This window comes from Sphingobium sp. WR1, from assembly GCF_059693745.1.
Window position 1 is genome coordinate 1 of the sequence record NZ_JCATID010000019.1, and the last position, 55309, is coordinate 55309.

Here is a 55309-nt window from a genome sequence, read left to right on the forward strand (position 1 = left end):
CGATCAACCGTGGCGCATCATGACAATCGGGCGCCGCAAATGGGCACAGGGGTCATGATCAATGCAGGTTGGTATAACGCGCTACGCGCGTAAGTCTCGCTACCCCTCCCGCAAGCGGGAGGGGAATATCTTGTTCCCACCTCAACACCGTCATTCCCGCGCCGCCCGCCGAAAACCCTGCTGCATGTGCGAAACAAACCGGCGGACGTTGCGTTGCCCTTCCCATGACCGACATCAGCCTGACCCACATCACGCCGATGGGCGCGCTTTCGATCGCGTTGTCGGTGGCCATCGCCTTCGTCATTCACTGGGCGCTCTACTGGATCGCGCTGCGCGTCGCGAAACATTCGAAGATCGAGCCGGTGCTGTTGCCCGCCATCTACCAGCCGACACGGTGGCTGGTCGTGCTGCTGGCGCTGGGCGCGGGCCTCAAGTCGATCGAATTGGGACCGCGCATCGAGGATATATGGTCGATCGGCGCGCGCATGATCTTCGCGCTGCTGGTCGGCTGGCTGATCCTGCGGGTGATGCGCGCGGGCAAGACGATGCTGGAGGAACGCGCCGACATCAGCGTCGAGGATAATCTGAAGGCCCGGCGGCAGCGCACCAAGATCAGCATCCTCTACCGCATCTGCCAGTGCATCGTCGGCTTCCTGGTGATCGCGATGATGCTGATCGCCATTCCGGGCGTGCGAACGATCGGCGTGTCGCTGATGGCGTCGGCGGGGCTGGCGGCTCTGGCGGTGGGCGCGGCGGCGCAGCCTGCGCTCAAAAATCTGATCGCGGGCATCCAGATGGCCTTTTCCGAGCCGATCCGGCTGGACGATGTGGTCATCATCGAAGGCGAATGGGGACGGATCGAGGAGATCCGGCTGACCTATGTCATCGTGCGCATCTGGGACGATCGGCGCATGGTGGTGCCGGTCTCCTATTTTCTGGAAAAACCCTTCCAGAACTGGACGACCAAGACCTCCGACCTGCTGGGCACCGTCTTCCTCTATGTCGATCCGACCGCCGATATCGAGCGTATCCGCGCGCGCTTCATCGAGTCCGTGAAGGGCAACAGCCGCTGGGACGGGCGGGTCGCGATCCTGCAGGTAACGGACCATCGCGCCGACGCGCTGGAACTGCGCGGGCTGCTGTCAGCGCGCAATGCGGGCATCGCCTTCGACCTGCGCTGCGAGGTGCGGGAAGCGATGCTGACCTTCCTGCGCAACGAAATGCCCGAAGCGCTGGTGCGCGGGCGTCAGCTGGTGGAAGCCGGCGAAGGCTTTGTCGGGCCTGAGCCTACCAGGCGGTACGGCGCGGCGGAATGAGCGCCATCATCGCGTCGTAGAGGCGCGGCTTGATCGGCTCCAGAAACTCCATGCCGGCGCGGCCATCCTGCGCCCAGCGGATTTCTGCGGGATAATCCTTCAGCACCGGCAGCCAGACGGTGATCCGTTCGCCGGTGAGAAGTTCGCCATCGGTGCGGCACATCAGGCCGAGCGCCGAGATGTTAATGATGCGGATGCCGTGGGTGCGGCCGCGCGCGGTCGCATGGCTGACCATATCGACCAGGTCGCGCTGCGCGCGCCGTTGTTCGACGGACGGATCGCGCGAGCGCAGGACATGACCGAGATTGGCGAAGACCGAGGACGACATGATCCCGAGTCTAACCCCTGGAAAATGGACGCTTTGCTAGGGGAGAGCGTTAACCCGCCGGTAACGCTCTTTCCCTTTGGAGAAATGATCCGTCATTGCGAGCGAAGCGAAGCAATCCATTGTTGCGCCAGTGGATTGCTTCGCTTCGCTCGCAATGACGAGAAATCAGGCGACGACCAGCCCGTGCTTCTTCGCGCCGAAGCTCAGCTTGTCGCCGGGCTTCAGGGTGACGGCAGGATCGGTGACGACCTCGCCATTCACCCTGATCGCATTCTCGCCCAGCTTGCGGCGCGCTTCCTTGTTGGATGTGGCGAAGCCCAGGCCGGTGACGGCCTGCACGACGGTCAGGCCTTCGACGCCAAGGCTGACGGTCGGCAGGTTGGCGTCCGACGCGCCTTCCTCGAAGGTCCGTCTCGCGGTTTCCGCCGACATGGTCGCGGCGTCGAGGCCGCGGCAGAGCGCCGTCGCTTCGTTGGCGAGGATCTTCTTCGCCTCGTTGATCTCCGCGCCTTCCAGCGCGGCGAGGCGGTTCACCTCGTCCATCGGCAGGTCGGTGAAGAGGCGCAGGCGGTTGGCGACATCGGCGTCGGCGGTGTTCCGCCAGAACTGCCAATAGTCGTAATTCGACAGCTGATCCTCGTTCAACCACACGGCGCCGCCCACGGTCTTGCCCATCTTCGTGCCGTCCGCATTGGTGAGCAGAGGCGTGGTGAGGCCGAACACCTGGGTGCCGTCGACGCGGCGCGCCAGTTCGACGCCGTTGACGATATTGCCCCACTGGTCCGACCCGCCCATCTGCAAGCGGCAGGCCGAGCGGCGCGACAATTCCAGAAAATCATAGGCCTGAAGGATCATATAGTTGAATTCGAGGAAGCTGAGCGACTGTTCGCGGTCCAGGCGCAGCTTCACTGAATCGAAGCTCAGCATCCGGTTGACCGAGAAATGCTGGCCGATGTCGCGCAGGAAGGGGATATATTCCAGGCGGTCGAGCCATTCGGCATTGTCGAGCATGATCGCATCGCTGGGACCGTCCCCGAAGGTCAGGAAGCGTTCGAACACCTGGCGGATGCTCGCGACATTCTGCGCGATCAGGTCGGTCGTCAGCAGCTTGCGCGCTTCGTCCTTGAAGCTGGGATCGCCGATCTTGCCGGTGCCGCCGCCCATCAGGACGATCGGCTTGTGGCCCGCCTTCTGCAACTGGCGCAGCATCATGATCGACACGAGATGGCCGACATGCAGCGACGGCGCGGTCGGATCGAAGCCGATATAGCCCGGCACCACCTGCTTCGCGGCGAGGGCGTCGAGACCCTCCGCATCGGTCAGTTGATGGATATAGCCGCGTGTTTCCAGCAGGCGGAGGAGGTCGGACTGATAGTTGCTCATGGCGCGCGCCTGTAGCATTGCGGTTGCGACTGTAAAAGAGGCGGAGTTTTCGATCATGTTGGCAATCGGCCTGATGTCCGGCACATCGCGCGATGGAATTGACGCGGCGCTGATCGAGACGGACGGCGAAGGGCGGGCCGAGGCGGTCGCGTTTCACGCCATGGAGTATGATGACGGGTTCCGCCTGCGACTGGCCGAGGCGTGCCAGCGGGCCATGGCGATGGAGAAACCGGGCTTCGAGCCGCTGATCGCGTCGGTCGAAGCGGAACTGACCGAGCGGCATGTCGATGCGGTGGCCGACCTGCTGGGGCGCAGCGGTCATATCGCGGAGGATGTGGGGGTGATCGGCTTTCACGGCCATACCGTCGCTCATCGGCCCGAATGGGGATGGACCTGGCAGATCGGCGACGGCGCGGCGCTCGCCGGGGCGTTCGGGATATGGGTGGTCGGCGACCTGCGCAGTGCGGACGTGGCGGCGGGCGGACAGGGCGCGCCGCTGCTGCCGGTCTATCATCGCGCGCTGGCCGACGGGCTTGCGAAGCCTGCGGCGGTGCTCAATCTGGGGGGTGTCGCGAACATCAGCTTCATCGGGTCGGACGGAACGCTGATCGCCTTCGATACCGGCATGGCAAGCGGCCTCATCGACAACTGGATGCAGACTCATGGCGATGCCGCCTATGATGCGGGCGGCGCCTGCGCCGCGCGTGGCCGGGTGGATGAGGCGCGGCTGGCGGCGATGATGGCCGATCCCTGGTTTGCGGCGCCGCCGCCCAAGAGCATCGACCGCGAACAGTTCAGCATCGACGCGGTGCGGGGGCTGGACCTGGAGGATGGCGCGGCGACGCTGACGGCGTTCACCGCGGCGGCGGTGGCGCGGGGCGTCGATCATCTGCCCGAACGGCCGGCGCGCATCCATGTCGCGGGCGGCGGGCGGCACAATGCGACGCTGATGGCGATGCTGGCCGCGTGGACCGGAGCCGAGATACTGCCGGTGGACGGGCTGGGCTGGGACGGCGACGCGCTGGAGGCGCAGGGCTTCGCCTATATGGCGGTGCGGCATCTCAAGGACCTGCCGATCAGCTTTCCGGGGACGACCGGCGTGCCGGCGCCGATGACGGGCGGGGTGCTGTTTCGGCCCTGATCCTTCCGGCCTGAAGGATATCGGCCGCCCGACGCTTTCCAGGGAAAGGGCGCCGGTCGAAAGAACCGGCGCCCGATCTGGTTAAAGGAAAGGAGTGTGAGGCAGCTATTGCGCGCCCTTTGCGGCGTCTTCGATGATGTCGACGACCGCCTGGGGCTGCGAGACGTAGAGCGAGTGGCTGGCGGCGACTTCCTTGACGGTCGCGCCGGCGCGGTCGGCCATCGCGCGCTGCGCGGGCGGCGGGATCATCTTGTCGTCGCCGGCGACGAGATACCAGCTCTTCTTCTCGCGCCATGCGGGAACAGTCACCGCGCCAGCAAGCGCATTGACGCCCCACGGCACCTGAGAGGCCGCCATGAAATCGGCGACTTCGGGCTTCACATCGGCCGCAAAGCTTGCCGCGAACTTCGCCTTGTCGAGGAAGAGATAGCCGTCGACCGGCGGGAGGATCGGCGGCACCGGCGCGCCGGGCGCGGGGTTCGCGATCAGCGACTGGACCGACTCGCCCTTGTCGGGCGCGAAGGCTGCGATGTAGACGACGCCCGCGACCTTGGGGTCGGTGCCCGCTTCGGAAACGACCACACCGCCATAGCTGTGGCCGACCAGGATCACCCTGCCCTGCGCGGCTGCAATCGCACGCCTGGTCACAGCGACATCATCTTCGAGCGAGTTGGTCGGGTTCTGAACGATCGTCACCTTGTAGCCGTCCTTCGACAGCAGCTTATAGACGTCGGCCCAGCCCGAGCCGTCGACGAAGCCGCCATGGACGAGGACAACAGACTTTACGGGTTCAGCCTGTCGGGCAGCGACAGGAACGGCGCCCAATGCGAGCGACGCAGCGGCAACAGCGAGAAACTTCGACTTGGTCATGGCCCTTCTCCTTGAATTTGCGATAACGTTTATCGCGATAAATATTATCTAGCCGATTCGGGAAAGCCTGTCCATCACTAATTTATCGCAATAATTATTTTCTCGATAATATCATGTTTCGCTCAGGATCGCCGCTTGCATTCACGTCACCGGCGCAGAAGCCGATCAAGGGACCAGCGCCCGCCGCCATAAGCAACAAGGGGCAACAGCAGTCCCGCCCAGGAGAGATGCGTCGGCCAGGCATCGGGATATGCGCCGGCCCAGGCGGCGATGACAGGGCTCGACGCGCCGGAAAAGACGGATCTTTGATCTGCCGAAAGGCTCCATTGAGCCGAGGCGATCCGATGGTTGCGGACTTTGCCGCATCAGCACTGACAAGGCCCGCAGCCTGCGCAGGCTTCTCAGGGCAAGGGAGGAGCCGCCAAGGCGCTGGTCGTCCATTTCGCACGATCGGGAAATATGCGGGTCATTGCCCGCGGACTCGCGCGCATGTTGGGGGCGTGGAGGGATGAGGCCGCGATTGCAGCAACATGACGGATCAATCATGATAAGCCGTTCGCCTATCTTGAGAGGTCATGAATGAATCGCGACGATCTGATCGACCTCAACGCCTTCATCGCGATTGCAAAGGAGCGCAGCTTTACCCGTGCCGCATCCAGAATGGGCGTGTCGCAGTCAGCGCTGAGCCACAAGATCAGGCGGCTGGAATCCCGGCTTGGTGTGCGCCTGCTATCGCGTACGACCCGAAGCGTTTCGCCCACCGATGCGGGCGAGCGCCTTCCCTCCTTCCTTCAAGTCGGTTCTGGAATCCCTTGCCCTTCCCGCCGAGCCCGCAATTCGTCGAAATGACACTCCATCTCAAAGGCCATTCTCCGCACCAATCGGATCGCCTCGCTGAAGGAGGTCGTGCCCGAAGATCGGTTGATCCGCGATCTCCCAGCCAACTCAATCACGTCGCACGGCACGCGGACTCGATATTGGTAGACCGCGCCCCGCCGCCATAGTCCGGCATATCTTCTGGGCGACACCCTTGGGCTACACCGTGAAAGCCAAATATCTGTTGTAGTTGAGTGCGTTAACCCCCGCTCAGAGCTGCTCGTGGGCGACACCGTCGGGCTACAGTCAGCGCGCGACCATCCATTAGCCGGTTGTTTTCAATGATTTTCGAGAAAATGGTGCCGCTTACGTGACTCGAACACGTGACCCCATCATTACGAATGATGTGCTCTACCAACTGAGCTAAAGCGGCGTTGGCGCGGGCAGATAACAGCGGTTGGGGCGCAGGACAAGCCGTCAATTTCCGGGCAGGCCGTCTTTTTGCCGACGACCGCCTTTTCGCCGATACGCCCCTCGCATTTACGTCCTCTTTACCATCCCGTGCCAGTGTCGAATCCCGAAAAGCTTTTCACCTGTTTGGGAACCGACCGGATGGACACTCTGCGGGGACATGACGTCGCCAACGGCCAGGAGGATTTCGACGATGGCGAAGACGCCGCGATAGAAACGCCGCGGGCCGTCGGCTCCGACGAACGACGTATGCAGGTGCGCGCCTATAATTATTGGGCGTCGCTGCTGGGCGATCGCGCCCTGCCCTCGATCGAGGATCTGTCGCCCGAACAGCTGGAGGATTTCGGCCCCTACAGCGTCCTGCTCGACTTCAGCACCGGTCTCGATAATCCCGCCATCGTCTATCTCGGCTCGGCCCTGCGGCAGGAATGCGAGATCGAAGGCCCGATCGATTATATCAACGATGTTCCCGCCCGATCGCTACTGTCGCGGCTGACCGACCATTATCTCCAGATCATCGCCAATGCCGCGCCGATCGGGTTCGAGGCGGAGTTCATCAACCAGCGCAACGCCGAAATCCTCTATCGCGGCATATTGATGCCCTTTTCCTCCGACGGCGACACGATCGATTTCGTGTTCGGCGTCATCAACTGGAAGGAAGTGCCGGCGCAGGCCCTGCTCCAGTCGCTGGAACAGGAAGTCGGCGAAGCGCTGCGCACCGCGCCCGAAGCGCGCCCGGTGACGCCGGTCTGGGCGGACGGCCCCGCGGGCGCGCCGACCCTGCTCGCCGATTCGGACGACGAAGACGACATACTCGACCTGACCGGCATGGAATGTCCGGGCGAGGACGCCTCGCTCGCCGACTGGCTCGCCCTCGCCCGCGACGGGGCCGCGCGGGTCCGCATCAGCGAAGCGCGCAGCCACGCCGCGCTCTACCGCGCGGTCAGCCTCGCCTATGACTTCTCGCTGGTCGCCCGCGCCCGGCCGGACGACTATGCCGAACTGCTCGCCGACTATGGCATCAAGGCGCAGGCGCGCAGCCCCATGACTGCGATCATCAAGCTGGTCTTCGGCGCGACCTATGACAAGACGCGCATCACCGAATATGCCACCGCGCTGGAACATGCGCTGGCGGCGGGCCTGGGCGTCGGCAAGCTCGCCGAATATCTCGCCGCCTATGTCGGCGGGCTGAAGGCCGTGGTGCGCGACGAGCGCGCGCTGCGCCGCTCCGCCCAGCCCGCGCGTCCCGACAAGCGGCAGGTCGCGCGCGACGCCATGAAGGCGGCCGCCCCGCTGGACCCGATCGCCATCACCACCGACGCCGACGGCTTCGCCATCGTCGTCGCCCGCCGCGAAGCGGATGGCTCCCTGGCCCTGGTCGGCGCCCTGCCCGAGGATTCCGACCTTGGCCAGCGCGTGATCGCCGCCGCCGCCCATTGACGACCGTCCCGGCATCTCCCACCGCCGGGCGGCGGTCATTCGCCGCGGAATGCTTTCCCACCGGCCAAATCGGCGCTCGACAGGCGGCCGCAACTGACTCATAGTCGCGGCCATGATCCAAGGCCCCGCACCACGCGGACGGCCGATTGTGCGCTGCATCATTTTATTTCAACAATGAGAAATTTTATTTCGCCTCCGACTTGAGCCGTTCACGACTCGGGCGCATATAGGCGCTCCATTGCCGAGGAGTCGCATGGCGGCGATCCAGCGCCTCCTCCGTTTCGACAGACAAGCGGGGTCGACCCCGTGCAAAGAGGTGAGCGAATGACGGCGCTGGCTGAGACGAAGACCAAGGAAGTCGACACTTTTATCCGCGAGGCGCTGGAAGCGGCGCTGGCGCGCGGCGCCCTGCCCGGCGAGCGGGAGGGCTTTGATACGGCGGCCGTGGCCGCGGCGGCCGCCTTCCTTGGCCGCACCGCCAACGGCCGCAAGCCCGGCCAGCCCGCGATCGCGATCGAGACGCTGGGCGAAGGCGCGACCGGACGCTTCATGCGCATCGCGATCGTCAATGACGACATGCCCTTCCTGGTCGATTCGATCGCCAACACGCTGGCGGCCGGAGATATCACCATCCATCGCCTGCTCCATCCGGTGCTGTCGGTCGCGCGCGACGGCGACGGCGCGCTGTCGGCCATATTGGATGACGACACGCCCGGCGCGCGCCGCGAATCCATGATCTATATCGAGGCCGACCGGGCCGACGCCAAGGCCCGCCGGGCGCTGGAAAAGGCGCTGGACGACACGCTGGACGACGTGCGCGCAGCCGTGACAGACTGGCTGACGATGCAGACCGCCATGGGCAACGATGCCGACGCGGTCCCCGATGAGGAAGGCGCGGCGCTGCTGCGCTGGTTCCTTGCCCGCCACTTCACCCAGGTCGGGCATGAAATCGTCCGCCGCGACGGCGGCAGCGAGGCGCGGCTGGGCATCTGCGCCCGCCATGACAAGCCGCTGATCGCGCCCGCTTCGCTGGAGGCCGCCTTCACCTGGTTCGAGGAAGGCAAGCGCACGCCGCTGATCATCAAGTCCAGCCGCCTGTCCCGCGTCCATCGCCATGTGCTGCTCGACCTGGTCATCGTCCCCCTGCGCAAGGGCAAGGACGTGACCGCGCTGTCCATCCATGCCGGCATGTGGACCAGTTCGGGCCTGGCCGCGACCCCGGACAAGGTGCCGCTGCTGCGCTCGGCGCTGTCCAGCCTGATGGACAAGTTCGGGTTCGATCCGGGCGGCCATGCCGGCAAGGCGCTCGCCCATGCGCTCACGGCCTTGCCGCATGACATCACCATCGGCTTCGACCGCGAAACGCTGGAACGGCTGGCGCTGACCTTCATGTCGCTCAGCGACCGGCCACGTCCGCAACTGGCGCTCGCCACCAGCGCGCTGGCGCGCCACCTCTACGCCTTTGTCTGGCTGCCGCGCGATGAACTGTCGACCGCGCGCCGCGTCGCCATTCAGGACATGCTGGCCAAGGCGGCGAACGGCCCGGTGCTCAGCTGGTCAATCGCGCTGGAGGAGGGCGGGCTGGCGCTGCTGCGCATCACGCTCGACCTGCGCGACGGCGGCATGGTGCCCGATGACGCCGCGCTCGACCAGCAGCTCAAGCAGATGGTGCGCGGCTGGGTTCCGGCGGTGGAGGAAGCGCTGACCGCGACCGAGGAAGCGGGCCGCGCCGCCGCGCTCGCCCAGCGTTTCGCGCCCGGCTTCCCCCTCGCCTATCGCAACGGCGCCGGCCCGGCCGAAGCCGCGATCGACATCCGGCTGATCCACGGCCTGTCGGGGGCAGGCGACAAGTCGATCCGCATCTACCGCAACCCGGAAGACAGCGCCGAACGGCTGCGGCTGAAACTCTACAGCCACGACACCATCGCCCTGTCCGAAGTCGTTCCCGCCTTCGAGAATTTCGGCTTCCGCGTGATCGAGGAGATGACGACGCCTGTCGACGGCGGCGCGTTGGGCCATGTCCAGCGCTTCGTGCTGGAACTGCCCGCCGGCGGCAATGCCGACGCGGTGGTCGGCCGCGCCGAGGTCGTGACCGAAGCCATTGCGCAAGTGCTGGAAGGCCACGCCGAAAATGACCGGTTCAACGAACTGATCGTCACCGCCGGCCTTGCTCCGCGCTCGGTCGTGCTGTTCCGCTCCCTCTATCGCTATCTGCGCCAGACCGGCATGGCCTATGGCATGGCGACCGTCGCCGACACGCTGCGCCGCGCGCAGGGCGTGGCGGCCAGCCTCGTCACCCTGTTCGAGGCGCTGCATGATCCCGCCGCGCGCGACGGCGCGGACGATCAGGTCGCGCAGGCGCAGGCAGCGATCGACGCCGGCCTGGAAAATGTCACCGCGATCGACGAGGATCGCGTGCTCCGCCTGCTGCGCGCGGTCATCACCGCCACGCTGCGCACCAATTTCTTCAGCAAGGCGGCGGCCGAGGCCATCGCCTTCAAGCTGGACAGCGCGCAGATCCCCGGCCTGCCCGCCCCGCTCCCCTGGCGCGAGATCTGGGTCTATAGCCCGCGTGTCGAGGGCATCCATCTGCGCGCCGGCCCGGTCGCCCGCGGCGGCCTGCGCTGGTCCGACCGGCGCGACGATTTCCGCACGGAAATATTGGGCCTGATGAAGGCGCAGCGCGTGAAGAACGCCGTCATCGTGCCGACCGGCGCCAAGGGCGGTTTCTATCCCAAGCAACTGCCCAATCCGCAGATCGACCGAGACGCCTGGCTGGCGGAAGGCACCGAAAGCTATCGCATCTTCATCCGCGCGCTGCTGTCCGTCACCGACAATATCGTCAACGACAAGGTGAAGCACCCGGCGCAGGTCGTCGTGCATGACGGCGAAGACCCCTATTTCGTGGTCGCCGCCGACAAGGGCACAGCGACCTTCAGCGACGTCGCCAACGCCATCGCGCTCGACCGCAAATTCTGGCTGGGCGACGCCTTCGCCAGCGGCGGCTCCAACGGCTATGACCATAAGGCGATGGGCATCACCGCGCGCGGCGCGTGGATCAGCGTCCAGCGTCACTTCGCCGAAATGGGCGTCGACGTGCAGAGCGAGCCGGTGCAGGTCGTGGGCTGCGGCGATATGTCGGGCGACGTGTTCGGCAACGGCATGTTGCTGTCAAAGGCGATCAAGCTGGTCGCCGCCTTCGATCATCGCCACATCTTCTTCGATCCCGCGCCCGACCCGGCAAAGAGCTGGGAGGAACGCAACCGCCTGTTCCAGCTCCCTCGGTCGAGCTGGGACGATTATGACAAGTCGCTGATTTCCAAGGGCGGCGGCGTCTTCCCGCGCAGCCTCAAGAGCATAGCCCTGACCCCGGAAATGCAGGAGATATTGTGCGTGACGGATAAGGAAATGGAGCCGAGCGCGCTCATTTCCGCGATCCTCAAGGCTCCGGCGGACCTGCTCTGGTTCGGCGGCATCGGCACCTATGTGAAGGCGGCCGCGCAGAGCCAGGGCGATGTCGGCGACCCGGCGAACGACCGCCTGCGCGTCAACGCCGAACAGTTGCGCGTCAAGGTGGTCGGCGAAGGCGCGAACCTGGGCTTCACCCAGGCCGGCCGCATCGCCTTCTCGCTGCATGGCGGGCGGATCAACACCGACTTCATCGACAACAGCGCCGGCGTCGACTGTTCGGACAATGAGGTCAACATCAAGATCGCACTCAACAAGGAGATGGCGGAAGGCCGCCTGCCCTTCGAGGAGCGCAACAAGCTGCTCGAAAGCATGACCGACGCGGTCGGTGACATCGTGCTGGAGGACAATCGCCTCCAGGCGCTGGGCCTGTCGATCGCCGAAGCGGGCGGCGCGGCCGACCTCGCCTCCTATGTCCGCCTGATCGAGACGTTCGAGGAAAGCGGCCGGCTCGACCGGCAGGTGGAGGGGCTGGCCGCCAACGACCAGCTGCTGCGTCGCGGGCAGGACGGCCAGGGGCTGACCCGCCCCGAACTCGCCGTGCTGCTTTCCACCGCCAAGCTCGCCTTGCAGGATGCGATCGAACAGGGCGACCTCGCCAGCGACGACAGCATGACCGGCGAACTGATGGCGGCCTTCCCCCCTGCGATGCAGAAGAAGGAAGCCGACGCGATCGCCGTCCATGCGTTGAAGAAGGAAATCATCGCCACCAAGGTCGCGAACCGGATCATCAATCGCCTGGGCCTCATCCACCCGTTCGAACTGGCGGAGGAGGAGGGCTGCTCGCTCGCCGACCTCGCCAGCGCCTTCCTGATCGCGGAACGGCTCTATGACATCGGCACGCTCTGGACCGATATCGACGCGGCGGAGATGGGCGAAGCCGCCCGCCTCGCCCTGTTCGCCGACATCGCCAGCGGTATGCGGGCGCAGATCGCGGATATCCTGCGTGCCCTGCCCGCGGGCGTGCTGCCGGCGCAGGGATATGATCGTCTGGCGGTGGGCGTCGGCCAGCTGGCGTCGCAGGTGGACGACCTGCTGACCAGCGAAGCCCAGCGCCGCACCAATGCCGTGACCGACCGGCTGCTCGGCCTGGGCGCGCCTGAAGCGCTGGCGCTGCGCACCGCCGGCCTGTTCAAGCTGGACGGCGCGGTCGGCATCGCCGCGCTCGCCGCGCGCATCAGCGTGGACGAGATCGCGCTCACCCGCGCCTTCACCCATCTGGGCGAAGCCGTCGGCATCGACTGGGTCCAGTCGACCGCCGCGCGCATGGAGCCGACCGACCCGTGGGAGCGCCTGCTCATCTCGGGCGTGGCGCGCGACATGCAGCAGGTCCGGCTCGACTTCCTCGCGCATGGCAAGGGCAAGGAGATCGCGACCCATGTCGAGGAATGGCTGAAGGCCAAAGGCGCGCGGGTCCGCCAGTTCCGCACCCTGGTCCAGCGCGCCAAGGCGGCGGCGACGCCCAATGTCGCGATGCTCGCCGAAATCGCCGGACAGGCGCGCGGCCTGCTGGGACGATAATATTCAAATAAGCGTCATCCCCGCAATGGCGGGGATGACGCTCTTTTTCTGAACCTTAGAGTATGATGACTTCACATTGATCCAGCCGTCATTGCGAGCGGAGCGAAGCAATCCATGGGAGCGCCAATGGATTGCTTCGCTTCGCTCGCAATGACGATTCAAACAAATGTCATCCGACTATAGCTATTGCGACCCATCCCCGTCCGGCGCATCCGCATCGGGTAACGTCACCTTGGGCGCGTCCTTCTTGCCCGGCGTCGGTATGTCATCGCCATAGATGGGCACGATCGGTTCGGTCGGCGCGCGACCATGCAGCGCGTCGATCTCCGCCTGCCGCTGCTTCAGATACAGGTTGCGATAGACCGTGTAGGGATCGTCTTCCTTGCGGATCGCCTGGATCGTCTCATCAAACGCCGCGCGCTCGCCCAGCTGGTTGATGATCGTCGCGGGGATCACATAGGTCGGCGTGTTGAACGGCTTGCCGACAGCGAAGGGCAGGATCATCTTGTCCACCGTGTCGCCGATGATGTCGCGCAGCGTCGTCGGGCCAACGATCGGCAGATACATATACGGCCCCGGACCCACGCCATAATAGCCCAGCGTATTGGCGAGGCCGTTGTTCCGGCGCGGCAGGTGGAAGGGCTTGCGCTTGGCCACGTCGAACAGCCCCAGGAAGCCGAGGGTCGAATTGACCCCGAAGCGGCCCGCCGTCTCCGCCGCCTTGCCCGGCTTGAACTGCAACAGATAGGCAGCGAACACGATCGGCTCGCCCAGGTTGGAGAAGAAATTGCGCAGCCCCTTGCGCACCGGACGCGGCAGACCCTTGTTATAGGCCTTGGCCACCGGCTCCACCACCGCCTTGTCGACCGACTGCACCGCCTCGAAACTCTTGGCGTTGAGCTGTTCCAGCGGATCGCCCTTGGGCGCGCCTTTCTCGCCGGTCACGATGATATCCTGCGGCGCATTGCCGGGAGCGGCTGGACCGGAAGCGGCGGCGGGCGGAACGGTCGGCACGACAGGCGGGGGCGTCGCCGGGTCGAGGGAAGCGGGGGTCGCGGTCGCGGCGCCGGCGGGCGCCGTGTCCTGCGCCACCGCGGCATCGGCGACGGCCGCCATGGCCAGGCGCGGCGCATCGGCTTCCGCCTGCGCGCCTATCATCATCATTCCCGCAGCAACGGCCGGCAACAGCATGTCTTCATCCTATCAACGGCCGCTGCTCGCTCTCCTGAAAGGGCAGGCCGATCCACGCCGCACGCCGGGCTATATGTAGCCCATGTTACATCCGGCAAATATTTCGGCTAGTTGGGATATCCCCTTCCGTCAATAGCTTCGCCGGACACTCGTCGCCCCGGCATGGAGTCCGCCACATATGTGGGGGCTGCTTACATTTTGATACAAATTGGTGTTGCGACTCGTTTGCAATTGCAAGTCGTTCGCGCTATGCGAACCACCTCATTTCCCGCAGGACCAGTCCCCTACCCGATGCACGGAACCGCCCGCATCCCGACCCAGAAAAAGAAGAGCGCCAAGACCTTCTGGCTGAAGCAGCTCCACACCTGGCATTGGGTCAGCTCGGCGATCAGCCTCATCGGCCTGCTCATCTTCGCCTTCACCGGCATCACCCTCAATCATGCCGCCGATGTCGAGGGCGCACCGCAGACGGTGGAAAAAAGCGCCGACCTGCCCGCCGACCTGCTGAAACAGGTCGCGCCCGACGACAAGCCCGACGCCAAGAAGCCCCTGCCCGCCACTGTCGCCGCGTGGGTGGAGAAGGAAATCGGCCAGAGCGGCGCGGGAGAGGCCGAATGGTCCGCCGACGAAATCTATCTCGCTTTGCCCCGCCCCGGCGGCGACGGCTGGGTCGCGATCGACCGTCACAGCGGCGACGTCACCAGCGAAAGCACCAGCCGCGGCTGGATCAGTTACCTCAACGACCTGCACAAGGGCCGCAATGCCGGCACGGCATGGAAATACTTCATCGACATTTTCGCGGTCGCCTGCTTCCTCTTCGCCCTCACCGGCCTGTTGCTGCTCCAGTTGCACGCGAAGAAGCGTCCCTCCACCTGGCCGCTGGTCGCGGCCGGCCTCGCCATCCCGGCGGTCCTCGCCATCATCTTCATCCACTAAGGGGGAATTTTCGCTCATGCAGATCCGCCACAGCCTGATGCTGACCGGCACGGCGGCGCTCGGCGCCACCGGCGCGCTTGCCGCGCCCGCCGCCGCCCAGACGCTGAACCTCAGCGTCGCCATCCCGCGCCTGTCGGTCGCCGAATATCACCGCCCCTATGTCGCGATCTGGATCGAGAAGGAGGGGGCAGCGCCCCGCAGCCTGTCGGTCTGGTATGATTATGACATGAAGAATGGCGAGGGCACCAAATGGCTGCGCGACGTGCGCCAATGGTGGCGCGCATCGGGTCGGGCGATGCAATTCCCGGCCGACGGCGTCACCGGCGCCACCCGCGCGCCGGGCGAACAGAAGATCGCCTTCACCGCCGGCAAGGGATCGCTGGGGCAACTGGCGCCCGGCAACTACACGCTGCTGATCGAGGCCGCGCGCGAAGTCGGCGGCCGTGAAGTCGTCCGCCTCCCCTTCGCCTGGCCGCCCAGGCCCGGCGCGACGGTGAAGGCAGCGGGTAGCACGGAATTGGGCGCCATCGCCCTCACATTCGGTAAATAAGGGGGAAGAAGACCATGAAAGCCAGGTTGCTGATCGCGGGCGCGCTCGCCGCCCTTTCGCTCGCCGGCACGGCGCAGGCCCATCGCCAGTGGATGATGCCCTCCTCCACCACCCTGTCGGGCAATGAAAGCTGGGTGACAGTCGACGCCGCCGTTTCCAACGACCTCTTCTATTTCGAACATTTCCCGATGCGGACGGACAATATCGCCGTCACCGAGCCCGACGGCGCGACCGGCAAGATCGAGAATGCCGCCACCGGCAAATATCGCTCGACCTTCGACGTCCACCTGACCAAGCCAGGCACCTATCGCATCGCCAATGTCTCGACCGGCATCATGGGCAGCTATATGCTGAACGGCAAGCGGGAGCGGCTGCCGCGCGGCACCACCAAGGACAAGCTGGCGACCGCGATCCCCGCCGGCGCGACCGACGTGCAGACCGCCGAAATGTCGAACCGCAACGAGATTTTCGTGACGCTGGGCGCGCCCACCAGCACCATCTTCAAGCCGACGGGCAGCGGCATCGAACTGGTCCCCGTGACCCATCCCAATGATCTGGTGTCGGGCGAAACGGCGACCTTCCAGTTCCTGCTCGACGGCAAGCCCGCCGCCGGCCTCAAGGTCACGGTCATCCCCGGCGGCATCCGCTATCGCGACAGCCTGGGTCAGGTCGACCTCACCACCGACAAGGACGGCAAGGCGTCGATCACCTGGCCTCAGCCGGGCCTATATTGGCTGAACGCCAGCATCGGCGGTGGTCGCGAAGGCGGTCCGGGCGGTGAAGGCGGAGCGGGCGGTCCCGGCGCCAATGCCCCAGGAACCGGTGCGCGCCCGGCCCCGCGTCCCCAAGCCCCGGCCGGCCCGCCGCAGCGCCGCGCCTCCTATATCACCACGCTGGAAGTGCTGGCGCCCTGAACCAGGCCGGCCCGCCACCCGCTTCTCAGGGCATCCGCATCGCGATAGCGCCCCACCTGTCGCCCGAGTCCTTTCTCGGGCGGCGGCGCACGGGCGCTATCGTCGCTTATGGCGGTCCCACCATGGGGACGAGCTGGTCGGCGCGGATCGTCGACCCGCCCGCAGGCTGCACCGCCGCGATCGAGGCGGTGCTGGCGCGCGTCATCGACCAGATGAGCAATTGGGAAGCGGACAGCGCCATCAGCCGCTTCAACCGCACGCCCGTGGGCGAATGGATGCCGCTCCCGGGGGACATGCTGACGGTGCTGCGCGCCGGATTGGACATGGCCCGCCTTTCGGAGGGCGCTTTCGACCCCGCGATCGGCCGGCTGGTGGACCGATGGGGTTTCGGCCCCGCCGCGCTGGGGACTGCCCCCTTCGCCATCGCCGCCCCATGGACCCGTATCGAGGCGGAGAGAGGCCATGCCCGCCGCCTCGCCGACGTGACCCTCGACTTTTCCGGCATCGCCAAGGGCTTCGCGGTCGACGCCGTCGCCGACGCATTGCGGGCGCTGGGCGTCGCCAATTTCCTGGTCGAGATCGGCGGCGAACTGCGCGGCGACGGGATCAAGCCCGACATCCAGCCCTGGTGGATCGATGTCGAGGCCCCGCCCGGCCTTGCCGTGCCCACGCTCCGCATCGCGCTCAGCGACATCGCCGTGGCCACGTCGGGCGACTATCGCCGCTTCCGCATCGAGGATGGCGCCCGCCTTTCCCACAGCATCGACCCCACGACCGGCGCGCCGATCGGGGAGGGCGTCGCCTCCGTCACTATACTGCACGACAGCGCCATGCTGGCCGACGCCTGGGCGACCGCGATCATCGTGCTGGGGCCGGATCGCGGCATGGCGCTCGCCACCCGCCACGCCCTGGCCGCCCGCCTGGTGTTGCGCACGCCGAAGGGCGCGCAGGAATATATGACGCCTGCACTGGCGGCGATGCTGGATTGAGCGGGGGATTTGAGTGCCCACCCGGTCATCCCGGCACACGCCGGGAACCAGAATGGCTATAAGCAACCCTGGATGCTGACTTTCGTCAGCATGACGGGAAGGGTTTGGTTGCAGCCCGACCGCTTTTTCATCCTCCCCTGCAAGGGGAGGTGGCAGGCGCGTAGCGCCTGACGGAGGGGTGTCACCCTCTCGATAAGGCGACACCCCTCCACCACTTCGTGGTCCCCCTCCCCTTGCAGGGGAGGATTTTATGTCCACTCCTGCTCGCTTCCCGACCGACCGCCATTCCGCTTCCAATGTAGGATTTTCTCTGGTCTATCCTGGCGGATGAACCAGCGCCGCCCTTTTGCACCACCCTCTTCCATCCGCGCCACAGGCGTGACCTTGCCGGCGCGCGGGCGGTGCGTTGCCGTCGCGTCGGTGGCGCGTCATCGTGACCCGAATGGCGCGTCCGTGACGCGTCGCGGACGCCTTACGGGCGCTTCGCAGGCGCAATCGCCGAAAAAAGCGCCAGACGGTGTGAACTTCGGTGGAGATCGAAACCGTGACCCTCCGCTCAGGCGTCGGCCCAGCGCCGCAGCAAATTATGATAGACGCCGGTCAGCCGGACCACCTCGTCATGCCCCTGCCCCAGCGCCGCCGCGACCCCCTGCACGCTGCGGTCGAGGTCGAACAGCATCTGCCGTGCGCCATCGTCGCGGATCATCGACTGGAGCCAGAAGAAGCTCGCGACCCGCCGCCCGCGCGTCACCGGCTCGACCCGATGCAGCGAGGAGGATGGATAGAGCACCGCATGGCCCGCGGGCAGCTTCACCTGCTGCACGCCGAAATGGGTCTCGATCGTCAGTTCGCCGCCGTCATAGGCGTCCGGTTCTTCCAGGAAGACGGTGATCGACAGGTCGGACCGCACGCGAAAGCCCGTCCCCGCCTGGATGCGCACCGCATTGTCGACATGCACGCCGAAAGCCTGCCCGCTGGCATAGCTGTTGAATAGGGGCGGAAAGATCTTGAGCGGCAGCGCAGCGGCGATGAACAGCGGCGATCGCCCCAGCGCATCGAGCACCATCTGTCCTGCCCACTTCGCCGCATCGCTGTCCTCGGGCAATTGCAGGTTGCGCTTGGCGAGGGCGGACTGATGACCGGAGGTGACATTGCCGTCCACCCAGTCGGCGGCGTCGATCACGGCGCGGATGGCGGCGACGCCCTGGGCGTCGATCAGGTCGGGTATGGCGATCAGCATAAGATGGGAAATCAGCCCTGGATGACAAAGGGAATAGGCAGCCAGCCCCTTGCCGGCTTCCCGTCGGCCATGGGCGCCCATCGCCATTTGCGCACCGCGTCCAGCGCCGCCTTATCGAGGCGGTCGAAGCCGCTGGAGTTGGCGATCCAGATCTTGTCCACGCTGCCGTCCGGAGCGACGATGAGTCCCAGCTTGACGGTCCCCTGCTCACGCTTGCGCCGACTCTCGATCGGGTATCGCGGCGGCTTGGCGGAGATGAGCCGCGCGGTCAGATCGACATTTTGGGGCGCTTGCGAAGGCACGGCGATCGGGGGAGCAGGTGCGGGGACGGGCGGCGCCGGGGGGGCAACCGTCACGGGGGTCGGTTGCGGTGCCGGGTCCGGCCTTGTCTGCACCGTCTGGACAGGGGGCACCGGCGTCCGCACGATCGGCGGCGGCGCGACCACTTCGGGTTTGGATGGGGGAGGTGGCGGCGTTTCGGCAGCGGGCGGCGGTGGCGGCGGGCTCAGATTGACTACGGTCAGCCTGGCCTCCTCCATATGCCGCACATGGTTGCGCACATGGATCAGCGCGCCGATCGCCAATGCGTGGATCACCACTATGGCGGTGATGGCGGCAATGTTGGGGCGGGACCGCGCGCGATAGCGTTCCGCGACCGCCTGCACCGGCGCGAGCGGAACCGCGACTTCGCCCGAAATAGGGGCAATGTCCGGCTCCGGCGTGCGGCCATAGTCGTCGATCGGCCGGCTCGCGGCTTGCAGCATGGAAGCGCCTCCCTTTCCGCGCCCATAACGCGAAGCCTAATGCGAATCAATTGCGTTCCAGCAATATTCGGCAAAGTTCGGGACGGGCGGCGGCCCGAGGAGGTTGGCCAAAAGGCCAGAATGTGTCGCCGCCCGTCCTTCTACCCCGGCCGGGACGTGCCGGGGAAAATACAGGGTCCGTTACAGCTTGTAGCCCAGGGTCAGCACCCACGAGCGGCCCTCGCCGGGATTGGCCCAGCCATTGTTGCGAATGCTGGTATAATATTTCTTGTTGGTGAAGTTCTGGACGTTGAGCTGCGCGCTGAACTTGTCCGTGATCGGATAGGACAGCATCGCCCGATGGACCAGATAATCGTCCGCCTTGTACATCGGCGCGCCGGTCAGGTTGGTCAGATACCAGCTGCCCTGATAGGTCAGGCCATAGCCCAGTTGCAGCCCGAAGGGCAGCGTATAGGTGGTAAACAGACTGCCCGAATGTTTGGGTGTATTGGTCATCGGGTTTCCGGCCTGGGGATCAAAGGCCGGGCAGGTCAGCGCCGTGGTCGTGCCGGGCGGCGTATAGCTGGCGTTCGGATTTTCAAGGCAATAGTCGGAAATCGACTGCTTCACCTTGGTGTCGAGATAGGTATAGTTGGTGAAAATCGTCCATTCCGGCGTGATATTGCCCGACGCGCCGAGCGTGATGCCGTCCACCTTGTTGCGGCCGTCGCCCACCGGCAGGTTGCCGACGAAGGGATCATTGGCCGTTACTCGGAAATTGGTGCGCTCGTTGCGGAACAGCGCGGCCGTCAGTTGGAGTTGGCCGTCAAACAGGTCGATCTTGCCGCCGATCTCATAGTTGCGCGCCTCTTCGGGCGACAGGTCGCACGGGTCGATGTTGAGATTGGCCGCCGCCGCAAGGCCGCAGCCCGCGCGGACGGTGGTCGAGGTCGGATTCTTCGAATTGCCAAAGGCGATGTAGAGGCTGGCATTCTCCACCGGCTTGTAGACCAGGCCGATGCGATAAGAGAAGAGATTGTCGGTCGCATTCTGCTGCGCGCCGGTCGTATATGCGCCGCCCGCCGCCGGCGTCGCGATCGTGTCCGAGCGGAAGCGGGCGCGGTTATGCTCCCAGCGGATGCCGCCGTTGATCTCCAGCTGCTCGACGACCTTGACCGCCGCGAAGGCATAGGCCGCGACGTTGAAGGTGTCGCCATCCTGATGGCTGGTGCGGATGGCGTTGACCGGCCCTGTATAATCGGTGGCGACGCCGATCGGGATCGGATTCAGCGTCGGGTTGGGCAAGCCGCCACCTGCGTTGCGCAGCACATTGCCGCTGTCGAGCGCATAATCTTCCTGCATCGCCGAGGTGCCAACCACCAGCGTGTGGCCGCCGGGAATGTTGAAGGTCAGATCGAGCTGGTTGTAGAGCGATTGGTTGACAGAGTCCCGGAAATTGCCGCGGGGACCGCCCGGATAATATATTCCCCGAACCTGACCGGGGGCGCAGGCGACGCCCAATTGGGTGAGGCCGCTCGCCAGACAGTAGGTGCCGCCCTGCGGCGGATCGACCACCAGATTCTGCTCGACCCGCTGCCAGCGCGACAGGTTGCGCAACGACACGACATCGCTGAACTTGTGATCGAAGATCAAAGTTGCCTGATCGATGGTCTGGTCCTGCCTGTCTATATTCTTGTAGCCCAGATAGCTGCTGTAGGGCACGCCCGGCAGCGGACCGTCATAGAAGGCGTTCTTATAGTAGGGCACGCCATAGAGCGGCGTGTTCTTGTCTTCCTGATGCGTGTAGAGCAGCGTCAGCGACGTCGGGCCATCGACGCCCAGCTTGACCGACGGGGCCACGCCCCAGCGTTCATAGCGGTCGACCTGACGGGCCGGCACGTCATTTTCATGATACATGGCGTTGAGGCGCACCGCGACGAAATCCGACACGCGCACATTGCTGTCGATCGTCGCCCGATAATAATCCGACGTGCCGATTCCGGCCTGGACCAGCGTTTCATCCTGCGCCTTGGGCCGCTTGGTCACGATGTTGATGTTGCCGCCGATCGCCCCCGAACCGCCATAGACGGAGTTGGCGCCGTTGGTGACTTCGATCTGTTCGATATTGAAGGGATCGGTGCGGCTATATTGCGCGCTGTCGCGCACGCCGTCGATGCTGATGTCGGTATTGGCGCTCTGGCCGCGCAGGTTGATGCTGTCGCCATAGCCGCCGCCGCCTTCGCCCGCGCCAAAGGTGATGCCCGGAATGGTGGACAGCACGTCGCGCAGGGTAAGGAGATTCTGCTTCTGGATGGTCTGGTTGCCGAACACCGTGATGGTCTGCGGCATGTCGAGCAATGGGCGCACATATTTGGGCGATTCCGGCTTTTCGACCTTCACTTCGGATTCGTCGATGGCGGTGTCGGTGACGGTCATGCCGCCCAGCTTTTGGCCCTGCTCCCCCTCTTGCGCCTGGCCGGCCGTGGCGAATGCGAGCGCGCCGACGCAACCGAGCGCCAGAAACGATGTAGATGCAATCTTGCTCATGGAGCAGACTCCCCCTCTGTCTTAGTTGGGGCGCCAGCTATTGAGAATCACTCTTACTGTCAACGCTAATGCGAATAATTATTATTTATTTTCTTGCGCGCGGGAAAAAAGCCAACACCGAATGGCGCTTGCCAGATTGGGTGCAGGATCGGCAGCAAGACGCGCGACATCGATGCGCGCGATCAGGGCATTGATCGGCACATTCTCGTCGGATGCGGCGCGACGCAGCGCATCCCAGAATATCGGTTCGAGGCTGATCGCCGTCTGATGGCCGGCGATCGTGACGCTCCGCTTCACCGGCGGAGCAAGGGGCGGCCCCGAGGGCATCAAGGGGCCGCCCGCCTGCATTAATACATATGCTGCCCGCCGTTGATCGACAGCGTGCTGCCGGTCACGAAGCCGCCCTCCTCGCAGCAGAAGAAGGCGACGCCGCGCGCGATTTCGCTGGCTTGGCCGAGGCGGCCGACCGGGATCTTCGCGACGATCTTCTCCAGCACCTGAGCAGGAACGGCCGCGACCATGTCGGTGTCGATATAGCCGGGCGCGATGGCGTTGACGGTGACGCCATATTTCGCGCCTTCCTGCGCCAGCGCCTTGGTGAAGCCGTGGATGCCCGATTTGGCCGCGGCATAGTTGACCTGACCATATTGGCCCGCCTGACCGTTGATCGACCCGATATTGACGATCCGGCCCCAGCCGCGCTCGCGCATACCGCCAAAGGTCGCCTTGGCCATGTTGAAGCAGCCGCCAAGGTTGATGCGCATGACTTCGTTCCAGTCGTCGAAGCTCATCTTGGCAAGCACGCCGTCGCGGGTGATGCCCGCATTATTGACGACGATGTCCACGGGGCCAAGCGCTTCGGCGACCTGCGCGCAGCCGTCGAGACAGGCCTGATGGTCGCCCACGTCCCATTTGAAGGACGCGATGCCGGTCGCGTCGGTGAAGGCCTTCGCCTTTTCCTCATTGCCGGCATAGTTGGCGGCGACTTTATACCCCAAATCCTTGAGCGCCAGACTGATCGCCTCGCCAATGCCCCGCGTTCCGCCCGTCACGATCGCCACTCTCGACATATAGGCCTCCTCTTCGAATATTGGTCAGTGCATCCAACCCGAAAGCTCGCGGCTCATTAGCCTCCGATAGAGAGTGATAGCTTCCGGCGACGCATTTAAACAAGACAAATAGGCGAAATTTTCACCACCCTGGCGCAAAAAAACGGCTTTCGCACGCAAGGCGATTTCCTCTAGGGTTTCAAGGCAATCCGCCGCGAATCCGGGCGTTACAACAGCAATATTTCTGACATCATTCTTTACCAATTTGGCGAGTGTCGCTTCGGTTTCCGGTTCGAGCCATTTGGCCCTCCCGAAGCGCGACTGAAAGCTCATATGGACGGGCAGCGAGAGCGCCTCGCGCAGCAGGCGGACCGTCTTCATCGACTGGCAATGATAGGGATCGCCCAGATGCAGCGTGCGTTCGGGCATACCGTGAAAGCTGGCGAGCAAGGCGTCGGGCGTGAAATCGAGCGCGGCCAGCTGCGTTTCGATCGATGCCGTCAACGCGCCGATATAGGCGGGGTCGTCATGATAGGGCGGCAGGGTGCGGATAGCCGGCTGCCAGCGCATCGCCTTCATCGCGGCAAAGGCCGCATCATTGGCGGTGGCGGTCGTCGCGGCGCTATATTGCGGATAGAGCGGCGCGAGCAGGATGCGATCGCAGCCCGCCGCCTTCATCATGGCCAGTCGGTCCGATATGGCGGGATTGCCGTAGCGCATCGCCCAGTCGACCGTCACTTCCGGCATCGCCTGTTGCAACGCCTGCGCGGTGGCGCGGGTGTGGACGGCGAGCGGCGAGCCTTCGTCGGTCCACACCTGCCGATAGGCATGGGCGGACTTCTTCGGCCGGGTGGTGAGGATGATCCCGTGCAGGATCGGCTGCCAGACCAGCCTGGGGATCTCCACGACACGGGAATCGGACAGAAACTCGGCCAGATAGCGCCGCACCGACTTCGGATCGGGCGCGTCGGGCGTACCGAGATTGATCAGCAAGATGCCGACCCTTGGAGCCGGGATGGCAGGATGATCGGCGGGCAGGGTCATGCGCTGCCCACGAGCGGCAGGCTGCGCAATCGCTGGCCCGTCCAGGTGTAGAGGGCGTTGGCGATAGCGGGCGCGACCAGGGGCGCGGCCAGATCGCTGACGCCGGCGGGGTCGGCGGTGCTGCGCATCAGCTCGACCGTCACCTCGCCCACATCGGCCAGGCGCGGCAGGTTCATGCGGCCAAGGATCGCGCGGGTCGGCAGGCCGCGTTCATAGGGGACGGAGGCGCCCATGGCGTAGGCAAGGCCGTAGACCAGGCCGCTCTCGATCTGCTGGCGGGCAAGGTCGGGATTGACCTGATCGCCGACATCGACGGCGGCGATGATGCGGTTGACGCTCAGCCGGTCGCCGTTCATCGCCGCTTCCACCATGACGGCGGCATAGGCGCCGCCCATCATGTGCGCGGCGATCCCCTGCCCGCTTCCCGCGATGCCGCCCTGCCAGCCGCCCATCGCCGCGGCGGTGGAAAGGCAATGGGCGAGGCGCGGATTGCCGCCCAGCATCTGGATGCGGAAGGACATGGCCTCCATCTTCGCCAGATGGGCCAGCTCGTCGATGAAGCTTTCGGTGAAGAAGGCGCTGTGGAGATGCGCGTTGCCGCGCGTGAAGCCGAGCGGCAGGCCGACATCGGTCGGATAATGATCGACCGCCCAATTGGGGATGGCATAGGGCGGCGCCATGCCGGCGACCGCGAGGCGGGTCGCCTTGTTCGCCGCGCCTTCGGCCGCTTCGTGCGGCAGCTTGCCATCGGCGATCCGCGCCCAGGTCTGGGTCATGGCGCAGGGCGTCGCGACCTTGGCCAGCCATCCCTCGATCGCGCCGTTGCGCCCAAGCTTGGCGGCCATGCGGGCATGGGCGGGCGCGCTGGGGCGATCCTGAATCACATCCTCCAGCCGCGACCATGAGAGCTGCACCGGACGCCCCATGTCGCGCGCGATGAGCGCCGCCTGCACGCCCGCCTCCGTATCCATCCTGCGCCCGAAGGAGCCGCCGGCATGAAGGGGGTAGAGCGTCACCGCGCCGGCCGACAGGCCCAGCGCATCGGCGATGGCGTCGCGGGCAAGGCCGGGCGCTTGCGTCGCCATCCACACTTCCGCGCCATCGTCGGCGACGCGCGCTGTGGCACACATGGGTTCGAGCGCCAGATGCAGGCCGGCATCGACCTGATATTCGCTGGCGAGGATGGTCGCGCTTTCGAATACCGGGAGAAGGTCGCCTTGCGAATAAAGGCGACGGCCGGCGGACCCGGAGAAGGCGCTTTCCAGCGCTTCGTCGATGCCGCCGCTGCTCACCGCGCGCCCGCGCAGGGTGAAGACGGGATCGGCGAGGTCCAGCGCCTTGTTCGCCGCCCACCAGTTGCTCGCCACCGCCGCGACCCAGCGTTCCTGCTTCACCAGCTTGAGGAAGCTGGTGACGCCGCCGGCCGAGCGCTCGTCCAGCCCGGCGAGGACCGCGTCGCCGATCGGCCCCTGCCGGATCGAGGCATAGACCATGTCGGGCAAGCGGATGTCGGCGGCGAAATTATGGCTGCCGTCGATCTTGGACGGAGTGTCGAGACGCGGCAGATCCTGCCCCGACAGGCGGCCATCCTGCCCCTGACGCAGCGGCAGGATATCGGGCAGGTCGAAGTTCACACCGTCGCTGACGACATCGCCGATCTTCATCCGACGCTCGGCTCCATCGGAGATGATGCCGTCCTGTATGTCACAGCTTTCCCACGGAATGTTCCAGCGCGCCGCCGCCGCCTTGCACAAAAGCACCCGCGCGGCCGCGCCCGCGTCGCGATAGGCGTCGTGGAACATCGGGATCGACGTACCCCCGCCGGTCAGCATCAGCGAACCGCGGGTCGCATATTGCTCGATCGCCCAGTCGCCCGCGCCCCCCAGCAGCCGGGTCCAGTCGCTCGCCAGCCATTCGCGCGCCAGCAGCGTGTTGGCGTAGAGCGGGCTGACCGGCGCGCTCTGCACCGCGACGGTGCGCCAGTCCGCGCCCAGTTCGTCCGCCAATATCTGCGGCAGGACGGTGGTGACGCCCTGCCCCATTTCGGTCTGGGGCACGACGACGATGACCTGCCCCGATCGGTCGATCTTCAGGAAGGCGTTGACGATCGTCTCGGTCGGCCCGGCGTTGAGGTTGGGCTTGTAGGTGCGCGGCCAGACGCCCCAGGCGATCAGCAGCCCCGCGCCCGCGCCGCCGCCGACCAGCAAGGTCCGCCGGCTGATGCCCCCACGCCGACCGACGTTCCTGTCCGATTGCTTCCGCGGTGCGCGCGCCATGCCTGCCTGATAGAGGGGCGCGGCGCGGATGCCTAGGGCTATTCGGCGCGGATGGGTTCGATACCCAGGCGAGGAATTTCGATCGCGGGGCAATGGTCCATGACGACCTTGAGGCCGGCCGCCTCGGCACGGGCGGCAGCGGCTTCATTGATGACGCCGAGTTGCATCCAGACGGATTTGGCCCCGATCGCGATCGCTTCGTCCACCGCCTCGCCCGCGGCCTCGCTGCGGCGGAAGATGTCGACCATGTCGATCGGGACGCCGATGTCGGACAGGCGGCCCCAGACGAATTCGCCATGGACATGCTCGCCCGCGATCTGCGGATTGACCGGCAGGACGCGATAGCCATGGTCTTGCAGCACCTTCATCACGCCGTAGCTGGGGCGATCGGGACGGTCGGAAATGCCGACGAGCGCGATAGTGCGGGTTTCGGTCAGCAGGGCGGCGATGTCCTGAGAGGCGGTGAGCGGCATGGGCTTCTCCTTCTGATACGACATGGGGAGCATCTGCGCGCTTGCAAGGCGCTGCGACCGGGTTAGTCCTGCACCATGCTCGCCATTCGCCCCGACGACCTGACCGATCCCCAAACCCGCGCCCTGCTGGCCCTCCACCTGTCCGGTATGCAGGCCCACAGCCCGCCCAAGGCCGTCTTCGCGCTCGACCTGTCGGGATTGCAGCGGCCCGATGTGCAACTGTGGACGGCCTGGGACGGGCCGGACATTGCCGGGATCGGCGCGCTCAGGGCGCTTGCGGCGGACCATGGCGAGATCAAGTCGATGCGCACCCATCCGGACCATCTGCGGCGCGGCGTAGCCGCCGCCTTGCTGCGCCATATCATCGCGCAGGCGCGGGCGCAGGGCATGGCGCGGCTGAGCCTGGAGACGGGGAGCGGCCCCGCCTTCGATCCGGCGCTGGCGCTGTATCGCGCCCATGGCTTCACCGACGGCGAGGCGTTCGGCGAGTATAGGAGAAGCGACTTCAACCAGTTCCTGCACTTGCGGCTTTAACATAACCGACCAGCATTTTCGAAAGCACAACGCGTGGATTCAGTGGCGGTTGGGCTTCCTGACGGTGATAAGCGCTGTGAAGTCAGGATTTTCGACGACTTCGTCATGGTCGCTCAACTTGTAGACGCCCGGATCACCGAATTCGATGGCATCCAATACCGGGGCGATTGTCACGACCTCCCCGGTCCTGCGCTCCCTGATGGCTATTCCCTTACTGGGATCGCAAGTTTCAACGACACCATAAATCTGACGACGTTCAATCAATGCATCATCATGGGTGACAAAGGTCAACCCGACCAGCAAAGTTTGGCCTATAAGGGACCGAGCAAACTCCTCGTCCCAATCATCTTCGTCATCCAGATTTTCAAACTGTTCAGCCATCAGCCCATCTTCCTCAACCACCCCGCCACCTTCTCCGCGATCGCGCGGAAGGCGTCGGCATGGGCGCCTTCGCCCGCCGCCGGGGGATCGCCCGCGTCGGAGCGGCGGCGGATGTCGATCGCCAGCGGGATGCGCCCCAGGAACGGCATGGACAATTCGCCCGCCGTGCTTTCCGCGCCGCCCTGACCGAAGGGATCGGACACTTCGCCGCAATGGGGGCAGGCATAGCCGGCCATATTCTCGACCAGCCCCACCATCGGCACGCCGACCTGGACGAACAGGCTGACGGCGCGGGTAGCGTCGATCAGCGCCAGATCCTGCGGCGTGGAGACGATCAGCGCGCCGGCGGGCTTGTGCTTCTGCACCATGGTCAGCTGGATGTCGCCGGTGCCGGGCGGCATGTCGACGACCAGCAATTCGGTATCGCCCCATTCGGCGTCGATCAGCTGGGTCAGCGCATTGCCCACCATCGGCCCGCGCCACGCCAGCGCCCGGCCGGGTTCGACCAGATGCGCCATCGACAGCATCGGAATGCCGGCCACGCCGGTGACGGGCACCAGCTTCTTGTCGCGCGCGATCGGCTTCTGGTCCTCGCTGGCCATGAGCTTGGCCTGCGACGGGCCGTAGATATCGGCGTCGACCAGCCCGACCCTGATCCCCAGCCGATGGAGCGCGACGGCGAGATTGGCGGACAGGGTCGATTTGCCCACCCCGCCCTTGCCCGAGGCGACGGCGAGGATGCGCAACGGTTTGCGCTCGGCGGTCATGGCGATGCGCACGTCGGTGACGCCCGGCACGGTCAAGCCGCCGTCGCGGATCGCGGCGGCGAGGCCATCGCGCTTGTCCGGGGCAAGGCCGCCCACGTCGAGCGCGAGGGTCATCACCCCGTCCTTCACGCGCGGGGTGCTGGCGCGGCCGTCGGTCAGAGCCGTCAAACGGGCGGCAAAATCGGCAAGATCGGTCATGGCGACGCCCTGTAGGCAATATTCGGAGCCATTGGCACTGTTTTTCGTCAATGAGCCTTCCTATAGAAGAGGCCATGAGAAGAATATTCGGGTGGATGCCCGCGATCACAACGATGGTCCAAGGCCCATGGGGCGGAAAGAATGACGGACCGGACGGGGACGGACAGAAGGGCGGCGACGGCGGCCCGCGCAATCCGTGGACCCAGCCGGGCAAGCCGTCCGGTGGACAGAAAGGCCCGTCGGCGATCGAGGAACTGCTGCGCCGGGGCCGCGAAAGCTTCGGTCAGGGCGGTGGCGGCCAGGGCGGCGGCTTTGGCGGCCTGCCCCCGCGCGCGACCGGGCGGGCGCTCTGGCCCATCGCCATCGGCATATTGGTCGTCCTGTGGCTGGTGCTGACCAGCTTTCACCGGGTCGGCCCCCAGGAGCGCGGCGTCGTCACCCTGCTTGGCAAATATAGCCGCACCCTTTCCCCCGGCATCAGCCTGACCCTGCCCGCCCCGTTCGAGGCGGTGAGGACGGTCGATGTCGAGGAAATCCGCACCATCGACATCGGATCGGTGAGCGCGGAGAGCGAGAATCTGGTGCTGACCGGCGACCAGAATATCATCGACCTCGCCTATTCGGTGCGGTGGAACATCCGCAATCCCGAACTCTATCTGTTCCAGCTGTCCGACCCGGACACGACAGTGCGCGAAGTGGCGGAAAGCGCGATGCGCTCCGTTCTGGCGAGCGTGAGCCTGGACGATGCGCTGGGCGCGGGCCGCACCACCATCGAACAGCAGGTCGAACAGCGGATGCAGGAGATATTGGACGGCTATAAATCGGGCATCCGCATCCAGGGCGTCGCGATCAAGCAGGCCGATCCGCCGACGGCGGTCAACGATGCGTTCAAGGCGGTATCCGCCGCGCAGCAGACGGCGCAGACCTATCTCAATGAAGCGCGCGCCGCCGCGCAGCAGGTGACGGCCAAGGCGCAGGGCGAGGCCGCGGCCTTCGACAAGGTCTATGAGCAATATAGGCTGTCGCCCGACGTGACCCGCCGCCGCATGTATTATGAAACCATGGAGGGCGTGCTGTCGAACGTCGACAAGACCATCGTCGAGGGCGGCAATGTGACGCCCTATCTGCCGCTGCCCGAACTCAGGCGCCGGGCGCAGCAGGCCACGCCCGCCGACGCCGCGAACAGCACGGAGGCCCAGTGATGTCCATCCTGCGCCATCCCGTCGCCCTCGCCATGATCGCGCTCGTCGCGCTCATCATCCTGGGCAGCACCATCGCCATCGTACCCGAAACCAAGCAGGGGGTGATCGTCCGCTTCGGCGATCCGAAGGACATCATCAACCGCTACCGGCCCAATGAGAGTTTCGGCCATACCGGCGCGGGGGTGATCTGGCGCTGGCCGTTCATCGACCAGATCGTCTGGATCGACAAGCGCGTGCTGTCGGTCGAAATGGAGCGGCAGCAGGTGCTGTCGACCGACCAGCTCCGCCTGCAGGTCGACGCCTTCGCCCGCTACCGCATCGTCGATCCGCTGCGCATGTATATCGCGGCGGGCAGCGAAGAGCGCGTGTCCGACGCGCTGCGCCCGATCCTGGGTTCCGCGCTGCGCAACGAACTGGGCAAGCGGCCCTTCGCCGCGCTGCTCAGCCCCGAACGGGGCCAGGTGATGCAGAATATCGAGGCTGGCCTGAACCGCGTCGCCCGCCAATATGGCGCGGAGATCGTCGACGTGCGCATCAAGCGCGCCGACCTGCCCGATGGCACGCCGCTGGAAAGCGCCTTCACCCGGATGCGCACCGCGCGCGAGCAGGAAGCGCTCACCATCCGCGCGCAAGGCGCCAAGCAGGCGCAGATCATCCGCGCGGAAGCGGACGCCAACGCCGCGCGCATTTATGCCGAAAGCTATGGCAAGGACCCGCAATTCTACGATTTCTACCGGGCCATGCAGAGCTATCGCTACACCTTCTCGCCCGACCGGAGCGGGCAGACCAACATCATCCTGTCGCCGGACAATGAGTTCCTGCGCCAGTTCCAGGGAGGACGTTAAACTTTCGTCATCTTCCCTAGCGGATCATTACGGAACCAGCGTCATTCAATGAGGGTTAAGGCAAGGCGGCGCATGTCAGGACATCCTAAAAGTCCCGCCTTCCATTCCCTGAAGATCTGAAGAGGACCGTCACGAGTGCGTTACGCTTATGCCATCACCGGCGCCCTGCTGCTCGGCGGCACCGCCATCGCCGTCACCACCAGCTCCAATGTCGGCGCCCAGGTCGCGCAGAATGAGGGATTGCAGGCGGCGGCCCCGGCAGGCGCCCCGGCAAGCCTGGCCGACATGGTCGAAAAGCTCCAGCCCGCCGTCGTGAATATCTCGACCAAGCAGCGCGTGCAGGTGCAAAATCCCTTCGCCGGTACGCCCTTTGGCGAGTTGTTCGGTCAGGGACAGGGCGGCGGTCAGCCGCAGACCCGCCAGGCCCAGTCGCTGGGTTCGGGCTTCATCATCTCGGCCGACGGCTATATCGTCACCAACAACCATGTCGTGTCCGCCGGGACGGAGGGCGCGAGCGTCGAGCAGATCACGGTGACGCTGACCAATCGCGAGGAATATACCGCCAAGCTGGTCGGCCGCGATCCGGCGACCGATCTGGCGGTGCTCAAGATCGATTCCCGCAAGCCCCTGCCCTTCGTCAAGTTCGGCGACAGCACCAAGGCGCGCGTCGGCGACTGGGTGGTCGCGATCGGCAACCCCTTCGCCCTGTCGGGCACGGTGACGGCGGGCATCATCTCCGCCGTGCACCGCGGCACCGGCGGCACCTATGACAAGTTCATCCAGACCGACGCATCGATCAACCAGGGCAATAGCGGCGGCCCGATGTTCGACATGCGCGGCAATGTGATCGGCATCAACAGCCAGATCCTGTCGCCCTCGGGCGGCAATGTCGGCATCGGCTTCGCGATCCCGTCGGAACAGGCCGCTCCGATCGTCGATACGCTGCGCAAGGGCCAGAGCGTCAGGCGCGGCTATCTCGGCGTGCAGATCAGCCCGCTGGGCGAAGATATGGCCGATTCGCTGGGCCTCGCCAAGAATAGCGGCGAGTTCATCCAGGGCGTCGAGCCGGGCAAGGGCGCGGACAAGGCCGGGATCAAGGCAGGCGACGTGATCGTCAGCGTCGCCGGCCAGGAAGTGACCGCCGATCAGAATCTGTCCTCGATCGTCGCCAACCAGGCCATCGGATCGCGCGTGCCGATCGTCCTCATCCGTAACGGCCAGCGCATGACGGTGAACGCCGTTGTGGGCGAGCGCCCGTCCGAAGATGAACTGAACAGCTTCGCCCAGCAGCAGGGCGACGAGGATTTCAGCCAGCAGCCGCAGAATCCGGGCAAGGCGACCAGCCAGGCGCTTGGCATTTCGGCGATCCCGCTGACGCCCAGCATCATCCGCCAGCTCGGCATCGCCGCCGACACGCGCGGCATCGTCATCACCGCGGTCGACGCCTCCACCGATGCGGGCGCCAAGGGCCTGCGGCGCGGCGACGTCATCATCACCGCCAACAGCCGCCCGGTCGCCAGCCAGGCGGATCTGGACGCGCAGGTGAAGGCTGTGTCGGACCAGGGCCGCAACGCCATCCTGTTGCAGGTGCTGCGCCGCGGCCAGCCGGCAATCTTCCTGCCGGTGCGCCTGCGCGACAAATAAGGGAGATGCCTCTTCCCTTGTGGGGGAGGAAGATGTGCGGTTTATTCCGTCATCCCCGCGCCCCTTCGGGTTGCGAGGATGACGGATTTTTTCGTTGGGGAAGGATCGGGATGAGCGACGGTATCTTCATCGGCCTTGGCGCGCCGGACAAGGATGGGGGTATTCCCCAGACACTGAACCTGCGCCGCGCGAACCGCCATGGCCTGATCGCGGGCGCGACCGGCACCGGCAAGACGGTGACGTTGCAGGGCATTGCCGAGAGTTTTTCGGCGCTGGGCGTGCCGGTGTTCATGGCCGATGTGAAGGGCGATCTGGCCGGCATTTCCATGGCCGGTTCCCCCACCGCAAAAAATGCCGACAAGCTGGTGGCGCGCGCGGCAGAGATCGGCATCGCCGATTACAGCTATGCCGACAATCCCGCGATTTTCTGGGACCTTTATGGCGAACAGGGCCACCCGATCCGCACCACCGTCAGCGAGATGGGACCGCTGCTGCTGGCGCGCCTCATGGGCCTCAACGAAACGCAGGAAGGCGTGCTGTCGATCGCCTTCAAATATGCCGACGAGGAAGGGCTGCTGCTGCTCGACCTCAACGATTTGCAGGCGATGCTGGCCTATTGCGCGGAAAATGCCGACACGCTGTCCGCCCGATATGGCAATGTCACCAAGGCGAGCGTGGGTGCGATCCAGCGGCAGCTGCTCCAGCTGGAAAGCCAGGGCGGCGACCATTTCTTCGGCGAGCCGGCGCTCGACATCCATGACATGCTGAAGGTCGATGAAAAGGGGCGCGGCTATCTCAACATATTGGCGGCCGACAAGCTGATGCAGAGCCCCAAACTCTATGCGACCTTCCTGCTGTGGCTGCTGTCCGAACTGTTCGAGACGCTGCCCGAGGTGGGCGACCCGGACAAGCCGGTGCTGGTCTTCTTCTTCGACGAGGCGCACCTGCTGTTCGACGACGCGCCCAAGGCGCTGACCGACAAGATCGAGCAGGTCGTGCGGCTGATCCGGTCCAAGGGCGTGGGCGTCTATTTCGTGACCCAGAACCCGATCGACATCCCTGAGGATGTGGCCGGACAGCTCGGCAACCGCGTCCAGCACGCGCTGCGTGCCTTCACCCCGCGCGACCAGAAGGCGATCAAGGCGGCAGCGGAGACGTTCCGCATCAACCCGGACCTGGATGTCGAAACCGCCATCACCGAATTGAAGGTCGGCGAGGCGCTGGTGTCGCTGTTGCAGGAGGACGGATCGCCCGGCATCGTCCAGCGCACCCTGATCGCCCCGCCCCGGTCGCGGCTGGGCCCGGTCGAGGCGAAGGAGCGTGCGATCATCCAGTCCATCTCGCCCTGCGCGGGCAAATATGACACGGCCGTCAACCGGGAGTCGGCGGAGGAGATATTGGCGGCGCGCGGACAGGCCGCCGCCGCCGCCGCGCAGGCGTCCAAGGCCCAGGCGGAAGCCGACAAGACCGCCGCTGCGCAGGCCAAGGTCGAGGCGAAGCAGCGCGAGGCGGAGTTGAAGGAACAGGCGCGGCGCGAGGCCGCAGAAGCGCGCGAGGCGGCCAGGCCCAGCGGCTTCGACAAGGCGATCCAGTCCGCCACCCGCTCCGCCGCCTCCTCGGTCGGACGACAGGTCGCCAATGAACTGGGCCGGGCGGTGTTCGGCGGGTCGAGCCGCAAATCCTCCTCAGGCGGAATCGCCGGGAAATTGGTGCGCGGCATATTGGGCAGCCTGTTCAAATAGGCTATCATCGCGGCGAAACAGGGAGATGATCGACATGAAAGCGACAGCGATCTGGACAATCCCGGCGCTCATGCTGACGGTGGCGTCCGCCTATGCGCAACTGGTTATCCGTCCAGGTGACGTCGTGGCGGCGGCGATCGTCAGCGACATCGCTGCCGACCGTCAGGCGCAGCGCGACGCCCGGCAGACGCCCTATGCCTCGCCCGGTTACGGCTCGATCGCCACGGCGGACGCGGCCCGCGATGCGTGCTCGGCCAAGGCGCTGTATCAGGCCGGCGCGTCGGCCCGGCTGATCGGACAGGCCCAGGCCAGCACCATGTCGACCGGCTGGGAGGTCGAAGGCACGATCGCGGCATCGGACGGCGACATCCCCTTCGTCTGCTCGGTGCGCAACGGATCGGTGAGCGGCGTGCTGCTGCGGCGGTAAGGGGCGCGGGAATGACGTGTAAGGGTGGGTAGCGGAACGTCGGCCCTTCTTCTCCCCTCCCCTTCAGGGGAGGGACCGGGGAGTTTATCCTCTCGGGCGCGCGATCGGGCCAAAAACACCGACGACATTGTGAACTTCGTAGGAAAATCGACGGTCCGCCGAACCGATCGTCAGATCGCCAAAGAAAAAGGGCGGACCTTACGGCCCGCCCCTTCGCATTTTCGGCCTGCGGGCGCGTCTTAATAAACGCGCGCCTTGGGCTTGATATATTCCGCTTCGTCGGTGAGCGTATAATCATGGACCGGACGATAATCGAGCGTCACCTTGCCGCCCGATCCGCCCCAGCCTTCGAACCAGCTGATCGTGTGCTTCATCCAATTCTCGTCGTCGCGGTTCGGGAAATCCTCATGCGCGTGGGCGCCTCGGCTTTCCTTGCGGTTTTCCGCGCTGACCATGGTGCAGACCGCCTGGCTCATCAGATTGTCCAGTTCCAGCGTCTCGATCAGGTCGGTGTTCCAGATCAGCGAGCGGTCGGAGACGGCGACGTCTTCCATGCGCTTGTTGACCTGTTCCATCTTCCTGACGCCTTCGGACAGCAGTTCGCTGTCGCGGAACACGGCGGCATGTTTCTGCATGGTATGCTGCATTTCGAGACGGATCTGCGCCGTGGGCGTGCCGCCCTTGGCATTGCGATATTTATCGAGACGCGACAGCGCCAAGTCCGCGGCATCGGCCGGGAGCGGCCTGTGCGGCGCGTTGGGCTTCAGATTTTCCTTGAGATGCAGACCAGTGGCGCGACCGAACACGACAAGGTCGATCAGCGAGTTGGAGCCGAGGCGGTTCGCGCCATGGACCGACACGCAGGCCGCTTCGCCGACCGCATAGAGGCCCGGCACCACGACTTCGGCATCGTCGCCCTTCTTCGTCACCACCTGGCCATGATAGTTACAGGGGATGCCGCCCATATTGTAATGGACGGTCGGGGTCACGGGCAGCGGCTGACGGGTGAGGTCGACGCCCGCGAAAATCTTGCCGCTTTCGGTGATGCCCGGCAGGCGCTCGGCCAGCACCTTGGGATCGATATGGTCGAGGTGCAGGAAGATATGGTCCTTGTTCGGACCCACGCCCCGCCCTTCGCGCATTTCCATCGCCATCGAGCGCGAGACGACGTCGCGCGACGCCAGATCCTTCGCCGACGGGGCATAGCGCTCCATGAAGCGCTCACCCTCGGAGTTGGTGAGATAGCCACCCTCGCCGCGCGCGCCTTCGGTGATGAGCACGCCCGCGCCGTAGATGCCGGTCGGGTGGAACTGCACGAACTCCAGATCCTGGAGTGGGAGGCCCGCGCGCAGCACCATGCCGCCGCCGTCGCCGGTGCAGCTGTGCGCCGAGGTGGCGGAGAAATAGGCGCGACCATAGCCGCCGGTCGCCAGCACCACGGCATGGCTGCGGAAGCGGTGGATGCTGCCATCCTCCATGCAGATGGCGATGACGCCACGGCATTCCCCATTTTCCATGATCAGGTCGATGGCGAAATATTCGATGTAGAAATCCGCGTCATATTTCAGCGACTGCTGATAGAGCGCGTGCAACATGGCGTGGCCGGTACGGTCGGCGGCGGCGCAGGTGCGCTGCACCGGCGGGCCGGCGCCCATATTCTGCATGTGGCCGCCGAAGGGGCGCTGGTAGATGGTGCCATTCTCGTTGCGGCTGAACGGCACGCCGGCATGTTCCAGCTCGATGACCGCCGCCGGTGCCTCGCGCACCATATATTCGATCGCATCCTGGTCGCCCAGCCAGTCCGACCCCTTGACGGTGTCGTACATATGCCAGGTCCAGTGGTCGGGCGAGTTGTTGCCCAGCGACGCGGCGATGCCGCCCTGCGCCGCCACGGTGTGGCTGCGGGTCGGGAACAGCTTGGTGATGCAGGCGGTCTTGAGGCCCGCTTCGGCGCTGCCCATAGTCGCGCGCAGGCCCGAGCCGCCCGCGCCCACCACCACGGTGTCGTAGCTGTGGTCGATGATCTTGTAGGCGTCGCTCATTATTTGACGATCCCCGTGAAGGCGATCTTGGCGATCGCGAAGACGCCCGCGGCTGCGCCGCCAAAGGCATAGAAGTTCAGGAGCAGCATGGACAGAAAGGCCAGGCCCTTGTCATGGACATAATCCTCCATCATCACCTGCATCCCCAGGCGCAGGTGCATGAAGATGCTGACCACCATCAGCATCAGCGGCACCGCCACCAGCGGATTGTGAATCCAGTTCACCACGCTTTCATAATCGAGGCCGGGCAGCGCGATCAGGCTGAAGAGCAGCCACAGCACCAGCAGCAGATTGCCGATGGCGGTGTAGCGCTGCGCCAGCCAGTGATGCGCGCCATGGCGGGCCGAGCCAAGACCGCGGACGCGGCCGATTCCGGTTCCGGTTCCCATCAGAATTTCCCCGTGCAGATCGCGGCCCAGAAGGCCAGCGTGGCGAGAGTGGACAGGACGTAGGTCAGCAGCGACCAGATCTTGTTGTTCTTCAGTTCATAGCCAGCGCCCATATCGAGCACGAAGTGGCGCAAACCGGAGAAAAGATGCTGGAAGAAGAACCAGCTGAGGCCCGCCATCACCAGATAGCCGATCGGCGAGGTCGCGCATTTGACGAAGGTTGCATAGGCTTCCGGCCCGGTGGCGGCGGCTATCAGCCACCAGATGAGGCCGAGCGCGCCGGCTGTGGCCAGGCCATTGCCCGTCACCCGGTGCGTGATGGAGACGGCCATGGCCGGCCCCCATTTCCAGATCGTCAAATGCGGCGAGAGTGGCCGGCTGGTGGAACGCGCCATGTCTACCCTAGTCCCTGATACTTGTCCCTGAGTCCGCTCCCCTTAGGAGCGAAGAGGCGAGAGGGCAAGCCGCACGGGAAAAGTGCGACGGCAGGTTCGAATAAGGATGAATTAACCAAAGGCCGTTATCCCAGCCGACCAAAGGTTCGCGCATTTTCGAGGGGCATCCGAGTAACATGAATTTCGCCGAGTCATTCCGGATCGTGACCGCCAGCAATATGGCCAATTCCGACCTGACCGACAGCATCGCCCCCGAGGCGCTGGAAATTCACGCGATGATCCGGGATTCGCTGCCGCTCGTCACGCGCACCTTCTTCGACAGCTATGTCGCCGATGCCAATCTGCGCCAGCATTTGAGCGAAATCGCCCTGCACAAGATCGAAATGGAAACCGCGCGCTATATCGAGGAGAAGCTGGCGAATTTTTCCGCCGGCGCCTGGATCGAGATGGCGACCAATTGCGTCCGCCACGCCAGCAAACATGGCTTCCCGGTGCAGGCGGTGCTGACCGCCGTGGCCCGATCGAACGAGAAGATCGCCGATCTGGTGTGCGACCGTTGCTGGGACGATCGCGACCGTTGCCAGCGGCTGCTGCGCACAATCCATCGCCTGTCCTCCATGGACATCGCGATCATGAGCAACGTGCTGGCGCAGGATGTCGCCGAATCGCAGAAGGCCGAACGGCAGCGCTATGGATCGCTGTTCGAACAGCGCATCGTCGGCGAGATCGACGGCGCGTCGAAACTGGGCGAATCGCTGCGCGAACAGGCCAAGGATGCGTCGGCCGCCACGCGCGGCATGTTGGGCAAGGCGTCCGAAGTCGCCGCCGCCGCCGAACAGTCCGCCCTCGCCATGCGCGAAGCCGCCCGCACCTCGGCCGGTCTGATCCGCGCGATCGAGGACGCCCGCACCGAAGTAGAGGGCGCCGCCGACGTCGCCCAGCGCGCCGCGCGCCAGTCAGGAGATGCCGTCACCATGTCCGCCACCCTGTCCGAACATGCCAAGTCGATCGATTCGATCCTGGGCCTGATCCGCGATATTGCGGGCCAGACCAACCTGCTCGCGCTCAACGCCACGATCGAGGCCGCCCGCGCGGGCGACGCAGGTCGCGGCTTCGCGGTCGTCGCGCAGGAGGTGAAGAGCCTCGCCAACCAGACCGCCCGCGCCACCGACGAGATTGCCGGCAAGATCGCCGACATCCAGATGTCGACGCGCCAGTCGGTCGAGACCAACGAACGCATCCGCGACACGGTGGGCGAGGTCCAGGCCAGCGCCGAACGCATCCGTCACGCCATGGACGCGCAGGCGCAGACCGTCACCATGATCACCGCCGCCGTCGATGAAACCGCGCTGGCCGCCGATTCCATGTCGACCACCATCTCGGCCATCCGCCAGGATACCGAAGTGGTGGCGTCGGAAATCGACCAGCTGGAGCGCGGCTTCATGAGCGTCGAGGAGAAGCTGGCCAGCCTGCGCCATGCCTCGTCCGACTTCGGCCGGCAGGTCGCCTGATCGCGGACATACGCCGTTCGTTTCGAGCGAAGTCGAGAAACGGCAGCGCCAAGCCCTCGTTTCTCGACACGCTCGAAACGAACGGACACACTTCAAGGCTACCCGCCAAATACTTTCCCTCCTCCCTTCGCTGGTCTAAAGGCGGCGGGATGAACGACGCCGTCCCGTCAGCGCAAAGCTGGAAAGTCACCCTGCCCTGCACCCGCGCCGAAGCGGAGGCGCTGGACGGGGACATTGCCGCCTTCGCCCTGATGGATCGCCCGCCGGTGCTGATGACCAGCGAGGCGGAACCGGACGATGAGGACAAGTGGCAGCTCGACGCCTATTTCGAGGGCAAGCCCAGTGCCGCCGCCGTCAAGCTGCTCAAGACATTGGTGCCCAGCGCCGCCGGGGTGAAGCCGGTCGTGGAACCATTGCCCGATGCGGATTGGGTGACGCTGAGCCAGCAGGGCCTGGAAGCCGTGACCGCAGGCCGTTTCCATATTCGAAACCTCGCCAGCGATCCCGAACGGCCCGGCCACAAGAATCTGCTGATCGAGGCAAGCCGCGCCTTCGGCACCGGTCAGCATGAAACCACGGCCGGTTGCCTGATGATGCTCGACCGGATGCGCCGCGTAGGGATGCGCGCGCGCAATGTTGCCGATATCGGCACGGGCACCGGGCTGCTCGCCTTCGCCGCGCTGCACCTGTGGCCCCACGCCTATGCGATCGCGTCGGACATCGATCCGGTCGCGGTGGAGATCAGCGCCGATAATGCCCGCGCCAATGGCGTGGCGCTGGGCGACGGGCCGGGCCAGCTGGCGCTCGTCGCCGCCGCCGGCGCGGATCATCCGGCGCTGATCGGCCGGGCGCCCTATGACCTGCTGATCGCCAATATCCTGGCCGGGCCGCTGATCGAACTGGCGCCGGCGCTCTGCGCGCTGGTCGAGGATGGCGGGACGATCATCCTCGCCGGATTGCTCAAGGAACAGGCAAGCGCCGTGCTGGCCGCCTATCGCGCGCAGGGGATGCGCCTTGCCGAGCGCAGCAACCGGGGCGACTGGCCGACCCTGCGCCTGCGCAAGCGGCCCAGCATCGGCTGGAAACGCCCCCGCCGCCTCAGCGCCGGCGCGCGGGGCGAGGCGCCCGGCTTCGGTAGTATCTAGACAGCGAGGTAGACAATCATGCGCATCACCCGCAACGTCATCGTGCAGGACATCGGCGGCGAACCCTTTGAACATATGGCGGTTTTCGACGCAACCGACACAGGCCAGCGTCCCGGCATCCTGCTCTTCCCCAATGTTTTGGGCGCCAAGGAGGCTGATTTCATCCGGGCGGAAATGATCGCGGCGCTCGGCTATGTCGTGTTCGTCGTCGATATGTTCGGCCAGGGCAAACGCGCCACCCGCGCCGACGCCGACCCAGGGCGCTACATGAACGAACTGAACGCGGATCGCGCGATGCTGCGCGACCGGGCGAACGCCGCCCATGCGCGGATGAAGGCGGTCGACGAGGCCGATCCGGCGCGCACGGCGGCGATCGGCTTCTGCTTCGGCGGCCGCTGCGTCCTCGACCTCGCCCGCAGCGGCGCGGACATAGCTGGGGGCGTCAGCTTCCATGGCGTCTATCAGGCCCCGCCCTTCCCCAACGCCGCGATCACCGCAAAGCTGCTGATCTGCCATGGCTGGGACGACCCGATCGCCCCGCCCGAAACCACCGTCGCGCTGGCGAAGGAGCTGACCGAGGCGGGCTGCGACTGGCAGATCCATGCCTATGGCGGGACCGGCCACGCCTTCACCGACGAATCGGTCAACATGCCGGAAAAGGGGCTGGCCTACAGCGCCGACGCCGACCGGCGCAGCTTCAGGGCGATGGCGGATTTTCTGGGCGAACTGTTCGGTTAAGGCAGGGCGGCCTTAACTTTGATCCGTTCGTTTCGAGCGCAGTCGAGAAACCAGACAGGGCCGGGGCCAGCGAAGCCAAACCCGGGCATTGCGCTATCCGCTTCTCGACTCGCTCGAAGCGAACGGAGGCAGTGACGACTCAAATCTCCTCGATCATTTCCGCCAGCGCGGCCAGGCAATCCTTGCCCAGCTGGATCGAGCGCGCCGGCGACCAACCATAATCGGCGTCGGGCAGGTCGTCATTGTCCTTGAACGGCATTTCCAGCGTCATCGCCACCGCGCCGAAGCGCTCCGCCACCTGGTTGGTCGACATGGAAAGGTTGGCCTTCCCCGCCGCCGCGACCGGATAGCCCAGCCGCGTCTGGAAATCGGGCGTGCGCGCGGCCAGCATGTCGCGATAGCGATGATAGAGCCGGCTCTGCCTGTCCGTGATCGAGGGGATGCCCTCGAAGCCGGCGATGAAGACGGCGGGAATCGCCTCGTCGCCATGCACGTCGATCGCGAAGTCGACGCCGCTTTCGTCCATCGCATTGCGGACCAGCAGCACTTCGGGGCTTCTGTCCGCGCTCGGCTCATGCCATTCGCGGTTGAGGTTCACGCCCGCCGCATTTGTGCGCAGATGGCCGCGCCGGCTGCCGTCCGGGTTCATGTTGGGGACAAGGTGGATCGTCGACTTTTGCCGCAACAGGCGCGCGACGGCGTCCTGCTCGTCGCACAGCCGCTCCAGCGCGCCTTCCATCCACCATTGCGCCATCGTTTCGCCCGGATGCTGGCGGGCATAGAGCCACACCTGCTTCGGCCCCTCTCCCACGGTCAGCAGGTCGAGCGGCTGGCCGTCCAGCGTCAGCCCCAGTTCGCGATGCGCCACGCCCGGCTGGCTCGCCGCCCAGGCGATCAGGTCATGGTGGCGCTCCATCGAATAGGGCGCGAAATAGGCGAGCCAAACGGCATTGCTGTCGGGCGTCAGGCGAATGGTCAGCGTGCCGTCGGCATAGCTGGTGTCGGCCAGAAACCAGTTTTCGCGATCCTCGCTGATGCGCGCGTTATAGCCCGGCCAGCCGTCGGGATAGGCGGAGCCGCCGCCGTTGACGATCGCCAGTTCCACCTCGCGCCCCGCCGCATTGGCGAGCCGGAAGTGGAACCATTGGTAGAAGTCGCTCTGGTGATCGGTCACGATCTCCAGCTCGGCGCGGACGCCGGCCGGAGTATCGGTGATGGAGAGGAGACGGATGTTGCCGCTGTCGAAGCCGCTGGAAATGCTGATGGTCATTTGACGGTTATAGTGCGGCCCGATTCGCCCGGATAGCCCCCGATCAGCGCGGTTGCGAGTTTCTGCGCCGCGGTCGCGGGCTGCGCGGCGGGCGACCCCTGCTTTGCCTCGGTCGACGCGCGCCCTTCCCAGATGGCGGTCGAATCGGACCGGCGACGCACCTGCACATGCAATTGCGTGGTCACGATATCCTTGGGCTTGCCCGACAGGTTGATGCCGACGCCCACACCCAGCCCGCCGAAGCTGCCGCCACGACGCCCGCCCCCGCTGCCCAGCGCGCCGCCCACGCCGACGCTGACCGGCTTGTCGCTGCTGCGGTCGATGCCGGACGGACGAAAGCTGCGGCTGAAGCTGACCAGCGCGACATAGTCGCTCTGCCCGCCCTCCGCCGGGGTGAAGCCGGCCTGACGGAACGCCTGCGACACGGCCGAGGCATAGGTGCGGAATTCCAGGCTCACGTCCGGGTTTCCGGGCATTTCCTCAATCGCGATCGTGCCCGACCGGGCGGGATTGTCGATATGGAAGCGCGTCACCTCCACCGGCGGCGCCGCGGTCGCGCAGGCGGCTAGGGGCAGGACGAGGCTGGCGGCGAGAATCAGGCGCTTCGACATGGGCTTACTCCAACGGGCATTTGCCGATACACGGCGCGGAAGGCATAATACCCTCAAAGCCGTGAAGCCATCACCTTGCTGCATAAGGGATGAACAGGGCAAAAACCGGCGCACGACCCTTGACTTTGAGCCACCGCGCCCATAGGGGCAGCGCTTCGATTTTCCGATCACACCAAGATTCATCAAAGGCCGATAGCCATGAAGATCCGCAACTCGCTCAAGTCGCTCAAGGGCCGCCACCGGGACAACCGCGTGATCCGTCGTCGCGGCCGCACCTACGTCATCAACAAGACCAACCGCCGCTTCAAGGCCCGCCAGGGCTAAGCGACGGCCGCAGCCTCCCTTTGGGAGGCCGCGCCTCAAGGATCTTGCATCCCGATCAGCGCCCGGTCATCGACCGGGCGCTTTTCTGCGTGTGCGGGATGTTGGTGGAGCGATTCGCCGAATCGCCATGTGATCGAGAAACCCCATCCGTTCGTTTCGGGCGAAGTCGAGAAACCGCAAGCGCTGCGCTTCCCGCTTCTCGACACGCTCGAAGCGAACGGAGGTTGGTGGCTTATAGTCGGATGACATTTGTTTGAATCGTCATTGCGAGCGAAGCGAAGCAATCCATGGGCGTGGCAGTGGATTGCTTCGCTCCGCTCGCAATGACGGCCGCACATCAGCCCTCGTCGCGGCCCTTGAGTTCGTCACCGCGCACGGCGGCGACGTGGAGCACGTTGGTCGACCCCGGCGTGCCGAAGGGAACGCCGGCAAGGACCACGATCTTGCCGCCCTTCTCCGCCATGTCATGGCGCAGCGCCATGCGGCGGGCCTTGCCGATCATCTCCTCGAACGTTCCGATATCCTTGGTGCGGATCGCATGGACGCCCCAGGTAAGGCCCAGCTTGCGCGCTGTGTCCGATCGCGGGGTCAGCGCCAGGATCGGCGCGGAGGGCCGCTCGCGCGCGACGCGGCGCACCGTGCTGCCCGAGGAGGTGAAGCAGGTGATCGCGCTCGCCCCCACGACCGAGACGATGCCGCCCGCCGCCTCGGCCAGCGCATCGGCGGTGGTCGGGTCGGGCCGCGTCTCGGTATAGTGGAGGCGGCCGAAATAGCCCGGATCGCGCTCCACGCTGTGGGCGATGCTGTCCATCATCGCGACCGCCTCGACCGGCCAGTCACCCGCCGCCGTTTCCGCCGACAACATGATCGCGTCGGCCCCATCATAGACCGCGGTGGCCACGTCCGACACTTCGGCGCGGGTCGGGGACGGCGACTTGATCATCGATTCCAGCATCTGGGTCGCGACCACCACCGGGCGGCCCATGCGCCGCGCGGTGGCGACGATCTGCTTCTGGAGCGGCGGCACGGCTTGCGGGGGAAGCTCGACGCCCAGATCGCCGCGCGCAACCATCACGCCGTCGGCCAGCTCGATAATCTCCTCCAGCCGCTGGACGGCGGACGGCTTCTCGATCTTGGCCATCAATGCGCCATGGCCGCCCATCAGCTTGCGCGCCTCGGCCAGATCCTCGGGCCGTTGCACGAAGCTCAAGGCGATCCAGTCGCACCCCTGCTCGACCGCGAAGCTCAGGTCGCGCCGGTCCTTGTCGGTCAGCGCCGGCACCGGCACCACCACGTCGGGCACGTTCACGCCCTTGCGGTTGGACAGCGTGCCGCCGACCTCGACGATGGTGTCGATCCGGTCGTCGCTGATCGCCTTCACCCGCAGCACCATCTTGCCGTCGTCCAGCAGCAGCCGGGTTTCGGGCACCAGCGCGGCATAGATTTCGGGATGGGGCAGGTTGACGCGGCGCGCGTCGCCGGGGGTTTCGTCCCGGTCGAGGATGAAGGGCGCGCCGGTCTCCAATATGGCCAGCCCCTTGTCGAAGGTGCCGACGCGCAGCTTGGGGCCTTGCAGGTCGCCCAATATGGTGGTCGGCCGGTTATACTCCTTTTCCAGCGCGCGGATGGACGCGATGCGCGCGGCATGATCCTCATGCGCGCCATGGCTCATATTGATGCGGAAGGCGTCGGCCCCGGCGACGAACAGGGCGCGGATCATCTCCGGCGTATCGCTCGCGGGACCGAGGGTCGCGAGGATGCGAACCTTGCGCGAACGAGGCGGTAGTCGTGTCATGTCTTCTCCTGGCCGTCATGATCGCTCCTGATCTTGTCAGGGCGTCGTTATGGGTTATCCGTGCTGCACGACAGGATGATGTAGATCAGCGAAAGGGATCGCCGATGGCCGACACCATACTCACAGATGCGGTTGCTGCAACCGCCTTCCGCCGTCTGGTGGCGCATTTGCAGCACCGGACCGACGTGCAGAATATCGACCTGATGGGGAGCGCGGGCTTTTGCCGCAATTGCCTGGCCGACTGGATCGCCGAAGCCGACGGCCATCTGACGAGGGATCAGGCGCGCGAAATCATCCACGGTATGCCCTTTTCCGAATGGAAGGCCCGCCATCAGGGCGAAGCGACCCCCGATCAGGTCGCGAAGATGCAGGAGAGTGTGGCGAAGAACGCGGACAATCATTAGAGGCGTCCGCCAGCCTGATTCACATTTTCACACTTGCACGGAGATTCCCATGAGCGAACCCAATGTCGCCGCCGATCAGCTACGCCTCTTCATCGAGCGCATCGAGCGCCTGGAAGAGGAAAAGAAGGGCATCGGCGACGATATCAAGGACGTCTATCTGGAGGCCAAGGCCAACGGATATGACGGCAAGATCATGCGCCAGATCGTCCGCCTGCGGAAGATGCAGCCGCACGACCGGCAGGAAATGGAAGCCATCCTCCAGACCTATCTCGCCGCGCTGGGCATGGAATAAGGCCGGCCCCGAACGCGTCGCCCTTGTCGAAGGGCGGCGCGCGGGGTAGCCAGTCACCATCTTAGCGGAAAGGAAATCCCCATGTCCGAGATCATCGTCAGCACCACCAGCCGCCTGGAAGGAAAGCCCGCGAAGGAGTATCTCGGCATCGTCACCGGCGAGGTGATCGTGGGCGCCAACCTGTTCCGCGACCTGTTCGCCAGCGTCCGCGACATCGTCGGCGGCCGGTCGGGCGCCTATGAGGATGTGCTCCAGCGCGCCCGCGAACAGGCGATCAGCGAAATGCGCAGCCGCGCCGCGACCATGGGCGCAAACGCCGTGGTCGGCGTCGATCTGGACTATGAGGTGATCGGCTCCAACGGATCGATGCTGATGGTGTCGGCTTCGGGCACGGCCATTCTCTATTGACCCTGTGCATGGCCGGCCGGCGGCGGCGGTCGCTCTGACGGTTGCCCTTTGGGCGGCCGCTGGTGTAAGGGCGCCCATCACAGTCAACCGGCAGATAAGAATTCAGGACCATGGCAGGCCATTCCAAATTCAAGAACATCATGCATCGCAAGGGCGCGCAGGACAAGAAGCGCTCGTCGATGTTCTCCAAGCTCAGCCGCGAAATCACCGTCGCAGCCAAGATGGGTATGCCCGACCCGGACATGAACCCGCGCCTGCGCCTGGCGATCAACGCCGCCAAGGCGCAATCCATGCCCAAGGACAATATCCAGCGCGCGATCGACAAGGCCGCGGGCGGCGACATGGAGAATTATGAGGAAGTGCGCTATGAGGGCTATGGCCCCGGCGGCACCGCGATCATCGTGGAAGCGCTGACCGACAACCGCAACCGCACCGCCACCAATGTCCGCACCGCCTTCGCCAAGAATGGCGGCAATCTCGGCTCCTCGGGCGCGGTGAGCCACGGCTTCGACCGTCTCGGCCTCATCACCTATCCCGCCAGCGCGGGCGACGCCGACGCCGTGTTCGAGGCGGCGCTGGAAGCGGGCGCGGACGATGTGTCCTCGAACGAGGAAGAGCATGAGATCTGGACCGCGATGGACGCGCTCCACGAGGTCGCCAAGGCGCTGGAAGCCAAGCTCGGCGCGGCCGACGCGGCGAAGCTCGCCTGGAGGCCCACCACCACGGTCGAAGTCGACGAAAGCAACGCCGCGACCCTGCTCAAGCTGGTCGACGTGCTGGAGGATGACGACGACGTCCAGACCGTCTGGGGCAATTATGAAGTGTCCGACGAGGTGATGGAGAAGCTGGGCTGAGATGCCCAAAAAGCCCCTCCCCTGAAGGGGAGAGGCTAGATATAGGCCAATCATGATCCTCCTCGGACTCGATCCCGGCCTTGGCACCACCGGCTGGGGCGTCATCGCCGCAGACGGCAACCGGCTGACCCATATCGGCAACGGCCAGATCAAGACCGACAGCGCCATGGCGCTGGCCTCGCGGCTGCTGGCGCTCGACCTGGCGCTGACCGACCTTATCCTTGAGCATCGGCCCGATGGCGCGGCGGTCGAGGAGGTGTTCGTCAATGTGAACCCGCAATCGACGCTGAAGCTGGGCCAGGCGCGCGGGGTCGTGCTGCTCGCCGCGTCGCGATCGGGCATGGAGGTCGGCGAATATGCCGCCCGGCTGGTCAAGAAATCGGTGGTCGGCGTCGGCAACGCATCGAAGGAGCAGGTCCATGCGATGGTCGCGCGCCTGCTGCCGGGCGCGAAGATCGCCGGGCCGGACGCGGCCGACGCGCTCGCCGTCGCCATCACACATGCCCATCATCTCGCGAGCGCGCGGCGAATCCCGCACAAATGAAAAGGGGCGGATCGCTCCGCCCCTCTTTCCTCAGTTCCGGTCGAACGCCTATTGCCAGTCGAACGGCAGCGGCGCCTCGCGGAAGGCGAAGCGGTCCAAATGGTCGGCGACCACCTGCTTGAACCTCTCCACATCGGCATCGGCGTTCGGCTCCAGCATTACGACCAGCGCCTCGGGGTTCGCCTCCATGCGGATCGGTCCCATGGGGAAAGTGATTTCACCCTTTTCGGGGCTGAAATCCGTCTCGAACTTGTGGCTCCAATGCTTGCAAAGCTGCTGGAGGTAGCGGCTCGCATGGATGGTCGGAACGGTGGCGGTCAGGGTCATGGATCAGAGCCTTTCGATCTTGGCGACGGCTTCGTCGATCAGGGCGGCGACGTCGAACATGGTCTGGCTATCCGCCCCTTCCTTTTCAAGCCGTTGCTGGATGGCGAAGCGCAGATTATGCATCGCGCGGCGGACCGGGCCGCCATCGACCCGCTCGGCTTTTCGTGCCAGATGGGCCAGCCGCTCCAGCGCCAGGTCGAGCGCTTCCTTGCGCTCCTCGATCTGCGCCTTGCCGGCATCGGTGATGGCGAAGCGCTTGCGGCTCCCCGAGCCAGAGTCCATTGGGGGCTGCTCGGCGATCAGCTCCATTTCCGACAGGAGGGTCAGCGTGGGATAAACGACGCCGGGGCTGGGCGCATAGACTTCGCCCGAGAGCGCCTCGATCGCGCGGATCAGCTCATAGCCGTGGCGCGGCTCGTCGCCGATCAGCTTCAGCAGGATCAGGCGCAGCGTCTCATTGTCGAACAGGCGTCGACGGCTACCGCCGCGTCCGCCCCGGCCGCCACCGCGCGGGCCGTCCTCGCCAAAGGGATCGCCGCCGAACGGGCCACGCCCGAAGCCGCCCCGGCCAAAGCCGTCCGGGAACGCGAAGCGGCCATAGCCGCGATGAGAATGACCGCCATGGCGGCCCTGGAAGTTATGGGGGAATCGCATCATTTGATCTTTCATATGTATCATGATGCTTTGCGATATATCTTAAAAATTCCGATCGTCAAGAGTTGCGATATATCTTTTTATATCTTTTGAGGAGCCATATGCGCCTGACTGCGAGATGGTCGGTTCGATGGCGACCAGGAGTGGACATGATCTCCCTCCCGCTGGCGGGAGGGGGTTAGGGGCGGGCATAGAGTCGGATGACATCAGGTCGACTTACCTCGTCATTGCTTCGCTGCGCTCGCAATGACGATTCAAACAATAGTCATCCTGCTATAGCGCAACGCGGCAATAGCCCACCCCGCTGCGACTATGGCCTGCTACGCAGCCCAAGTCTCGCTGCCCCTCCCGCAAGCGGGAGGGGAATGAAATGCCGTCCAACCAATCCGTCGGTCGCGTGATGGATCGCCTTTTACAGCCCCGCGAAATCGATCGGTGCGTGGCGGTCCAGCGTGCGCGACTGGTCCTCCAGCGGATATTTGAGGCCNCGTCCAACCAATCCGTCGGTCGCGTGATGGATCGCCTTTTACAGCCCCGCGAAATCGATCGGTGCGTGGCGGTCCAGCGTGCGCGACTGGTCCTCCAGCGGATATTTGAGGCCGCTCGCGCAGTTGAACAGCACCGCCCGATCGCCGCGCCCGATCAGTCCCTCATCCAAGGCACGCTGATAGGCGGCGAGCGTCGCCCCGCCCTCCGGGCAGAGCAGCAGACCGTCGTCGCGCGCCACGTCGCGCACCGCCGCCGCGATCGCTTCGTCGGATACCGCCAGCGCCGCGCCGCCGCTCTCCCGCACGGCGCGCAGGATCAGGAAATCGCCCACCGCGCGCGGCACGCGGATGCCCATGGCGATGGTGTGGGCATTTTCCCAGCGCGGCGCGAACTCCTCGCCCGCTTCGAACGCGCGGACCATCGGCGCGCAGCCTTCGGCCTGCACGGCGAACATCTTCGGCCGCTTCGATCCGATGAAGCCGATCTTCTCCAGCTCGTCGAACGCCTTCCACATGCCGATCAGGCCGGTGCCGCCGCCGGTGGGGTAGAAGATCGCGTCGGGCAATTCCCAGCCGAGCTGTTCGGCCAGTTCCAGCCCCATCGTCTTCTTGCCCTCGATCCGATACGGCTCCTTGAGCGTCGAAAAGTCGAACCAGCCGCGTTCCTTGACCCCCTGCCCCACGATCGCGCCGCAATCGTCGATATAGCCGTTGACGCGATAGACCCGCGCGCCCTGCGCCGCGATTTCGCGCACATTCACCTCCGGCGTGTCGGCAGGGCAGAAGATCACCGCCTCCATGCCCGCCACGGCGGCATAGGCGGCCAGCGCCGCGCCCGCATTGCCGTTGGTCGGCATCGCAACCTGGGTCACGCCCAGTTCCTTCGCCATGGATACGGCCATGACGAGGCCGCGCGCCTTGAAGGACGCCGTGGGCAGGCGCCCTTCATCCTTGGCGAGCAGATGCGCACCGCCGAGCCGCGCCGCCGTGCGCGGCAACGGGATGAGCGGCGTCGCATTCTCGCCGAGGCTGACGATGTTGAATGTCCGCCGCACGGGCAGCAATTCGCGCCAGCGCCACAGGTCCATCGGCCGTGCGGCGAGCGCCTCCCTGGTCAGCGTGGCGCGCACGCCGTCAAGGTCGTAGCGCACCAGCAGCGGCTTCCCCGCCGCCGACAGTCCGTGCAACTGGTCCGCATCGTAGCGCTCGCCGGTCAGCGAGCATTCCAGATGGGTGACGAAGGTCGGGCGGTCGGTGGTGAGGTTGAGGTCGTAGCGCACGCTTTGCTTTCCTGAAGTTCTGATTGGGCAGACTTGCCTAATCTTCTTCCTCCCCTTTTAGGGGAGGAATTCAGAAACCACGCACCCGGCAAGAGGTAACGCCCTTTATTCCGGCGTCTTCGCCACGCTGACCATGGCAGGGCGCAGCAGGCGGTCCTTGATCATGTAGCCGGCCTGCATCTCGATGAGGATGGTGCCCGGTTCGGCGTCGGCCGAGGGGACTTCCATCATCGCCTGATGCTTGTTGGGGTCGAGCGGCTGGCCGACCGATTCGACCTTGGTGATGCCGTTGCGGCCGAACACGCTTTCCAGTTCGCGGCCGGTGGCCTCCAGGCCGACGACCAGGCTCTTGAACTTCTCATCCTCGCGCAGGTCAGCCGGGATGGCCGCCAGCGCGCGGCTCAGATTATCGGCCACCGACAGCATGTCGCGGGCGAAGGCAGTCGCGGCATAGGCGCGCGCGTCGGCCAGTTCCTTTTCCAACCGGCGCCGCACATTCTGCGTATCGGCATGGGCGTAGAGAATATCCTGCTTCGCGGTGGCGAGTTCCGCCTCCAGCGCGGCGATCTTCTCGGCCGCTGCGTCTCCAGTGGGCGCCGCATCCTCCGGCAGCGCGTCCACGACTTCGGTATTTTCCAGATTCTGATTGTCTTCGCTCATCTCATCAATCTCGACAGCGTCTGTGCAGTGAAGTCCACCATGGGGATCACCCGCGCATAGTTCAAGCGCGTGGGGCCGATCACGCCGACCACGCCGACGACCCGGCCGTCCGCGCCACGGTAGGGGGCGGCTATGACGGAAGAACCGGACAGGGAAAAGAGCTTGTTTTCCGAACCGATGAAGATTTTGGTCGCGCTGCCCGCCAGAGCGCCGCGCAGCAGGTCCAATATCTCCTGCTTGCCCTCCAGCTGCTCCAGCAATTGCCGCGCCCGTTCCAGGTCGGCGGCGGCGCCATCGTCCAGCAAATGCGACTGGCCGCGCACGATCAGCACCGGCCGGTCGTCGGCATCATGCGACCAGATGGCGAGGCCACGAGCGGCAAGATCGCGCGCGCTCTGGTCGAGTGCGCTGCGTTCCGCCTCCATCTCGCGCGCCAGCGCCTCGCCCGCCTCGCGCAGGGTCAGCCCGCCGAAACGCGCCGACATGAAATTCGCCGCCTCGTTCAGCATCACCGGGCTGACGCCATCGGGCAGGTCGAGCACGCGATTCTCGACCGATCCGTCCTGCCCCACCAGCACGGCCAGCGCCTGCCGGGCGTTCAGCGGCACGAAGCCGAACTGGCGCAGCACCGGCTCGCGCTTGGGCACCATGACGATCCCGGCGCAGGCGGAGAGGCCGGAGAGGGTCGCGGTGGCGGCGGATAGCGCTTCCTCGATCGGGCCGCTTTCGGAAATCCCCGCCTCGATCGCGCGGCGTTCCTCGGCCGAAGGCTCCGCCGCCTGCATCATGCCGTCAACGAACAGGCGCAGCCCCGTTTCGGTCGGCATCCGCCCGGCCGAGGTGTGGGGCGCGGCCAGCAGGCCCAGCTCCTCCAGATCCTGCATGACGTTGCGGATCGAGGCCGGCGACAGGCTGAGAGTCGCCATCTTGCTGATGGTGCGCGATCCCACGGGCAGGCCGGTGCCCAGATAGCTTTCCACCACCAGGCGAAACACGTCGCGCGCGCGATCATTCAGTTCGGAGATCGGGATGACCGACATATAGCCTATCTAGGCAAGGCCGCGCGCGCGCTCAAGCCGGCTCATGGCGTCACCGCCTTCGGATTGAGCATAGGCTCCACGTCCAGGATTTTGGGGACCGACGCGATCGCGACGCGCAACCGGCCATAGCGCGCATCCATGCAGCCCGACTGATATTCCAGCCGTGTCGCCGCCTGCCCCGGCCGGCTCCATTCCACCCCATAGCTGGGCATGTCGGTCGCGAAGCGATCGCAATTCCTGCCATGGGTAATCGTTTCCGTCGTGCCCGCCGCTGGACGATAGGGCGCCAGCGTCGCGACCAGCCGGCGATATTGCGCCCTGGTCACGGTGAATCGCGTCGGCCCCGGAACGGAGGTGAAACGCTCCGGTGTCAGCAGGCCCGACCCGTCGGGCGACACCTGCACCATATAGGCCGGACATGCGCCAAAGCAGCGCCCGGCGGTGAAGCGGATCACATCGCCCGGCGCCTTTGGCGGCTCCAGCCCTTCCTGCTTCGCCATGCACCCCGCCAGCGCGCAAGCGGCCAGCATCATTGTCAATTTTCGTCCCATGACCCCCTCTTATCGCCAAATCGCTCGCATGGCACTGGCAAGAAGCGTCTTCGGGCGCTAAGCGCCGTCACCTGACCGCTTCGGAGTAGAAATTATGCGTCCTTCCGGCCGCGCGCCCGACCAGATGCGCGACATCACCATGGAACCCGGCTTCACCATCCATGCCGAGGGCAGCTGCCTCGTCAGCTTCGGCGACACGCGGGTGCTGTGCACCGCCTCGGTCGAGGAAAAGGTGCCACCCTTCCTGCGCGGCAAGGGTCAGGGCTGGGTCACGGCCGAATATGGCATGTTGCCCCGCGCCACCCACACCCGCGGCAGCCGCGAAGCGGCCAAGGGCAAGCAGTCGGGCCGCACCCAGGAAATCCAGCGCCTGATCGGCCGGTCGCTGCGCACCGTGGTCGACATGAAGAAGCTGGGCGAGCGCCAGATCGTGATCGATTGCGACGTGATCCAGGCCGATGGCGGCACCCGCACCGCCGCCATTTCGGGAAGCTGGGTCGCGCTGCGCATCGCCGTCGACAAGCTTCTGGCGTCGGGCGCGCTGGCCGAAGACCCGATCATCCAGAAGGTCGCGGCGATCAGTTGCGGCATCTATGAAGGCACGCCCGTCCTCGACCTCGACTATGCCGAGGACAGCAATGCAGAGACCGACGCCAATCTGATCCTGACCGGCGACGGCAAGTTCGCTGAAGTGCAGGCGACGGCCGAAGGCGCGGCCTATGACGAGGAGGAGCTGCTCCGCCTGCTCCGCCTCGCCCGGATCGGCTGCGCCAAGATATTCGCGGCACAGGATGCGGCGACGGGGCGTTAACGCCGCTCGAACCGTTGCAACTCTGCCGTGCTCCTGCGAAAGCAGGAGCCCAGGGTTCGGGGCGCCGCACTTGGCGCCCTGGGTTCCTGCTTTCGCAGGAACACAAGATTATGCAGGGTAGAATGAAATGACCGATCAATTCGGACAGGAACAGGCGATCCGCAAGCTGGCGCCGGGCAAGCTGGTGATCGCCAGCCATAATCCCGGCAAGGTGCGGGAAATCACCGCTTTGCTCGGTCCCTATGGGGTTGAGCCGATCTCCGCCGCGTCGCTCGACCTGCCCGAGCCGGACGAAACCGGCACCACCTTCATTGCCAATGCGGAGCTGAAGGCGATGCAGGCCGCGGACCTCAGCGGCCTGCCCGCGCTCGCCGACGACAGCGGCCTGTGCGTCGAGGCGCTGGGCGGCGATCCCGGCCTGTTTTCGGCGCGCTGGGCCGGCCCGGACAAGGATTTCGATTTCGCCATGCGCAAGGTGTGGGCCGGGATCGAAGCCAGGGGACCGGATGCGGGTCATGACGCGCATTTCATCTGCGCCCTGGCCCTCGCCTGGCCCGACGGCCATGTCGAGGCGTTCGAAGGCCGGGTCGACGGCACGCTGGTCTGGCCGCCGCGTGGCGACCGGGGCTTTGGCTACGACCCGATGTTCGTGCCGCTGGATTACGACATCAGCTTCGGCGAGATGGACCCGGACGCCAAGCACGCCATGAGCCACCGCGCCGACGCCTTCGCGCAACTGGTGAAGGCGGTTTTTTAGCGGCCCCCGCTCGCCAGCACGCTCGGCGGCGCATCCAGCGGTCCCTGGCCGAAGACATTGCCGGCGGGAAAATAGCGGCAGACCAGATAGTCGAACCGCGCCCCTTCGCCCAGCGCGCAGCCGACCTTGCGCGTGCTGCGCCAGATGATCTGGCTATAATGGCCGACATCCTGCCAGCGACCCGTGGTGCTGAGGTCGGGCATCCGCCCGCCGCGCCGCAGCAGCCGCTTTTCGTCCAGGAAAGAGCCGATCATCGCCTCATAATCATAGGCGCCGCGCGTCCCCATCCAGAGATTCTCGCCGCTGGGGATCGACCGGCTGGCGCGGCTGGAATGGGCGAACACGCCGCTCCGCGCCATCGACCGGGCATAGCCGCGCGCGTCGGCCGCCAGCGCCGCATCCCATTCCAGCGGCGGCAGGCCCAGCGATTCGCGCTCCTCATTCTGCATATCCAGAACGACGTCCTGCATCAGGTCGTCGCCGCGATCGGCCTCCACCGTCTCTTCATAATAGCTGCTTTCCTGCGCCCCGGCGGCACTCGCCGCCATCATCAGCGCGCCCGCGCCTGCCCGTAGCAGCGCGCGGCAAATCGGTCTAAAGCCCAGCCCGTCCATGTCGATCAACCAGTCCAGCAACCCGTCGGCTCTTGCCGCTCCCCTTGCCTTATATGTGCATTGGCCCTTTTGCGTGTCCAAATGTCCTTACTGCGATTTTAACAGTCATGTGCGTGACCGGATCGACACAGAGGCATGGCGCGGCGCGCTGCTGGCGGACATGGCGCATGAAGCGGTGCTGACCGCCGGACGACCGCTGTCCTCCATCTTCTTCGGCGGGGGCACGCCCTCGCTGATGCCGCCCGCTCTGGTCGCGGAGCTGATCGCGGCGGCCGACCGCCACTGGGGCCTTGCGCCCGACATTGAAATCACGCTGGAGGCCAATCCCAATTCGGTCGAGGCCGCCCGCTTCGCCGATCTCGCCGCCGCCGGGGTCAACCGCGTGTCGCTCGGCCTTCAGGCGCTGGACAATGACGCGCTCCATTTCCTTGGCCGCGCGCATGACGTGGATGAAGGGCTGGCCGCGCTCGATACGGCGCAGCGGGTGTTCGACCGGGTGAGCTTTGACCTCATCTACGCCCGCCCCGGCCAGAGCGAAGCCGACTGGCAGGCGGAACTGGCGCGCGCGCTCACCTTCGGCACCGGCCATCTCTCGCTCTATCAGCTGACGATCGAACCGGGCACCCGCTTCGCCACGCTGGTCGCGCAGGGCAAGCTGACGCCCGCCGATCCCGACCATGGCGCGACCCTCTACGAACTGACCCAGGCGATGACCGGCGCGGCGGGCATCCCCGCCTATGAGATCAGCAACCATGCCCGCGCCGGGCAGGAGAGCCGGCACAACCTCACTTATTGGCGCTATGGCGATTATATCGGCATTGGTCCCGGCGCCCATGGCCGCCGCACCGGCGCGGCAACGCTGCGCCACAAGAAGCCGGAAAACTGGATGGGCGCGGTGAAGCGCAACGGCCATGGCGCGCAGAGCGAGGAGCCGCTGGCCGGCGAGGATCGCGCGCGCG

The 55309-nt window shown here is 65.6% G+C and carries 54 protein-coding genes, 1 tRNA gene and 2 pseudogenes (1 of these 57 cut by a window edge); 27 read left to right on the forward strand and 30 right to left on the reverse strand.

All coding sequences use genetic code 11. The features are described 5' to 3' along the window. Positions 1-224 precede the first annotated feature (224 nt). A complete protein-coding gene (locus AC58EF_RS19595; RefSeq protein WP_497278068.1) occupies positions 225-1316 on the forward strand; it encodes a mechanosensitive ion channel family protein in 1092 nt (363 codons plus the stop codon). Here the strand turns inward: AC58EF_RS19595 and AC58EF_RS19600 are convergent. After that, positions 1288-1644: a PilZ domain-containing protein gene (locus tag AC58EF_RS19600; RefSeq protein ID WP_497278069.1), complete on the reverse strand. Its 357-nt coding sequence runs from the start codon at positions 1642-1644 to the stop codon at positions 1288-1290. The two genes, AC58EF_RS19595 and AC58EF_RS19600, sit on opposite strands and share 29 nt — an antisense overlap. A 165-nt stretch (positions 1645-1809) precedes the next feature. Beyond that, the gene (tyrS, locus tag AC58EF_RS19605) at positions 1810-3027 is read right to left on the reverse strand and encodes a tyrosine--tRNA ligase (RefSeq protein ID WP_497278071.1); all 1218 of its coding nucleotides are present in this window, start codon (positions 3025-3027) and stop codon (positions 1810-1812) included. 55 nt (positions 3028-3082) lie between these two features. Between tyrS and AC58EF_RS19610 the strand changes: the two genes are divergently transcribed. Then, positions 3083-4168, forward strand: coding sequence for an anhydro-N-acetylmuramic acid kinase (locus AC58EF_RS19610; protein ID WP_497278072.1), 1086 nt, complete (start codon positions 3083-3085; stop codon positions 4166-4168). A gap of 105 nt (positions 4169-4273) precedes the next feature. On the opposite strand, the gene AC58EF_RS19615 is transcribed toward AC58EF_RS19610, so the two are convergent. Both AC58EF_RS19615 and AC58EF_RS19620 read right to left on the reverse strand, forming a co-directional pair. Further along, positions 4274-5038, reverse strand: a complete 765-nt coding sequence (locus AC58EF_RS19615; protein WP_497278073.1) for an alpha/beta fold hydrolase — start codon at positions 5036-5038, stop codon at positions 4274-4276. Positions 5039-5184: 146 nt separating this feature from the next. Further along, positions 5185-5289 (reverse strand): annotated as a pseudogene (locus AC58EF_RS19620) (DoxX family protein); the annotation flags it as partial. 328 nt (positions 5290-5617) lie between these two features. Between AC58EF_RS19620 and AC58EF_RS19625 the strand changes: the two are divergent. Further along, positions 5618-5833 (forward strand): annotated as a pseudogene (locus tag AC58EF_RS19625) (LysR family transcriptional regulator); the annotation flags it as partial. Here the strand turns inward: AC58EF_RS19625 and AC58EF_RS19630 are convergent. Next, positions 5830-6147 (reverse strand): DUF6538 domain-containing protein, encoded by a 318-nt coding sequence (locus AC58EF_RS19630; protein ID WP_497278074.1) that lies wholly within the window; start codon positions 6145-6147, stop codon positions 5830-5832. The pseudogene AC58EF_RS19625 and the gene AC58EF_RS19630 overlap by 4 nt on opposite strands. A gap of 64 nt (positions 6148-6211) precedes the next feature. Beyond that, a tRNA-Thr gene (locus tag AC58EF_RS19635) sits at positions 6212-6287 on the reverse strand. Between the two features lie 179 nt (positions 6288-6466). Here AC58EF_RS19635 and AC58EF_RS19640 point away from each other — a divergent pair. Both AC58EF_RS19640 and AC58EF_RS19645 read left to right on the forward strand, forming a co-directional pair. Continuing rightward, entirely contained in the window at positions 6467-7765 is a 1299-nt protein-coding gene (locus AC58EF_RS19640; RefSeq protein WP_497278075.1) for a PAS domain-containing protein, read from the forward strand. 324 nt (positions 7766-8089) lie between these two features. Then, the gene (locus tag AC58EF_RS19645) at positions 8090-12754 is read left to right on the forward strand and encodes an NAD-glutamate dehydrogenase (RefSeq protein WP_497278076.1); all 4665 of its coding nucleotides are present in this window, start codon (positions 8090-8092) and stop codon (positions 12752-12754) included. A gap of 183 nt (positions 12755-12937) precedes the next feature. On the opposite strand, the gene AC58EF_RS19650 is transcribed toward AC58EF_RS19645, so the two are convergent. Continuing rightward, entirely contained in the window at positions 12938-13945 is a 1008-nt protein-coding gene (locus AC58EF_RS19650; protein WP_497278077.1) for an MlaA family lipoprotein, read from the reverse strand. A 291-nt stretch (positions 13946-14236) separates the two neighbouring features. On the opposite strand from AC58EF_RS19650, the gene AC58EF_RS19655 reads away from it, so the two are divergent. From AC58EF_RS19655 to AC58EF_RS19670, 4 genes are all read left to right on the forward strand, one after another. After that, positions 14237-14881 (forward strand): PepSY-associated TM helix domain-containing protein, encoded by a 645-nt coding sequence (locus tag AC58EF_RS19655; RefSeq protein ID WP_497278078.1) that lies wholly within the window; start codon positions 14237-14239, stop codon positions 14879-14881. 16 nt (positions 14882-14897) lie between these two features. Then, positions 14898-15431, forward strand: coding sequence for a DUF2271 domain-containing protein (locus AC58EF_RS19660; protein WP_497278080.1), 534 nt, complete (start codon positions 14898-14900; stop codon positions 15429-15431). Positions 15432-15445: 14 nt separating this feature from the next. Next, complete coding sequence (locus AC58EF_RS19665) at positions 15446-16345, forward strand: DUF4198 domain-containing protein (protein WP_497278081.1); 900 nt, start codon at positions 15446-15448, stop codon at positions 16343-16345. A 122-nt stretch (positions 16346-16467) separates the two neighbouring features. Then, a complete protein-coding gene (locus tag AC58EF_RS19670) occupies positions 16468-17334 on the forward strand; it encodes an FAD:protein FMN transferase (protein ID WP_497278083.1) in 867 nt (288 codons plus the stop codon). A 556-nt stretch (positions 17335-17890) separates the two neighbouring features. On the opposite strand, the gene AC58EF_RS19675 is transcribed toward AC58EF_RS19670, so the two are convergent. The 8 genes from AC58EF_RS19675 to AC58EF_RS19710 all read right to left on the reverse strand — a co-directional run bounded on the left by AC58EF_RS19675 (position 17891) and on the right by AC58EF_RS19710 (position 26706). Then, positions 17891-18574, reverse strand: a complete 684-nt coding sequence (locus tag AC58EF_RS19675) for a Fe2+-dependent dioxygenase (RefSeq protein ID WP_497278084.1) — start codon at positions 18572-18574, stop codon at positions 17891-17893. 11 nt (positions 18575-18585) lie between these two features. Further along, positions 18586-19338 (reverse strand): energy transducer TonB, encoded by a 753-nt coding sequence (locus tag AC58EF_RS19680; protein WP_497278085.1) that lies wholly within the window; start codon positions 19336-19338, stop codon positions 18586-18588. 180 nt (positions 19339-19518) lie between these two features. Continuing rightward, positions 19519-21864, reverse strand: coding sequence for a TonB-dependent receptor (locus tag AC58EF_RS19685; protein ID WP_497278086.1), 2346 nt, complete (start codon positions 21862-21864; stop codon positions 19519-19521). Between the two features lie 81 nt (positions 21865-21945). Further along, positions 21946-22191: a ribbon-helix-helix domain-containing protein gene (locus tag AC58EF_RS19690; protein ID WP_497278087.1), complete on the reverse strand. Its 246-nt coding sequence runs from the start codon at positions 22189-22191 to the stop codon at positions 21946-21948. Positions 22192-22211: 20 nt separating this feature from the next. After that, a complete protein-coding gene (gene phbB, locus AC58EF_RS19695) occupies positions 22212-22934 on the reverse strand; it encodes an acetoacetyl-CoA reductase (protein ID WP_497278089.1) in 723 nt (240 codons plus the stop codon). A gap of 24 nt (positions 22935-22958) precedes the next feature. Next, positions 22959-23957: a ferrochelatase gene (gene hemH, locus AC58EF_RS19700; RefSeq protein ID WP_497278091.1), complete on the reverse strand. Its 999-nt coding sequence runs from the start codon at positions 23955-23957 to the stop codon at positions 22959-22961. Further along, entirely contained in the window at positions 23954-26233 is a 2280-nt protein-coding gene (locus AC58EF_RS19705) for a xanthine dehydrogenase family protein molybdopterin-binding subunit (RefSeq protein ID WP_497278092.1), read from the reverse strand. The genes hemH and AC58EF_RS19705 overlap by 4 nt, the downstream gene beginning before the upstream one ends. Before the next feature lie 38 nt (positions 26234-26271). Beyond that, positions 26272-26706 carry a CoA-binding protein gene (locus AC58EF_RS19710; RefSeq protein WP_497278093.1) on the reverse strand — a complete coding sequence of 145 codons (435 nt, stop codon included), beginning with the start codon at positions 26704-26706 and terminating at the stop codon, positions 26272-26274. A 75-nt stretch (positions 26707-26781) separates the two neighbouring features. On the opposite strand from AC58EF_RS19710, the gene AC58EF_RS19715 reads away from it, so the two are divergent. Then, positions 26782-27240: a GNAT family N-acetyltransferase gene (locus tag AC58EF_RS19715; protein ID WP_497278094.1), complete on the forward strand. Its 459-nt coding sequence runs from the start codon at positions 26782-26784 to the stop codon at positions 27238-27240. A 39-nt stretch (positions 27241-27279) separates the two neighbouring features. Here AC58EF_RS19715 and AC58EF_RS19720 read toward each other — a convergent pair whose 3' ends face one another. Continuing rightward, a complete protein-coding gene (locus AC58EF_RS19720) occupies positions 27280-27621 on the reverse strand; it encodes a hypothetical protein (RefSeq protein WP_497278096.1) in 342 nt (113 codons plus the stop codon). Continuing rightward, the gene (locus AC58EF_RS19725; protein ID WP_497278163.1) at positions 27621-28586 is read right to left on the reverse strand and encodes an Mrp/NBP35 family ATP-binding protein; all 966 of its coding nucleotides are present in this window, start codon (positions 28584-28586) and stop codon (positions 27621-27623) included. The genes AC58EF_RS19720 and AC58EF_RS19725 overlap by 1 nt, the downstream gene beginning before the upstream one ends. A 74-nt stretch (positions 28587-28660) precedes the next feature. Here AC58EF_RS19725 and hflK point away from each other — a divergent pair, with 74 nt between their 5' ends. The 5 genes from hflK (at position 28661) to AC58EF_RS19750 (ending at position 34446) form a co-directional block, all read left to right on the forward strand. After that, positions 28661-29788: an FtsH protease activity modulator HflK gene (hflK, locus tag AC58EF_RS19730; RefSeq protein WP_497278097.1), complete on the forward strand. Its 1128-nt coding sequence runs from the start codon at positions 28661-28663 to the stop codon at positions 29786-29788. Beyond that, complete coding sequence (gene hflC, locus AC58EF_RS19735) at positions 29788-30633, forward strand: protease modulator HflC (RefSeq protein WP_497278098.1); 846 nt, start codon at positions 29788-29790, stop codon at positions 30631-30633. The genes hflK and hflC overlap by 1 nt, the downstream gene beginning before the upstream one ends. Positions 30634-30768: 135 nt before the next feature. Further along, positions 30769-32277 (forward strand): Do family serine endopeptidase, encoded by a 1509-nt coding sequence (locus tag AC58EF_RS19740; protein WP_497278099.1) that lies wholly within the window; start codon positions 30769-30771, stop codon positions 32275-32277. A 110-nt stretch (positions 32278-32387) separates the two neighbouring features. Beyond that, positions 32388-34019 (forward strand): helicase HerA-like domain-containing protein, encoded by a 1632-nt coding sequence (locus AC58EF_RS19745; protein ID WP_497278100.1) that lies wholly within the window; start codon positions 32388-32390, stop codon positions 34017-34019. A gap of 34 nt (positions 34020-34053) precedes the next feature. Continuing rightward, complete coding sequence (locus AC58EF_RS19750; protein WP_497278102.1) at positions 34054-34446, forward strand: hypothetical protein; 393 nt, start codon at positions 34054-34056, stop codon at positions 34444-34446. A 239-nt stretch (positions 34447-34685) separates the two neighbouring features. Here the strand turns inward: AC58EF_RS19750 and sdhA are convergent, their stop codons facing one another. Genes sdhA through sdhC form a run of 3 tightly spaced genes read right to left on the reverse strand, consistent with a single transcriptional unit; the run spans position 34686 to position 37272 of the window. Further along, positions 34686-36488 carry a succinate dehydrogenase flavoprotein subunit gene (sdhA, locus tag AC58EF_RS19755; protein WP_497278103.1) on the reverse strand — a complete coding sequence of 601 codons (1803 nt, stop codon included), beginning with the start codon at positions 36486-36488 and terminating at the stop codon, positions 34686-34688. Then, positions 36488-36877 (reverse strand): succinate dehydrogenase, hydrophobic membrane anchor protein, encoded by a 390-nt coding sequence (sdhD, locus tag AC58EF_RS19760; RefSeq protein WP_497278104.1) that lies wholly within the window; start codon positions 36875-36877, stop codon positions 36488-36490. The genes sdhA and sdhD overlap by 1 nt, the downstream gene beginning before the upstream one ends. Next, a complete protein-coding gene (sdhC, locus tag AC58EF_RS19765; RefSeq protein WP_497278105.1) occupies positions 36877-37272 on the reverse strand; it encodes a succinate dehydrogenase, cytochrome b556 subunit in 396 nt (131 codons plus the stop codon). The genes sdhD and sdhC overlap by 1 nt, the downstream gene beginning before the upstream one ends. A gap of 218 nt (positions 37273-37490) precedes the next feature. Here sdhC and AC58EF_RS19770 point away from each other — a divergent pair, with 218 nt between their 5' ends. The 3 genes from AC58EF_RS19770 (at position 37491) to AC58EF_RS19780 (ending at position 40666) form a co-directional block, all read left to right on the forward strand. Beyond that, on the forward strand, positions 37491-38783 hold the full coding sequence (locus tag AC58EF_RS19770; RefSeq protein WP_497278107.1) for a methyl-accepting chemotaxis protein: 1293 nt from the start codon (positions 37491-37493) through the stop codon (positions 38781-38783). A gap of 149 nt (positions 38784-38932) precedes the next feature. Continuing rightward, positions 38933-39928 (forward strand): 50S ribosomal protein L11 methyltransferase, encoded by a 996-nt coding sequence (locus AC58EF_RS19775; protein WP_497278109.1) that lies wholly within the window; start codon positions 38933-38935, stop codon positions 39926-39928. A gap of 18 nt (positions 39929-39946) precedes the next feature. After that, positions 39947-40666 (forward strand): dienelactone hydrolase family protein, encoded by a 720-nt coding sequence (locus tag AC58EF_RS19780; protein ID WP_497278110.1) that lies wholly within the window; start codon positions 39947-39949, stop codon positions 40664-40666. Between the two features lie 139 nt (positions 40667-40805). Here the strand turns inward: AC58EF_RS19780 and AC58EF_RS19785 are convergent, their stop codons facing one another. Both AC58EF_RS19785 and AC58EF_RS19790 read right to left on the reverse strand, forming a co-directional pair. Continuing rightward, positions 40806-41936 (reverse strand): M14 family metallopeptidase, encoded by a 1131-nt coding sequence (locus AC58EF_RS19785; protein ID WP_497278111.1) that lies wholly within the window; start codon positions 41934-41936, stop codon positions 40806-40808. Further along, positions 41933-42547 (reverse strand): hypothetical protein, encoded by a 615-nt coding sequence (locus AC58EF_RS19790; RefSeq protein WP_497278113.1) that lies wholly within the window; start codon positions 42545-42547, stop codon positions 41933-41935. Before AC58EF_RS19790 ends, AC58EF_RS19785 begins: the two co-directional genes overlap by 4 nt. Before the next feature lie 198 nt (positions 42548-42745). Between AC58EF_RS19790 and ykgO the strand changes: the two genes are divergently transcribed. After that, positions 42746-42871, forward strand: a complete 126-nt coding sequence (gene ykgO / locus AC58EF_RS19795; RefSeq protein WP_004210176.1) for a type B 50S ribosomal protein L36 — start codon at positions 42746-42748, stop codon at positions 42869-42871. A gap of 337 nt (positions 42872-43208) precedes the next feature. Here ykgO and pyk read toward each other — a convergent pair whose 3' ends face one another. Beyond that, complete coding sequence (gene pyk, locus AC58EF_RS19800; RefSeq protein ID WP_497278116.1) at positions 43209-44666, reverse strand: pyruvate kinase; 1458 nt, start codon at positions 44664-44666, stop codon at positions 43209-43211. Between the two features lie 104 nt (positions 44667-44770). Here pyk and AC58EF_RS19805 point away from each other — a divergent pair, with 104 nt between their 5' ends. The 5 genes from AC58EF_RS19805 (at position 44771) to ruvC (ending at position 47168) form a co-directional block, all read left to right on the forward strand. Beyond that, on the forward strand, positions 44771-45070 hold the full coding sequence (locus AC58EF_RS19805) for a DUF1244 domain-containing protein (RefSeq protein WP_497278117.1): 300 nt from the start codon (positions 44771-44773) through the stop codon (positions 45068-45070). Positions 45071-45119: 49 nt separating this feature from the next. Further along, a complete protein-coding gene (locus tag AC58EF_RS19810) occupies positions 45120-45362 on the forward strand; it encodes a DUF2312 domain-containing protein (protein WP_066860048.1) in 243 nt (80 codons plus the stop codon). 81 nt (positions 45363-45443) lie between these two features. Further along, positions 45444-45770 (forward strand): heavy metal-binding domain-containing protein, encoded by a 327-nt coding sequence (locus tag AC58EF_RS19815; protein ID WP_497278118.1) that lies wholly within the window; start codon positions 45444-45446, stop codon positions 45768-45770. A gap of 110 nt (positions 45771-45880) precedes the next feature. Further along, positions 45881-46624 (forward strand): YebC/PmpR family DNA-binding transcriptional regulator, encoded by a 744-nt coding sequence (locus tag AC58EF_RS19820; RefSeq protein WP_497278120.1) that lies wholly within the window; start codon positions 45881-45883, stop codon positions 46622-46624. Between the two features lie 52 nt (positions 46625-46676). Further along, positions 46677-47168, forward strand: a complete 492-nt coding sequence (ruvC, locus tag AC58EF_RS19825; RefSeq protein ID WP_497278121.1) for a crossover junction endodeoxyribonuclease RuvC — start codon at positions 46677-46679, stop codon at positions 47166-47168. 48 nt (positions 47169-47216) lie between these two features. Here ruvC and AC58EF_RS19830 read toward each other — a convergent pair whose 3' ends face one another. From AC58EF_RS19830 to AC58EF_RS19855, 6 genes are all read right to left on the reverse strand, one after another. Then, complete coding sequence (locus AC58EF_RS19830) at positions 47217-47495, reverse strand: DUF2218 domain-containing protein (RefSeq protein ID WP_497278122.1); 279 nt, start codon at positions 47493-47495, stop codon at positions 47217-47219. A gap of 3 nt (positions 47496-47498) precedes the next feature. After that, complete coding sequence (locus tag AC58EF_RS19835) at positions 47499-48152, reverse strand: PadR family transcriptional regulator (RefSeq protein WP_497278124.1); 654 nt, start codon at positions 48150-48152, stop codon at positions 47499-47501. A gap of 523 nt (positions 48153-48675) precedes the next feature. Continuing rightward, positions 48676-49917 (reverse strand): threonine synthase, encoded by a 1242-nt coding sequence (locus tag AC58EF_RS19840; RefSeq protein WP_497278125.1) that lies wholly within the window; start codon positions 49915-49917, stop codon positions 48676-48678. Positions 49918-50022: 105 nt separating this feature from the next. Then, positions 50023-50577: a nucleotide exchange factor GrpE gene (grpE, locus tag AC58EF_RS19845; protein WP_497278126.1), complete on the reverse strand. Its 555-nt coding sequence runs from the start codon at positions 50575-50577 to the stop codon at positions 50023-50025. Further along, complete coding sequence (gene hrcA, locus AC58EF_RS19850) at positions 50574-51617, reverse strand: heat-inducible transcriptional repressor HrcA (RefSeq protein WP_497278128.1); 1044 nt, start codon at positions 51615-51617, stop codon at positions 50574-50576. The genes grpE and hrcA overlap by 4 nt, the downstream gene beginning before the upstream one ends. A gap of 41 nt (positions 51618-51658) precedes the next feature. Further along, positions 51659-52168 (reverse strand): DUF6438 domain-containing protein, encoded by a 510-nt coding sequence (locus tag AC58EF_RS19855; RefSeq protein WP_497278129.1) that lies wholly within the window; start codon positions 52166-52168, stop codon positions 51659-51661. Between the two features lie 94 nt (positions 52169-52262). Here AC58EF_RS19855 and rph point away from each other — a divergent pair, with 94 nt between their 5' ends. Both rph and rdgB read left to right on the forward strand, forming a co-directional pair. Further along, complete coding sequence (gene rph, locus AC58EF_RS19860; protein ID WP_497278131.1) at positions 52263-52979, forward strand: ribonuclease PH; 717 nt, start codon at positions 52263-52265, stop codon at positions 52977-52979. Positions 52980-53106: 127 nt separating this feature from the next. Beyond that, the gene (rdgB, locus tag AC58EF_RS19865; protein WP_497278132.1) at positions 53107-53736 is read left to right on the forward strand and encodes an RdgB/HAM1 family non-canonical purine NTP pyrophosphatase; all 630 of its coding nucleotides are present in this window, start codon (positions 53107-53109) and stop codon (positions 53734-53736) included. On the opposite strand, the gene AC58EF_RS19870 is transcribed toward rdgB, so the two are convergent. After that, positions 53733-54284, reverse strand: a complete 552-nt coding sequence (locus tag AC58EF_RS19870; protein WP_497278164.1) for a CAP domain-containing protein — start codon at positions 54282-54284, stop codon at positions 53733-53735. The genes rdgB and AC58EF_RS19870 overlap by 4 nt on opposite strands. A 64-nt stretch (positions 54285-54348) precedes the next feature. Between AC58EF_RS19870 and hemW the strand changes: the two genes are divergently transcribed. After that, on the forward strand, positions 54349-55309 hold the 5' portion of the coding sequence (gene hemW, locus AC58EF_RS19875) for a radical SAM family heme chaperone HemW (RefSeq protein WP_497278133.1). 215 nt of this gene lie beyond the right edge of the window; 961 of the gene's 1176 nt are visible here — the first part of the coding sequence; the start codon lies at positions 54349-54351; the stop codon falls past the right edge of the window.

Bases quoted from the DNA above. Each gene is read 5' to 3' on its own strand.
- AC58EF_RS19595 (WP_497278068.1), top strand. From the start codon at position 225: ATGACCGACATCAGCCTGACCCACATCACGCCGATGGGCGCGCTTTCG.
- AC58EF_RS19600 (WP_497278069.1), bottom strand. From the start codon at position 1,644: ATGTCGTCCTCGGTCTTCGCCAATCTCGGTCATGTCCTGCGCTCGCGC.
- tyrS (WP_497278071.1), bottom strand. From the start codon at position 3,027: ATGAGCAACTATCAGTCCGACCTCCTCCGCCTGCTGGAAACACGCGGC.
- AC58EF_RS19610 (WP_497278072.1), top strand. From the start codon at position 3,083: ATGTTGGCAATCGGCCTGATGTCCGGCACATCGCGCGATGGAATTGAC.
- AC58EF_RS19615 (WP_497278073.1), bottom strand. From the start codon at position 5,038: ATGACCAAGTCGAAGTTTCTCGCTGTTGCCGCTGCGTCGCTCGCATTG.
- AC58EF_RS19640 (WP_497278075.1), top strand. From the start codon at position 6,467: ATGGACACTCTGCGGGGACATGACGTCGCCAACGGCCAGGAGGATTTC.
- AC58EF_RS19645 (WP_497278076.1), top strand. From the start codon at position 8,090: ATGACGGCGCTGGCTGAGACGAAGACCAAGGAAGTCGACACTTTTATC.
- AC58EF_RS19650 (WP_497278077.1), bottom strand. From the start codon at position 13,945: ATGCTGTTGCCGGCCGTTGCTGCGGGAATGATGATGATAGGCGCGCAG.
- AC58EF_RS19655 (WP_497278078.1), top strand. From the start codon at position 14,237: ATGCACGGAACCGCCCGCATCCCGACCCAGAAAAAGAAGAGCGCCAAG.
- AC58EF_RS19660 (WP_497278080.1), top strand. From the start codon at position 14,898: ATGCAGATCCGCCACAGCCTGATGCTGACCGGCACGGCGGCGCTCGGC.
- AC58EF_RS19665 (WP_497278081.1), top strand. From the start codon at position 15,446: ATGAAAGCCAGGTTGCTGATCGCGGGCGCGCTCGCCGCCCTTTCGCTC.
- AC58EF_RS19670 (WP_497278083.1), top strand. From the start codon at position 16,468: ATGGGGACGAGCTGGTCGGCGCGGATCGTCGACCCGCCCGCAGGCTGC.
- AC58EF_RS19675 (WP_497278084.1), bottom strand. From the start codon at position 18,574: ATGCTGATCGCCATACCCGACCTGATCGACGCCCAGGGCGTCGCCGCC.
- AC58EF_RS19680 (WP_497278085.1), bottom strand. From the start codon at position 19,338: ATGCTGCAAGCCGCGAGCCGGCCGATCGACGACTATGGCCGCACGCCG.
- AC58EF_RS19685 (WP_497278086.1), bottom strand. From the start codon at position 21,864: ATGAGCAAGATTGCATCTACATCGTTTCTGGCGCTCGGTTGCGTCGGC.
- AC58EF_RS19690 (WP_497278087.1), bottom strand. From the start codon at position 22,191: ATGCCCTCGGGGCCGCCCCTTGCTCCGCCGGTGAAGCGGAGCGTCACG.
- phbB (WP_497278089.1), bottom strand. From the start codon at position 22,934: ATGTCGAGAGTGGCGATCGTGACGGGCGGAACGCGGGGCATTGGCGAG.
- hemH (WP_497278091.1), bottom strand. From the start codon at position 23,957: ATGACCCTGCCCGCCGATCATCCTGCCATCCCGGCTCCAAGGGTCGGC.
- AC58EF_RS19705 (WP_497278092.1), bottom strand. From the start codon at position 26,233: ATGGCGCGCGCACCGCGGAAGCAATCGGACAGGAACGTCGGTCGGCGT.
- AC58EF_RS19710 (WP_497278093.1), bottom strand. From the start codon at position 26,706: ATGCCGCTCACCGCCTCTCAGGACATCGCCGCCCTGCTGACCGAAACC.
- AC58EF_RS19715 (WP_497278094.1), top strand. From the start codon at position 26,782: ATGCTCGCCATTCGCCCCGACGACCTGACCGATCCCCAAACCCGCGCC.
- AC58EF_RS19720 (WP_497278096.1), bottom strand. From the start codon at position 27,621: ATGGCTGAACAGTTTGAAAATCTGGATGACGAAGATGATTGGGACGAG.
- AC58EF_RS19725 (WP_497278163.1), bottom strand. From the start codon at position 28,586: ATGACCGATCTTGCCGATTTTGCCGCCCGTTTGACGGCTCTGACCGAC.
- hflK (WP_497278097.1), top strand. From the start codon at position 28,661: ATGAGAAGAATATTCGGGTGGATGCCCGCGATCACAACGATGGTCCAA.
- hflC (WP_497278098.1), top strand. From the start codon at position 29,788: ATGTCCATCCTGCGCCATCCCGTCGCCCTCGCCATGATCGCGCTCGTC.
- AC58EF_RS19745 (WP_497278100.1), top strand. From the start codon at position 32,388: ATGAGCGACGGTATCTTCATCGGCCTTGGCGCGCCGGACAAGGATGGG.
- AC58EF_RS19750 (WP_497278102.1), top strand. From the start codon at position 34,054: ATGAAAGCGACAGCGATCTGGACAATCCCGGCGCTCATGCTGACGGTG.
- sdhA (WP_497278103.1), bottom strand. From the start codon at position 36,488: ATGAGCGACGCCTACAAGATCATCGACCACAGCTACGACACCGTGGTG.
- sdhD (WP_497278104.1), bottom strand. From the start codon at position 36,877: ATGGGAACCGGAACCGGAATCGGCCGCGTCCGCGGTCTTGGCTCGGCC.
- sdhC (WP_497278105.1), bottom strand. From the start codon at position 37,272: ATGGCGCGTTCCACCAGCCGGCCACTCTCGCCGCATTTGACGATCTGG.
- AC58EF_RS19770 (WP_497278107.1), top strand. From the start codon at position 37,491: ATGGCCAATTCCGACCTGACCGACAGCATCGCCCCCGAGGCGCTGGAA.
- AC58EF_RS19775 (WP_497278109.1), top strand. From the start codon at position 38,933: ATGAACGACGCCGTCCCGTCAGCGCAAAGCTGGAAAGTCACCCTGCCC.
- AC58EF_RS19780 (WP_497278110.1), top strand. From the start codon at position 39,947: ATGCGCATCACCCGCAACGTCATCGTGCAGGACATCGGCGGCGAACCC.
- AC58EF_RS19785 (WP_497278111.1), bottom strand. From the start codon at position 41,936: ATGACCATCAGCATTTCCAGCGGCTTCGACAGCGGCAACATCCGTCTC.
- AC58EF_RS19790 (WP_497278113.1), bottom strand. From the start codon at position 42,547: ATGTCGAAGCGCCTGATTCTCGCCGCCAGCCTCGTCCTGCCCCTAGCC.
- ykgO (WP_004210176.1), top strand. From the start codon at position 42,746: ATGAAGATCCGCAACTCGCTCAAGTCGCTCAAGGGCCGCCACCGGGAC.
- pyk (WP_497278116.1), bottom strand. From the start codon at position 44,666: ATGACACGACTACCGCCTCGTTCGCGCAAGGTTCGCATCCTCGCGACC.
- AC58EF_RS19805 (WP_497278117.1), top strand. From the start codon at position 44,771: ATGGCCGACACCATACTCACAGATGCGGTTGCTGCAACCGCCTTCCGC.
- AC58EF_RS19810 (WP_066860048.1), top strand. From the start codon at position 45,120: ATGAGCGAACCCAATGTCGCCGCCGATCAGCTACGCCTCTTCATCGAG.
- AC58EF_RS19815 (WP_497278118.1), top strand. From the start codon at position 45,444: ATGTCCGAGATCATCGTCAGCACCACCAGCCGCCTGGAAGGAAAGCCC.
- AC58EF_RS19820 (WP_497278120.1), top strand. From the start codon at position 45,881: ATGGCAGGCCATTCCAAATTCAAGAACATCATGCATCGCAAGGGCGCG.
- ruvC (WP_497278121.1), top strand. From the start codon at position 46,677: ATGATCCTCCTCGGACTCGATCCCGGCCTTGGCACCACCGGCTGGGGC.
- AC58EF_RS19830 (WP_497278122.1), bottom strand. From the start codon at position 47,495: ATGACCCTGACCGCCACCGTTCCGACCATCCATGCGAGCCGCTACCTC.
- AC58EF_RS19835 (WP_497278124.1), bottom strand. From the start codon at position 48,152: ATGATGCGATTCCCCCATAACTTCCAGGGCCGCCATGGCGGTCATTCT.
- grpE (WP_497278126.1), bottom strand. From the start codon at position 50,577: ATGAGCGAAGACAATCAGAATCTGGAAAATACCGAAGTCGTGGACGCG.
- hrcA (WP_497278128.1), bottom strand. From the start codon at position 51,617: ATGTCGGTCATCCCGATCTCCGAACTGAATGATCGCGCGCGCGACGTG.
- AC58EF_RS19855 (WP_497278129.1), bottom strand. From the start codon at position 52,168: ATGGGACGAAAATTGACAATGATGCTGGCCGCTTGCGCGCTGGCGGGG.
- rph (WP_497278131.1), top strand. From the start codon at position 52,263: ATGCGTCCTTCCGGCCGCGCGCCCGACCAGATGCGCGACATCACCATG.
- rdgB (WP_497278132.1), top strand. From the start codon at position 53,107: ATGACCGATCAATTCGGACAGGAACAGGCGATCCGCAAGCTGGCGCCG.
- AC58EF_RS19870 (WP_497278164.1), bottom strand. From the start codon at position 54,284: ATGGCGGCGAGTGCCGCCGGGGCGCAGGAAAGCAGCTATTATGAAGAG.